Genomic DNA, 57,671 nt, shown 5'->3' on the forward strand with positions numbered 1-57,671 from the left:
ATGCTTCCCGAGGACTCTCGTACCTCAGTACCACACAACACGTGAGAGGGCTTAACTGCTGGGTTCGGAATGGGTCCAGGTGTTTCCCCTCTGCTGTGGCCGCTATTACCAAAGCCAAGGCCCGGACTTGAACCGGGGTGTAGTTGATCTGCAGTCAACCGCGTGGCCGCTCCGCCACCTTGGCAAGCCGTGTTACCGTATGTTATTGTCGTCCGATCTATTTAAGGGTTACACCCACAATAGACCGGACCACAGAGGTAATCAGGTGCGTACTCCAGATTTCGTCTGAGTTCAGCGGATGGTGTCGGACGTTAGTATCCGCGGACTGAACACGTCGTTGCCTTCGTGCTTACATCCCGGACCTATCAAGCGGGTCTTTTACCCGTGTCCTCAACGGAGTCTCTTTTTAGGTCAGGTTTCAAGCTTAGATGCTTTCAGCTTTTATCCCTTATCGCGTAGCTGCTCGGCATTGCCCTGTCGGACAACCGATCGACCAGAGGCGACGACGGAAAGTTCCTCTCGTACTATTTCCATCTTACCCTCAGACTCCTTACACTCCAGATAGATAGTAACCGACCTGTCTCACGACGGTCTAAACCCAGCTCACGATCCCCTTTAATAGGCGAACAACCTCACCCTTGGCCGCTGCTGCACGGCCAGGATGGAAAGAACCGACATCGAGGTAGCAAGCCGCCGGGTCGATATGTGCTCTTGCCGGCGACGACTCTGTTATCCCCGGGGTAGCTTTTCTGTCGTCAATGGCCCTCATCAATAAGGCTCATTGGTTCGTTAGACCCGAGTTTCCTCTCGCGATTACTTGCTATGCGTAATCGCGTCAGGCCAACTTATGCTCTTGACACTCTCCTGTGAGTTTCTGACTCACATGAGTTGACCATAGGGCACCCTTGATATTTTTTCGAGGGTGTGGCGCCCCACCCAAACTGCCTACCTACCGTTGTCCTCTCAGGGAGAGTTAGTATTACAGTAAACCAAGGATGGTGTCTCATTGTTGGCTCCCCACCCCCCGGAAGGGGTGGATCGACGCCTCCCATCTACGCTGCGCAAGGAATACCGTAATACAGCGACAGGCTGCAGTAAAGCTCCACGGGGTCTTCACTTCCCATCTGGAGTCCCTAGTCTCTGCACTAGGATAAAATGTTCAACGGCTTCGTGTTAGGGACAGTAGGGCTCTTGTTAATCCATTCATGCAAGTCGCCAATTAAGCGACAAGGTACTACGCTACCTTAAGAGGGTCATAGTTACCCCCGCCGTTTACGAGTCCTTCGTCCGGTTGAACCCGGTATTCAGATACTCGCACTGGGCAGGAATCAGTGACTATACTAATCGTTTCCGAGTTGCAGTCACCTATGTTGTTATTAGACAGTCAGAGCCCCCTGGTCACTGCGACCTGCCTGATCGCCAGGCAGGCACCCCTTGTCCCGAAGTTACGGGGCCAATTTGCCGAGTTCCCTTAACACGATTAAACCGACACGCCTTAGCCTTTTCAGCTAGGGGCACCTGTGTCAGATCTCGGTACGGACATTCATCCCCCTTTTCACGGGCTCCAGGAATTTACCGGATTACTCCATCACGCCTTCGCTCGCTTCTCACCATGGCGGTACTCCACGAGTTTGAACGCTTGGACAGGGCGACGACCCTGCCCGGTATATCCCGAAGCGTCAGGGCGGTAAACCGCTACGGATGAATGGTACAGGAATATTAACCTGTTTCCCTTTTGATGTGTTCGAGTTACGACACACCTTAGGACCGACTAACCCTCGGCTGACGAACATTGCCGAGGAAACCTAGCCCCTCCGGCGGTTGGGATTCTCACCCAACTTTGCTTCTACTAATGCCAGAATTCTCATTACTACCCGGTCCACAGGAGCTTACGCCCCTGCTTCTGCCCAGGCAGCACGCCTCTCTACGCCGTCACGCTTGCGCGTGGTCCGTGGTATCTGTAGTAGGCTTTAGCCCCGTCCATTTTCAGTGCCCCAAACCTCGACTGGTAAGCTGTTACGCACTTTTTAAAGGATAGCTGCTTCTGAGCTCACCTTCCAGTTGTCTTTGGCCTGGGACGCCTTTCAGTGTTGACACTTAGCCTACATTGAGGGACATTAACCACGGTCTGGGTTGTCTCCCTTACGCATTACAAGCTTACCCCGTAATGCGGACTGCCAGCCATCTTCGACGACGGGGAATTTGGAGTTTGACAGGGGGGTGAGGGATTTCTCCCCCAGCTCCCCCAATCAGTGCTCTACCTCACCGTCTATCTCCAGCCAGGTCATGCTACGGCATGTTTCGAGAGGAACCAGCGGATGCCCAGCTCGATTAATCTTTCACTCCTATACGCAGGTCACGCGAATGATTTGCATATCAAAACCGCCTGCGGTCCTCCACGCGCCTTTCGGCACGCTTCAACCTGCCCACGCATAGATCGCTAGGCTTCGGGTCTTATCCTGCAGACTCCACGCACTTTTAATACGTCGTCCCATGCCCGAAGGCTACGGACCTGTTGGTTTCCCTTCGGCTCCCCTTTTGGGTTAACCTTCGCCTGCAGAATAAACTCTCTGGCCCGTTCTTCAAAACGTACGTTACGACACCGGCAACCACGCCCGTACTACCGCCTCGCGACGGGTTCCTTCACGTGGAAGATCCTTTCGCGCCGTAACTCACGATCACCTATCAGTTTCAGGCACTTTTAACCACCTTTCAAGGGTTACTTTTCAGCCTTCGCTCACGCTACTAATACGCTATCGGTTTCGAGTAGTATTTAGTTTTGGAGGTTGATGACCCCCAGATTCCCGCGAGAATTCCGACCCGCGGTACTCAAGACACTACCAGGACACCTTGGCTTACATGTACGGGACTATCACCCTCTTTGGTACCACATTCCAGAGGACTTCCATTTGGCCTTGGTATCCGGACGGTAGGCTTACTACACCACATCTCCCTTTCGGGATTCAGTTTGAACTCTGTCGTGTTCGATCGCCTCTACTAACGACATCTCGGTTGATTTCTTTTCCTCCCCCTACTAAGATGTTTCAATTCGGGGGGTTCCCGATCCTTACGGATCAACACCGAAGTGTTGGGATGTCCCATTAGGGGATCTCCGGATCGTAGACTCCATGCGTCTTCCCGGAGCTTATCGCAGCTTGGCACGCCCTTCTTCGGCACTCGAACCGAGCCATCCACTGACAGGCATATCACCGTTCCGCTGAACTCATTTAACGTCCAGAATACGCACCTTTACACGGCCTCGTCAGGTCAAAAGACCTTCAGCCCTTCCCCGGTGATTCACATCTCCGGGTGCATGGAAGGCAGGACTGATACCGCCCTGCCCAGTGGACTCAGGGGGATTTGAACCCCCGGCCTCCGCCTCGCAAAGGCGGCGCTCTTCCAACTGAGCTATGAGCCCTAATTTCCCGTTGACATCGGCAATTTTACGTTTTGTCCAGCAACCGCATCCCAAGCGAATTTCATTAGGAGGTGATCCAGCCGCAGATTCCCCTACGGCTACCTTGTTACGACTTAACCCTCCTTGCGGAACCTAGATTCGACTGCGGCAACGACCGCAGCCTCATCCAAACCCCACTAAGATGGTTTGACGGGCGGTGTGTGCAAGGAGCAGGGACACATTCACCGCGCTATTTTGAAACGCGATTACTACAGATTCCAGCTTCATGTGGGCGAGTTACAGCCCACAATCCGAACTAAGGACAGGTTTAGGAGATTGCCTTCACCTTTCGGTGTCGATACCCATTGTCCTGCCCATTGTAGCCCGCGTGTAGCCCGGATAATTCGGGGCATGCTGACCTACCGTTGCCCATTCCTTCCTCCTCTTTAGCAGAGGCGGTCCCAACAGTGTCCCCATCAATCCGGAGATCATGCTGGCAACTGTTGGCGTGGGTCTCGCTCGTTGCCTGACTTAACAGGATGCTTCACAGTACGAACTGACGACGGCCATGCACCTCCTCTCAGCTAGTCATGCAGAGTCTTCAGCCCGGCAATCATTCAGCTGTCTTATCCGGTGAGATTTCCGGCGTTGAGTCCAATTAAACCGCAGGCTCCACCTGTTGTGGTGCTCCCCCGCCAATTCCTTTAAGTTTCAGCCTTGCGACCGTACTTCCCAGGCGGTACGTTTCACGGTTTCCCTTCGGCACCTCGACGACTCGTGGTCGTCGATACACCTAACGCACATCGTTTACGGCTGGGACTACCCGGGTATCTAATCCGGTTTGCTCCCCCAGCTTTCGTCCCTCACTGTCGAAGCCGTTCTGGTGAGGCGCCTTCGCCACAGGTGGTCCCTCGAGGATTACAGGATTTCACTCCTACCCCCGAAGTACCCCTCACCTCTCCCGGTCCCAAGATTGCCAGTATCCCTTAGACGCCTGACAGTTAAGCTGCCAGATTTCCCAAGAGACTTAACAACCCAGCTACGAACGCTTTAAGCCCAATAAAAGTGGCCACCACTCGAGCCGCCGGTATTACCGCGGCGGCTGGCACCGGTCTTGCCCGGCCCTTTCTTCAGGTGTGTTTTAGACACCTGGACAGCCTGCATATACAGGCACTCGAGGTTCCCTTATCACGGTTGCCCGCATTGTAAAGTTTTCGCGCCTGCTGCGCCCCGTAGGGCCTGGATTCGTGTCTCAGAATCCAACTCCGGGCTCTTGCTCCCACAACCCGTACCGATCACTGGCTTGTTGGGCCATTACCCCAACAACTACCTAATCGGCCGCAGATCTATCCTGAGGCGCCGGAACTTTCGATTACAGGGCATTCCAGCGCCTGTAATCTATAGGGTATTATCCCCAGTTTCCCGGGATTATCCCCTTCCTCAGGTTAAGTTATCCACGTGTTACTGAGCAGTACGCCGAGGGCCGAACCCTCTCGACTCGCATGGCTTAATCGAACCCCGATAGCAGTGACCTCTGGCAGGATCAACCAGAATTTGGAAGTATGCACACTACTAAACTTGGGAGGAATTAGCGGTTACTGAACAAATTTCCGCATTGCCAATGCCAACGTCAGAATCAACCCGCACAATGGCGGTCGCGTTGATTCTCCATCAACAGGAAAACAATGTTTATTTCGTAAGTATTTAAACATTTGCTTCCTGCATCAGATTCGAGATTTGAGGGCTCGAATCTTCATGTCCTTTTTAGATACAGGGAACCCGGCCCGAATCAGACCGGAGCACTTCACCTGCGCAGGAATTAACGTTTGTATGTCATTACATATAAACGTTCTCATCGTGCTTCAGGATCAGTTCCGGAAATTCAGAGTGAATTTCCCGGTCCGACCGAAGAACCAGTCCGAGACTTGACTTCTCGGACGCCCTGTCTCTCCAGAGTGAGGAAATAATGTTTGTATCTTTGAGGATATAAACATTGTGTTTCCCCCTCAGGGGCCGAATCGGGAATCCATAGTATTCCCGACCCGAGCCTGCCAGAGAACCGTTTTTAGACGGTTGCTGGCAGGTCTTGTGAGAATACATATTGAACTTCCAGACATATAAACATTGTCACCCGTATCAGACCCAAGCCGAAACTTGGGCCCTCACAACGGTTGAAGAGGACCACAGACCAGACCACCCCGAAGGGGCTGCACGGTCCGAAGCCCTGACAACACAGCCTTACAATGTTGTCGTCAATGCTATATAAGCATTTCCCTGCTTCGTCGGATCCGAGCACCCGGCTCAGATCCCCATAGACATCAGAAGTCCCCGACATTCTGCACCAGAATGCAGAATCAGGCTCGGGATTCACTTCCGACTTGACTATTACATGTTGCTCCCATCGACATATAAAGGTTTACCCCGGACCCGCACCCGGAACCGGCATTCGACTGCGAATTCCTCCTGACTCACCATCAGGCGGGCTCCAGAACGCGCTCCTGATCCCCAAAAATACCTCCGCGCGCAGCCAGCCAGATCAAGAAATGGGTATAATTTCCCGGGATATTTGAGAAAAGAGTCAAAAATCTAAAATTTTCTGCACCCGCCAACACCACCCCGGGTCAGGGGTGGCCTGCCGCGCAGACACTATCCGGTATCCTTATCCGGGACGTGGTCACCGATATGGATCTCGCCGAAGAACTCATCCTGCCAGATCGCAAGTTCTCCCTCGAGCATCAGGAAGAGAAGCGGGATGTAAACCTCCCGACGGGTCCACCCCATTGTCCCGGAGAGGTCGTCGAGCGTCAGGGCCCGCCCGTCTTGCGCGGCTCGCCGGAACTCTTCCATCACGACCGAGACCGCCTTCTGGTACCCCTCATCGTGCGCCACCGCCACCACGTCCCCGGCACTGAGGTCGAGATCCGGTTCCCGGGGCACAACGGCCCGTCTCCTCTGTTTGCGGCGCTGCTCCTTCTCCGCCGTCTTGAGCTGCTTGATGAGCTCGTAGAGCGTGACCGGCGGGCGTTTTCTCAGGCTCTTTCTCCCAAGACGACGTTGGATCTCCCGCTCCAGGCGGTCCATCGGCTCGCCCTCATCCCCGGGTTCACCGTCGAAATCAAGGTAGGTCAGGGGGTCTTCATCCTCATCGGAGATCGGCTCCTCGTCCTCATCGCCGTCCCAGCCATCGAGGTAGTCCGACTTCAGGCGCAGCAGGCACGCAGCATAAAAGAGCGTCCTTCCCGAGACCCGCAGGTCCAGTTCCTTGCGGCGGTCGAGTTCGGCGAGGAACCGGTCCGTAACATCCACGATATCGATGTTCCAGGGGTCGACCTCCCCCCGCTCGGCCATGCCCACCAGGATCTCGACGGGCTCTTCATCCATTGTTCTGCACACCGGTCACGTAGGTGCTCTTGTCCGCGCGGATCGTCACGCCCACGATGCGGTCGGCGCGCTCGATCATCGGCTTCCTGAGCGAGACGATGATCGACTGCGCGTTCCCGGTCAGCTCACTGATCATGGCGGCAATCCTGCCGACATTGTTCCCGTCCAGGAACATGTCCACCTCATCCAGCGCGTAGAACGGTGCGGGCATGTACTGCTGGATGGAGAAGATGAACGCGAGCGTCGTGAGCGACTTCTCGCCCCCGGAGAGCGCCGAGAGGAGGTGGACCTTCTTGTCGCGCGGCTGGACCGCAAACGTCATGCCGCCGGCAAACGGGTCCTCCTCATTCTCGAGGACCAGCCTGCCGCTTCCATCGGTCAGCCGCGCGAAGATCTCCCGGAAGTTTGTGTCGATCGCGGCATATGCCGTCATGAACGCGTCGTACTTCATCGTCTCGTACTTCTCTATCCGGTCGAGGAGTAGCGAGCGCTCCCGCGAGAGGACCTCCTTCTTTTCTGTCCGCTCCTCGACACGCGTGCTGACCCGATCACACTCCTCGATCGCAAGCATGTTCACCGCGCCGATCTTCTTCAACGCCTTCTCGGCCTCGGCAATCCCCGCATCGATGGCAGGGAGATCCAGATCAGTCTTTACGTCGCCGGCCTGCTCCCGGAGCGCCTCGAGTTCCCCGAGGAGCGAGCGCTCCCGTTCCGCGAGGGCATCGATCTGCATCCGGGTCCGTTCCATCGCGCCCGAGAGTTCACGGGCCTGCTGGTCCAGCGCCCGGACCTCACCGAGGATACGGTCCCGCTCAGCATGCAGGCCGGCGAGCTCGTCGGAGAACTCCTTCTGCCGTGCTTCGAGCTCGACGATCAACCGGCGCTGGTCCTCGATCTGCTCTCTCGCCGAGGCGATCTCGGCATCGATCTCCTGGTTCTTCGCCTCAAGGCGGCTCCGCTCGAGGGTGAGTTCCTCTGCACGGTTCGCGAAGTGCTGCCGCTCGCGTTTGGCATCGGTGATATCGGCGTCCTTATTCCGGAGCCGGCGCTCGATATCCTCGACGGACTTCCGATACCTTTCATACTGCTCGGTGAGGGCAGGGATCTCGGTATCATCGAGTTTCTTCTTGAGGCCGTCGACCTCCGCCGAGAGTCGCGCGATCTCCCCGGCGGTCCGTTCAAGATCCCCTTCAAGCCGCGCAAGCTCCTCGCCGCCGGTCTTCGCACCCTCGATCATCTCCTGCAGGGTCGCCTCGAGGGTCTGTTTCTCCCCCGCAAGCACTTCGGTGCGCTTCCGGAACTCCTCGACCAGCATGCGGTAGCGGGCAATCTGTTCGTCGACCGCACTCCGCTCCGCGCGCTTCGCCTCTGCAGCCACGGCAAGACGGCCGATAGACGCCTCGATCTCACCCGCCTCAGCCTCGAGACCTGCAAGCGTCGCGCGGATCCGCAGGACCTCGTCGTCGACCGCCACGCCGAATCCGCGGACCTTCTTCCCCTGAGAGCCGCCGGTCATGGCACCGCTCTTCTCGACGAAGTCACCGTCGAGCGTGACCATCTTGTACCGGCCCATCATCCGCCGCGCCCGCTCAAGGGTGTCCACCACCACCGTCGCGCCGAAGACGACCCGGAACGCGCGGTCGAACGCCGGGTCGAACTCCAGGAGGTCGACCGCATAGCCGACGATCCCCGGGTCCGCTCCGAGCGGCGAGAGGATCGGGGGACGGAGTTTGTTGAGCGGCAGGAAGGTGACCCGCCCGAGACGGTTCTCCTTCAAGTAGCGGATGGCATCGGATGCCACCGCATCGGTATCGACGACCACCCAGCGGAGCCGGCCCATCGCCGCCACATCGAGCGCGGTCGCATACTCCTGCGGTGCCCGCCCGAGTTGTGCAACGGTGCCATGGACACCGTCCATACCGAGGACGACGTCCATCGCTCTCCCGCCGGCATCGCCCTGCGCCTGCTGCTGCGCCTCAAGCCGCATCAGGTTCTGCTCGTTCTCCCGGATCTCCTTCTTCAACCGGTCAAGGGCTGACCGCCGCCCAAAGAGCGTACTCTCGGCCTCGGAGAGTTCGCGCTCGATCCGGTGCTTCTCCCCCTCGCAGTCGGCCATGCAGGAGGCGTAATCCGCGACCTGTGCCTGCTTGTTCTCCAGTTCCTCCACGATCTGGTGGATGCGCGCATCCAGGCGTTCCCGCTCCGACGTCCGCATCCGGCTCTTCTCGATGAGGATATCCTGCTCATGGAGGATCTTCGCCCGGAGTTCTTTCCTGCCCTCGAGGTCCTGCATCCAGGCGAAGAGCTGGTCCTTGAGCCCCTCGACCTCCTTGCTCTCGCTCGATATGCGCGCCTCGATCGCCTCCATCTGCTCGCGCTGCGCCGAGAGTTCCATGGCGAGGTTCGCCCGGTCGATCGAGAGGTTGCGGATCTGCCCGGCACACTCCTCGATCCTGGCCTCGGCACGCCGGTTGTCCATATAGACCCGCTGGACCGCCTCGAGGTTCTCGTCCTTCCCGGTCGCGAGCCGCTCGATGGTCTTCTCGCCGACCTTGATCCCGCCCCGGGCCTCCTCGAGCCGTCCGACGAGTTCAAGGTACTCGGGACCGCTCTTACGGTTGATCTCTTCCTCGACCGCATGCTGGCGTCCGCGCGCCTCTTCAAGACCTGTCCCGATGGACTCAGCCTCGCCGGCGGTGCGTCCGAGCGCTGCCTGCTGGTCGAGCATCAGGTCGTGAAGGGTCCCGATCTCCTGCTCTTTCTGCCGGACAAGCGCCGCGCCCCGGCACTGTTCAAGGTGCTCCAGTTCTTCCTGCCGCCGCCGATACTCCACCGCCTGCTCTCGCTCGTGCTGGAGCGCATCCAGCCTCGCCACCAGTTCGGAGAGGAGGATCTCCTCTCGCTCGATCCGCTCCCGCACCACCTCAAGTTCCGAGAACGCCTGTTCACGCTTATGGTCGAACTCGGCGACACCCGCTATCTCATCGATGATCTTCCGGCGCTCCCCGTCGCTCATCTCCATGATGCGGGTGATATCACCCTGCATCACGACGTTATAGCCCTCCGGTTTTATCCCGATCTTCGCAAGGAACTCGATGACCTCGGCCTGCTTGCAGAGACGGTTGTTTAAGTAGTTGTAACTGTAGTATCCCGCCGGCGTCCGCTTGATACGGCGGCGTATCGTCGTGCCGTCCGAGAGCGTGATCGTTACCTCGGCGGTGTTCTTCCCGGAGTTGACGTTGATCAGGTCGGTCAGCTTCTCGGCCCGCAGCCCCCGTGCACCCGAGAGGGCCAGGACAAAGAGGATACTGTCGATGATGTTGCTCTTCCCGGAACCGTTCGGGCCTGAGACGACGGTAAATCCTTCGAAAAAAGGAATTTTCGTCTTTCTTGCGAAAGACTTGAAGTTGTCGATCTCAAGCTGCGTGATGTACAAGGATCAGGCTCCCTTTCACTACCGCTCAAGGTCGACCGTATCATCCTCTTCAGCCTGGATGACATCGTCAACGGAACGCTTCTTCTGTTCAACGAAGAGTGTCCGTTCGGACGCTTTGCCCCCTTTCCCCCGGCCCTTCACCGGGGCGTTCCCGAACCGGGCGCTGGCGACGATGTACTCCGAGGACCTTCTCGGCTCCGGCTTCAGCGTCCCGTCGTTCTGCATGATGAGGTCCATCTCTCCGTCTTCGGGGACAGGTTCCTCCTGCTGCGTCTTCACCGGGCGCGCGGGTGTGCGTGGTGTCGCGGCACCACCGCGTGCCGCGGGTTCGGCGCTGACGCGAGGCTCCGCCTGGAGCGTGGCCGTGGCCTTCCTCTCTTCAGCCGCGACCGGCCTCTTCCTGCGCTCCTCCGCTTCCCGGGAGAGTTTCATTGCCACGGATTTGAGATCCAGGACCTCTTCCATCAGGCCCTTCACCAGGGCCTCGAGGTCCCGTACCTTCCGTTCCAGGTCCCGCAGGCGCTCTTCTTCTGCCTCTGAACGCTCTCTTTCCGCCTCCGGTGCCGGCGGCTGGTCGCAATCCTTCATCGTCCCCATCTCCTTTTCTCGCTCCGCGAGTTCTCGCTCCAGAAACCGTATCCTTGCATCCTTCTGAGCCATAGTCTCCCTCGAATTAATCCTTGATAATAATTACGTAATAATATTCCTATAGATCTCTTGAAAAGAAGAATTATTACATTTTATCCGGATGCGAAAGAGAGGTGAGCAACAGGTGCCGGAGAGAGAGCCGTCGCAGACAGATCATGCAAAAGAAAGCATATTACCTCACCGGGGCAACCCTTTTTCTGCATGTCTCATCTGGCAAACTTCGATCCAGAAATCGCGGGCCTCATCGAGGAAGAGCGCCTGCGTCAGGTCAACGGGCTGGAACTGATCGCCTCCGAGAACGTCGTCAGCAAGGCGGTTCTCGAGGCGATGGGTTCAATCATGACCAATAAGTACGCCGAGGGCTACCCCGGCAAGCGCTACTACGGAGGGTGCGAGTTCCATGACGCCGTAGAGAACCTGGCGCGCGACCGGATGTGCGAACTCTTCGGTGCGGAGCACGCGAACGTCCAGCCGCACTCGGGGAGCCAGGCAAACCAGGCGGCCTACTTCGCCTACCTCGGCTACAAGGACAAGATCCTGAGCCAGAGCCTCACCCAGGGCGGCCACCTCTCCCATGGCTCGCCGGTCAACATCACCGGGCGCTGGTACTCCATCTTCCACTACGGCGTCGACTCTGAAACGGAGACACTCGATTACGCGGCTATCGAGGAACTGGCGCGGACGGTCAAGCCCCAGATGATCGTCTGCGGCGCAAGCGCCTACCCGCGCGAGATCGACTTCAAGGCGTTCCAGGAGATCGCCGATACGGTCGGCGCGAGGTGCATGGCGGACATCGCCCACATCGCCGGGCTCTGTGCGACCGGATACCACAACTCCCCGGTCGGCGTCGTCGACATCGTGACGACGACGACGCACAAGACCCTCCGCGGTCCCCGCGGCGGCGCCATCATGTGCGGCAAGGAGGACGCTGCCGCCATCGATAAGTCCATCTTCCCCGGGATGCAGGGCGGCCCCCTGATGCACACCATCGCCGCGAAGGCGGTCTGCTTCAAGGAGGCCCTGACCCCCTCATACAGGGACTACTGCAGGCAGGTCGTGAAGAATGCCCGCACGATGGCTGATGTGCTCAGCGAGGAAGGGCTCGACCTCGTCTCCGGCGGCACCGACAACCACCTGATCCTCCTCGACCTGACCGGTATCTCCGCAAACGGCGAGCACCTCACCGGCCTTGCGGCCGAGGTCGCGCTCGGCGAGGCGGGGATCACCGTGAACAAGAACACCATCCCCCGCGAGCAGCTCAGCCCCTTCGTGACGAGCGGTCTGCGGATAGGCACCCCGGCCGTCACCTCACGCGGCATGAAAGAAGAGGAGATGAAGCAGATCGGCCACTGGATCGGCCGGGTCGTCAAGGATATCGCGAGGGACAAGGCCTCGAAGAAGGCGATCACCGAGGTAAGAGAAGAGGTTATTGCCCTTGCGAGCAAGTATCCCCTCTACCCTGAAGTAGCATGATACTCGACGGCAAAGCAGTCTCGGAGAAGAGGCTCGAGATCCTCAAGGAGAAGATAGAGGAGTCCCGACTCTACCCGCGCCTCGCAACGGTCATCGTGGGTGAAGACCCCGCGTCGCAGATGTACGTCCGCATGAAGCACCGGGCGTGCGAGCGCGTCGGTATCGGGTCGGTCGGCATCGAACTCCCGGCGGACGCCTCCACCGAGCGGGTGCTCGAGGCGGTCACGCGGCTCAACAACGACCCCGAGATCAACGGCATTCTGGTCCAGCTGCCGCTTCCTGCCGGGGTGGACACCACCCGGGTGATCGATGCGGTCGCACCGGAAAAAGACGTGGACGGGTTTCACCCCTGCAGCCTCGGAAGGCTTCTTGCCGGAACCCCGGTCTTTGCGCCCTGCACCCCGAAGGGGATCATGACGATCCTCGAAGAATACCGGATTCCGATCGCAGGGAAGCGGGCGGTCGTCGTCGGCCGGAGCATCGATGTGGGCAGGCCCATGGCCGCCCTGCTCCTGAACGCCGACGCAACCGTCACCATCTGCCATTCGAAGACCGAGAACCTGGCAGATGAGATGCGGAGAGCCGATATCCTGGTCAGCGCGGTCGGGAAGGCGAAGTTTGTCGGGCCGGCGATGGTGAAGGAGGGCGCGACGGTCATCGACGTCGGCATCAACACCGACGAGCAGGGAAGACTCTCTGGCGACGTTGATTTTGAGGCGGTGCGCGACCGGGCGGGAGCGATAACCCCGGTCCCCGGCGGCGTCGGTCCCATGACGATCGCGACGCTGATGGAGAACACCTTCCTGGCGGCCAAGTCACGGACATGCTGAGAGACTGCACGGTAAACCGCATCCGTATCGGCGGCGGTGCCCCGGTCCGCCTGATGGGCGTCATCAACTGCAGCCCCGAGTCGTTCTACCGGGGCTCCTACACCCCGACCGGGGAGCTCTATAACCGTGCCCTCACCATGCTTGATTTGGGCGCCGATATGATCGACATCGGAGCGCGGAGCACCGCCCCGGGCACCCTCCCCCTGACCGTTTCCGAGGAGGCGGCACGGATGGACGCGGCACTCGCGGAGTTCGACGGAACCGGGATCACCCTCTCGGTGGATACCTGCCATGCGGAGGTGCTTGCGGTCTGCCTCAGACACGATATTCATGCGGCAAACGATATCTCCGGCCTTGCCGACGAGCGGTATGCGCGGGCGGTCGCCGACTCAGGGCTCCCGGTATTTGCGATGGCGAGCCTCAAGGAGCCCGGCGACGCCGTCGGCCTTGCCGCCACGCTCTCGGCGCTCGAGATGGTGACGGCACGGTGCGCGCGCTACGGGATCGAGGAGTACGTCCTCGACCCCGCAATAGGGAGATGGACCCCGGAGCGGACGAGCGAGGACGATTGGGAACTCTGCCGGAACTTCGAGGCGTTCTCGACCTTCGGTCGCCCGGTGCTCGCCGCGGTCTCCCGGAAGACGTTCATCGGGGATCTGCTGGAAAGGGAGCCCGAAGGGCGGCTCGCCGGCACGCTTGCGGTCACGACGGCGCTGGCGGCAAAGGGAGCAGCCGTTGTGCGGAGCCACGATGTCAGGGAGACCGCCGACCTCCTTCGGATTCATGAGAAGATGAGAAAGATATGACGACACCATCATTTCAGGTCTATGGCCTTGCGACCCCCCTGGTCCGGGCCGGTGACGATATCGCAACCCACATCCTTGCGGCCATAGAACGCTCGGAGTCCCGGGGGATACAGGCAGGGGATGTCGTGGTCGTTGCGGAGTCCGCCGTGGCCACCGCCGAAGGGCGGATCACAAGACTGGCCGATATCGAGCCGTCGAGAGAAGCGTTCCGCCTCGCTGAGGTCTACCGGATGGACCCCCACCTCGTCGAAGTGGTGCTCCGCGAGAGCGACCGGGTCGTCGGGGGCATTCCCGGGTTCCTGCTCTGCATGAAGAACGGGACGCTCCTGCCGAACGCGGGGATCGACGCCTCGAACGCCCCGCCCGGCTCCGTCGTCCTCCTTCCCGCCGACCCGGATGCATCCGCGGCAGGAATACGCGCCGCGATAGCAGAGCGTGCAGGTGTCGACGTCGGCGTCATCGTCATCGACTCGCGGACGCATGCGATGCGCCTCGGGTGCAGCGGGGTTGCCATCGGGTGTTCGGGCATCCCCTCGGTGCTTGACGAACGCGGGAAGACAGACCTCTTCGGGCGCGAGCTCGAGGTCACGAAGAGGGCGGTGGCGGACTGCATCGCGTCGGCCGCAGAACTGGTGATGGGAGAATCGGGGGAGTGCGTCCCCGCAGCCCTCATGCGAGGGATAGCACTTCCGGTCGGCGACTACACCGGGGTCGCCACCATCGACGCTTCAGAGTGCCTCTTTATGGGCGTCGCGCTGCACGCCGACCCGTCCCTTCTCGTCGATAGCAAGAGAGAACCCTGAGTTCTCCAGATACTCCCGGCTCTTTCTCCCTTTTCCGTGGATGAGGATCTCGACCAGGTCTTCCTTCTCGTCGATATCGGTCGACATCCGAAACGAGTCGATCACCTCGACGGAGAAGCCACACTCCTCTGCTATCCGCAGGTGGTCGAGGAAACTTGCCCCGTAGTAATCGGCGTGGAAACACCGCGGTTTTTTGAGGAATATGATGTTCGTCCCGCCGCCCCGGCCGGGCACGATGGACATATCCTTCTCGGTCCGGATCAGCCGCTGGATATCTCCGGCCGTCACCAGGGGCAGGTCGGCCATGATGATGAGCGCGGGGCAGTGGAACTGTCCGAGCGCCCAGTTGATCGCGTCGTTCAGCGACTCCTTCCGAACAGCGATGAGCGCGTTCTCGTGTTTGAAGGGGTGGGTGCAGAGCAGGGTGGCGCTGCACCCGGACTTCAGCACGGAGGCGATCACGTCTTCAAGCATCGCCCGGGCGAACGCCTCCCGTTCCTCCTGGTTGAGGATGCAGGAGAGACGCGTCTTGGGGTTCGTGGGCTTAAAGGGAATGAGCGCGTGGAAGTACATCGTGAAACGGTTGTCGGGGCAGTATCAAAAAGGCATCGTTATGGTTGTGCGCCGGAGAACCCGGCCTGCCATATGGCTGCCGGCGCCGTTCCTTCGCGCGAGGCACCATCCCGTGAAGCCGCGACGGATCCGGGGGTCAGACGGAGGCGTTCCGGCACGACCTCGCTCCCGAAGGTTCATGTGGGGGAGTGCCGACATATACCCATGCACCGGCGCGTGATCACCTTTTCAAGGAACGCATTCCTCCCCCTGACGACGGTCTGCGCGAACCGTTGTGGTTACTGCTGTTTCCGGACCCCGGTCGGCGAGGGGTGCATCATGCCTCCCGGCGAGGCGATCCGGACGCTGGACACGAGCGCAGCCCTGGGCTGCACGGAGGCGCTCTTCACCTTCGGGGAGCGGCCCGGCGCGGTGCCCGGCTTCTCTCCACTGCTCGAGGGTCTCGGCTATGCCGACATCCTGGACTACGTCTACGACCTCTCCCTCGCGGCCATCGAGCGGGGGCTCCTGCCGCACACCAACGCCGGCATCCTCTCCTACGAGGAACTCGACCGGCTCCGCGAGGTGAACGCGAGCATGGGGCTGATGCTCGAGACGACCGCGGACGTTCCCGCGCACCGGAACTCTCCCGGAAAGGATCCGGCGGTCCGGATCGATATGATCGAGAACGCAGGAAGGCTCTCGATACCGTTCACGACCGGCATCCTGATCGGGATCGGCGAGACGATGGAGGACCGTGAGGAGTCGCTCCGGGTCATCCGGGACCTCCATTCGCGGTTCGGCCACATCCAGGAGGTGATCGTCCAGAACTTCTGCCCGAAGCCGGGGACGCCGATGGAAGGGATGCCGGTGCCGGGGACCGACGAGATCTGCGAGACGATCGCCCTCGCCCGCGAGATCCTCCCCCGGGACGTGGCGGTCCAGATCCCCCCGAACCTCATCGACGCGGCCCGCCTGGTCGGGTGCGGCGTGGACGACCTCGGCGGGGTCTCCCCGCTCACCATCGACTACGTCAACCCCGAGCACCCCTGGCCGCAGATCGACGAACTGAGAAGGGTGGCCGGAGACGCCGAACTCCGCGAACGGCTCTGCATCTACCCGCAGTATATCGAGTTGGGGTGGTACTCCCCCCTGCTCGAACCCCTCATCCGTGACCTCGCAGAGAGGCTCGCTACACGGGGGAGCATAACCTCATCATTTATCCCGACAGACATATCTGGAGATTTGCCATGAAACAGGTTGACCTCCTCTACACAGGGAAAGCAAAGTCCGTCTACCGCACCGACGACCCTGACGTCTACATCATGAGGTTCCGTGACGACATCACGGCGTTCGACGGCGGGAAGAAAGATACCCTGGGCGGCAAGGGGCGATATAACGCGGAGGTCTCCGCCTTCTTCTTCCGGTACCTGGAGGAGAACGGGATCCCGACCCACTACCTTGAGAGCATCGAGCCCGCCGCCTTCGCGGTGCGGGGCCTCACGATGATCCCGCTCGAGGTGATCGTCAGGAACGTCGCGGCCGGGTCTCTCGTGCGCAACTACTCGTTCAAGGAGGGGGAGAGACTCGACCCGCCGGTGATCGTCATCGACTACAAGAGCGACGCTCACCACGACCCGATGTTGAACGACGACCTGATCTACGCCCTCGGCCTTGCCACGCCCGAGGAACTCGACCAGATCAAGGCTATGGCGCTCGTGATCAACAAGGTGCTCGGGGAGTACCTTGATGCACGCGGGATCACCCTGGTCGACTTCAAGATCGAGTTCGGCCGTGACGATGAAGAGATCGTCCTCGGCGACGAGATCAGCATGGACTCGATGCGGCTCTGGGACAAGGAGACCGGGGCGTCCCTTGACAAGGACGTCTACCGGTTCAACAAGGGGGACGTCATGGAGACCTACGCCGGCGTCGCAAAACGGATCCTTGCTCCGCCACGCGAAGAGTCTGTGTGAGGGATGGGTCACAACGTTTAACCCGGTGATCCCCGTATTGAAGAGTAGAGGTACCCGGGACCTGGACAACGAAGAGGAGTATCATGACGGACGAAGGGATCGAAGAAGTACGTATCAGGATAAAGAAGTACGCGGATGAGAAAGGCTACATACTCAACGTCGACGAGAGGCAGCTTGCGGCCGTCCTTCGCGGGCTCGCCCGGAACCAGGAACGGTTCGGGGCGGGATACTGCCCCTGCAGGATCCGGAGCGGGGACCCCGAGAAAGATCGGACCATCATATGCCCCTGCATCTACCACGAGAAAGAGATTGAAGAAGATGGGACCTGCCACTGCAGGCTGCTCTTCAAGAACCCATCGGAATAACCTCTTTTTCCATATACCTCCGGTGCACGCTTCATGAGGCGGGAAGACCGCAACGTCTCCGGCGAGTCCGGCAGATCGTGTCGAAGGCGAGAGACCGATACGAGGAGGGTTTTGGGATCATATAATAACGTATATCACGTTTGGTTTCAACCTGTAGGTGCATGGATGATGCGTGGCAGCCCGAAGCGCTCCGGAACAGGAGGCTTGAGCAGCTCCGGGCTACCATGGACGATTATATCACAAGGAATATCACCCAGGTGGAAGGCAACCTCCCGGTCTTCTTCGGGCATGTCGCCACCACCCTCGACCGGACGTTTCCCGATCTTGACGACCGGTCCTACGATGATTTCATCGACGGGACCACCCTGACACTTCTTGGCGCCACGCGCGAGACCCCCACACCGGAGTTCCTGGAGAAGACCCTCCGGCATGCTATGGGGAACAAGCGACGAAGGAAAGGGCGGGCAACGCTTGACGTGGTTGCGGGCCTCAAACTGATCGACGCCGCCAACTACTACCAGGCGATTGAGTACCTGGCCCGTTACAGGAACTATGACGGGCGGGTCAATGCCGCGATTGCCTACAGTTACTACGCCCAGTCCCGGGCAGCAAACCGGAAGCCGGAGTTTCGGCCCGACGATATGGAACTCCGTGCCCGTGAGGAGATGCTGGGGCTCTGTCGGTCCCATCCCCCGCTCGACCGTCTCGGGGTCTTCAACCGGAGAGACGCCCGGCTCAACCAGATCTTCTGGTTCATGCTGGACCTGGCATTCACCTGGTTCCCAAGCGACCCGGAGTTCTACCGCATGGGCATCCTCCGGGCAAAACTGGAGGGGGATACCGGGCGCCGCCAGCGCCTCCTTGCCCTGGCCACAGAGCGGTTCCCGGACGACAGACGGTTCCTGGCCGGGGCGTTCAACGTCCACGTCGAGCAGCGCAACGGGAGCAACGCCGCTGCCATCGTCAAGCAGATGATGCAGCAATACCCCGACGACCATGACCCGATCTACTTCGGGCTGAAACTCGCAATCCTCGGATTACAGCCGGAGTCCTACGCCAGTTTCCGGAAACTTGCTATCCTGAAGCAGTTTCCCCGGCACCTGCTCCTGATGCTCGATGCCGTGCTCGAGGTGATGTGCAACCGCAAGACGGAGAGTTACCTCTGTTTTGACGAAGCAAAGAAGGCTTCCGCCGGACGGGACTATTACCTTACGACGCTTGAATACATTCTCCGGGACTTCGTCGAGGGGGATGAACACCGGGCAAAACGGGCAAAATCGGTCTTCTTCACCAGCGTCGACCAGTATTGCATGCATGCACTGAAGATCGGGGAAGACTGACGGCCACTCCGTGCTGAAAAGAACGGTAGAACGATGGATATATCTATATCCACGGGAAAAATTTCTACAGAACGGGTTTACAGCCCGAATATCCGGGTAAGCCGGGAGGATCAGTTGCAATGACGGGAAACAATGCTACTCAAGGCACCGGGGCAGGAGCATCCGGGACAGACGGCGCCCGGGAGTCACCTCGTCTTCTCCCGGACCTCTACCTCTCGATCCTCCGTGAAGCGCCGGATGGAGTCGTTCTGGTGGATAGCGAGGGCGAATGCCGGTACCTGAATCCGGCATTCACCAGGATCACCGGGTATACCCGGGAAGATGTCCCCGGCCTGCAGGCATGGTTCGAGCGTGCTCATCCGAACCCGGCATACCGGCAAAGCGTGGAGGCGATGGGGCAGAAACTGCTCCGCGGAGAACAGAGTGCCCTGGTTGCCAGCGCGGTCTGCAAGGATGGGAGGGTGCGTGATCTCGAACTCCGGCGAGCGCCGGTTGAGGGCGGGCTTGCCATGCTCGTCGTCCGGGACGTGACCAAACAGGCCCTGATCGAGGAATGCCTCCGGCAGACCGCATCGGAACTGACCGCAGTGATCGAGGCCTTTCCCGACCAGTTCCTCCGGCTGAACGCCGACGGCACGGTCCTCGAGTTCAGGGTCGGCAAACTCGCGGAGGTGCCGATTGTGCCCCTGGCGCTACTCGGGCGGCGGGTGCAGGACCTCTTCCCTGCCGAGATAGGAGGGGCCCTTGGCGAGGCGCTGCAGCAGGCGGTCAGGACGGGTGCGCCTGCCGCGCCGCTGGAGTTCAGCCACGCGATAGCCGGGGCGATCCACCACTACGAAACCCGGGTTGTGCCGCTGCGCGAGATGCAGGCCATCGCCGTCATCAGGGAGATCACGGAGCGCAAGGAAGCGGAGCAGGAGTTGCACCGCCACCGCGAGCACCTGGAAGACCTCGTTCGGGAGCGGACCGCCCAGCTCGAGCATACGAACCAGCGACTCGAGCGCCTCCTCTATGCCATTGAGATGACCGAGCGGAAGGCCGTAGAGGAGTGGCTGGACTCATCGATCGAACAGGGCACCCTGGAAGTGACCGGGCCCGAAGAGGGAAGGATCACCACCGACCATACCGGGACGGTCATCATCGTCGACCGGGTGGCCGAGCGCCTGACCGGCTACGCGGAGGAAGAACTGGCAGGGAAGCCGATATGGTCCCTCTTCTCAAGCGCTGCTATCCGGGAGACCCTCACTTCGGAGGTTCTCGGGGAGGGCAGGCCCGTAGAGCGCAGAGAAGAGACGATGCACACGAGAGACGACGGTTCACGACAGCCGGTCAGCATCGTCGCCGACCCGATCGTCGATGCTGCGGGCGTCGTGATCGGTATGCTCTGCACGTTCCGGAAGGCGTGAGCAGGCTATCAGAGCCGAAGGCCGCAGGACTCCGGGTGCACCGGGCCGGGGTTCTGGAGTGCCACGGTGACGCCGACCTGGTCGGAGTAGAACCCGAGTCCTTCGAGCGCGCTCAACAGCGCCTTCTCCTGGGTGTTGTTGATCTCGCTTAAGTGGGCAAGCACCGCCATATGGATGTGGTCGGCAAGCCTCTGCAGGCAGCGGGCGGCGTCCGGGTTTGAGAGGTGCCCGCGTTTTGACCGTATCCGGCTCTTTAAGTATGCAGGATACGGGCCGTTTTCAAGCATCTCGGGACAGTGGTTACTCTCCAGGAGGACGGCGTCGCAGGAGGCGAGCCGGTCGAAGATGGTCGTGGTGACCGTGCCGGTGTCGGTGCAGAACCCGATACGGAGGTCGCCTTCCGTGATACGGAACCCACAGGGCTCCCGAGCGTCGTGGGAGGCGGCAAAGGGTTCGACCGAGAAGTTGCCCAGAGAGAACGGCTCATTGCACCTGCACCGCCGGACTTCTGCCGCTTTCGCGCCGCATTTTCGGGTGAATGCCTCAAGCGTGCCCCCGGTCGCGTAGACAGGCACCCCGAGTTTCCGTGCGAGGACGTCGACACCCCGGATATGGTCGATATGCTCGTGGGTGACAAGAATTCCCTCGACGAGCGACGGATCGCCCCCGGCTTCCGAGAGGCGGCGAAGGGTCTCCCGGGCGGAGAGCCCCGCGTCGATGAGAAGCGCTCCTCCCTCCCCCCGGAGATAGGTGCAGTTTCCTTTGCTCCCGCTCGCAAGGACTGTCAGTTCCATTGTAGAAATGGTGGGCTGTGCGGCTATTTAAGATCAGGGACGGGAACCGTGCGCAACCTCCCCGGTGCCCGGGGCGCTAGAAACCAGGTGAAGAGCGTATGAGCGGAGCGGACGGCTCCCGGGCGGGGCAGGGAGGCCGGACCGTCGATGGCTTGAAGATGGCCGGGCACGCATCGACCCGGGGCGATTGAGCGTCCCATCAACACCTGCCCGGTCCGGCCGCTCGATACGACGGCGCACCGCTGACGCCGCTCTCGACCCTGCCTGCGACGCGCCGCGAGGAGCTCGGGGAGACAACGCTCCTCTTTGCCGCCTTGTCGCTCAATATTCTCATCGCGCAGACCGACCGGATCCTGGTGCTATCGGGTCATGAGGCACGGAGGCTCGATCATGGGGAGTTCAGAAGGCGGCTGGATAGGCATCTTCGCAGGGTGTTCCCGCACCTTGCGAGAGAAGAGTGAACCGGATCTTGCGTTCCGACATCATCGGGGATGCACCGGGGCAGGAAAAAGGTTCTCCGGGGATGGAAGGGGACGAACTCCCTGTGGGATTTATTATAGGCGCCTCCTCTTCAGGAGGTATGCCGTGCCTGCGGCAAAGGCGGCGAGCTCCCATGGAACAGGGCTTTGCTGTGGGGCCGGCGTCTGTTCCGCGGGTGCCGTGGCGGCAGCGGTCGGTGCCGGGGTCGCTGTCGGCTGAGCGGTGGGTTCGCCTGCAACGATGGCCCCGCCTTCCGCAGCGATCGCAAAGAGGGAGAATCCAGGGCCCTCGGCGGTGAAAGAGTATCTGGTGGCGTCCTCCCTGATCATCTCCGTCGGGAGGGGCTGCCAGGTGCTGTTATAGTAGCGGTACAGCACCACACCCTCCGGGGCAAAACCCCGCTCCGCCAGCCATGCCTTCGGGACGGCGAAGTTCAGGGTCGCACTCGCAAGGGCGGCGTCCGTCGTGCGATACAGGGTCAGTTCAGCGTACTCATAGACCGTGCCAGGCGGGGCGTCGATGCCTGAAGGTAGTCCCGTTGTCTCTGCGGCGATGTGGATCTCCGGGATCGGCTCCCCGGCCGTTACCGTCACCGAGTAGATCGCGGTGCCCTGCACCGCAAACGAGGCGTGGCCACCGGCAGGAATATTGCCTGCCGCAGCGGCCGAGACGTGCGAGCATCCCCCGCCGGAACCGTGGGGCCGGGGTGCAGGAGTCGGCACCGGGTCGAGGGTGAACGATACTGTCGTGGTCTCGTTTGCGACGACCATCACGGTCTGGTTCTCCGGAGTCACGTAGCCGTCGAGGCTGACGGTGACCGTATGGTTGCCGGGCAGGACTTCTGCGAGGGTCGTATTCGTCGTGTTGTCTGTCGCCATACCGTTGAAGATTATCCTGGCTCCCTCCGGGACGGACGAGACTGTCAGCGACCCGCACACCGGGGCGAGGGCGAAGGAGACCGGTACGGTTTGTCCCGCGGCAATCGTCACCGTCCGGTTTTCCGGGGTCACGTAGCCATTGAGGGCGACGGTGAGGTCGTGGCCCCCGGCCGGGAGGTAGAGGGAGGTGTTGGTGGTGCGGGCAAGCCCCACACCGTCGAGATGGATGGACGCCCCCGCCGGTGCCGAGTTGACCACCGCCGTCCCACCGTAGACCAGCGGGAGGTGGTCGGTGCCGAATGGACTGCCGTCATCGTTGCTGATGATGAAGGCTTCGTCGCAGATGCCGTCGAAGTCGGCGTCCGTGCCCCACTCCGATATGTTCTGGGCCGGGTCGGTGAGCCAGAGGTTGCCGCCGAGGTACGGCCCGCCGGCGATGTTTGTCCCCGTGCTGCTGCTGCGGTTGCCGTTTAAGACGGCGCCTGATCCCCCAGCGTAGATATTCGTGGGGTTATCGAAGTGACAGTTGATAATGGCAGCACCGGTGAAATCGAAGAAACACGCTCCGCCGCCCCACCGGTCTGCCGTGTTGTTCGTGGAGGTCGAGCCTTTCACGGCGGCACCGGAGGAGCCGTGGAAGTATGCCCCACCGCCGTTATTGGTTGCCTTGTTGTTCGTAAAGACCGTGTCCATCAGGGTGGCGCTGGCGGACTTGTAGATACATACTCCACCGCCGTTACCTGCCGTGTTGTTCGCAAAGCCCGTGCCTGTCAGGGTGGCACTGTTGGACATATAGAAATGCGCGCCGCCGCCGCCAAAACCGGTGGTTGCCGTGTTGTTCACAAAGGTTGTGTCCGTCAGGGTGGGGCCGGCGGAATTGCCGAAGTATGCCCCGCCGCCATCGGGGGCCGTGTTGCCTGTAAAGGTCGTCTCGGTCAGGATGGGGTTGGTGGAACTGCTGAAACTCACTCCACCGCCGTGAATGTCTGCCGTGTTGCCCGCAAAGGTCGTGTTCGTCAGGATGGGGCTGGTAGAAAATAGGAACCATGCCCCACCGCCATAGAATTGGGCCGTGTTGCCCGTGAAGGTCGTGTCCGTCAGGGTGGCGTTGTTGGATCTGGAGAGATACATCCCGCTGCCGTAGGCAGCCATGTTGTCCGCAAAGATCGAGTCGACGATTGTACTGTTGTCGACGTATTCCAGCGACACCGCCCCGCTGGTCGCCGCGTTCCCGGAAAAGACGCAGTCGGTGACGGTGAAACCCTGGATGCGTGTATCCACGGTTCCGGTGACCCGGACCCCGGCGCCGTTACCCAGACGAAGACTGTTTCCCGAGATGTTGAGGCCCTGCAGGGTAACCCCATCTCCCGTGACGTTGATCGCCGGGGTGGTGTGCGAGGAGTTGGTGATGATCGGGCGTGTGGGAGAGCCTTCCCAGCGTTTGATGGTCACGCCGGACATACCGATAACAATCCCCCCCTCGTAGGGTTCTCCCTCGGCACCCCAGATATGGATAGTATCGCCCTCGCTGATTAAGGGAAGATCGAGAAGGCTTGTATAGTTTTCATCTCCCGCCACATGGGAGACGTTCCAGACAGTCGCCGCCCCCGCGGCCGCGGGGAGCATGAAGCACCCCACGATCAGGCACAATACCGCGAACCTGACCGTGCCTTCGGCCTTGCTCATAGCAACCATAAACTGCAGACCTCCCCGGGATATTGCCGGATTTTATCCACTATTTTTGAGGAGAACTTATATTAACAATCCGTTTTTAATACGGGGCGTTATCGAAGGTGCATTCTGCATTAATCCCGGCACCGCCCGTATCGAAACCGCCCGGCCGGGCATCTCACAGTGCGGAACGGCAGAGAGTAAGAAGAGGGGCGCCCCCTCAATCCCGCCGAACGGCGTGGACCGACTCCGGCGCAAACGAGACCACGACGCGGCTCCCTTCCCGGAGGTCCAGGTCGTCCACCCTCTTCCAGGTGAGGACCGACGAGAGAGGAACCCCGCAGTCGACCGCCACCCTGCTGAACGGGCCGCGCGGGACGACGGCGGTCACGACGCCGGGGAGGGCGTTCTTGCCGTGGGGAGCCTTCGCGGCATCCGCCGGGGCGATCCGCAGGTCCTCCGACCGGATGCAGAGGGAGACCTCCTCCCCCGGGCCGGGAAGCCATCCGGCCCGGACCCGGACGCCGCCGGCATCGACCACGGAGGCGCCGTTCTCCCCGACGACGACACCGTCGATGATGTTCTCGATCCCGACGAACCGGGCGACCTCTCGGGTCGCGGGCAGGGTGAAGACCTCCCGCGGCGTCCCCACCTGCGAAAACCCGCCCTTCATCAGGACGCCGATCCGGTGGGCGAGCCGCTGCCCCTGATACATGTCGTGGGTCGAGAAGACGATCGTCGTGCCGAGGTCGCGGTTGATCCGGACGACCAGTTCCTCGATCGTCGCCACCGAGACCGGGTCGAGGTTTGCGGTCGGTTCGTCCAGCAGGAGGATCTCCGGCTCGATCACCATCGCCCGCGCGAGGGCCACCCGCTGCATCTCGCCGCCCGAGAGCGTCCGGGCCCGCCGCTCCCCGTAGCCGGTAAGGCCGACCATATCGAGGGCTTCCTCGACCTTCTCGCGGATCCTCCCTTCGTCCGCTCCTCTGAACCGGAGCCCAACGGCGATGTTCTCGCTGACCGTCGTGTTGAAGACGGCCGGTTTCTGGAAGACCATCCCCATCATGCGGCGGATAGCGAGGCTCTTTTCACGCTCCGCGTGGATATCGATACCTTTGACCCGGATCGTCCCTCCCGTCGGGGTATCGAGGAGATCGATGAGGCGGAGCAGGGTCGATTTCCCCGACCCGGAGGGGCCGATGACGGCGAAGATCTCGCCCCGCTCGATCCGTCCGGTGACGCCGGCGAGCACGCTCTTCCCATCGAACTCTTTTCTCACGTCGACTAGTTCAATCATGGGCTCTACCTGTGCTGAATCGCAGTGATGACAAGGTTGACGCCGAGAGCGATGACGAGGAGGATGATCCCGAGCGCGATCGACTCGGATATGTTGCCCATCGACGTCTCGAGCGAGATCGCGGTCGTCAGTACTCTGGTCGAACTCGCAAACGACGACGCCATGATGTTGCCGCCGACGAGGATCGCCGCCCCGACCTCGGATATCGCTCGCCCGAACCCGACCGCAACGGCCGCGAGGATCGCAAACCGGGCCTCTTTCATGACGTTCCCGAAGAACTGAAGGCGAGTCGCTCCGAGCGAACGGAGGGCGTCCCTGAGGACCGGGTCGACTCCCGAGAGCGCCGATATGGTGAGTCCGATCATGATCGGCAGGATGAGGACCGTCTGTGCGATGACCATGGCGGTCGGGGTGAAGAGAAGCCGCATGAAGCCGAACGGCCCGACGCGGGATATGAGCAGGAAGATCAGGAGACCGACGACAACGGTGGGGAGGGCATAGAGGGTCTGGATCAGGTTGATGAGACCTTTCCTCCCGGGGAACGCACCGAAGTAGATCGCAGCACCGAGGGGGACGGCAGCGAGCGTCCCGATCACGGTTGCGGTGAGCGAGATGAAGATACTCCGGAGAGCGATGGCCATCACGTCGGCATCAAGCGTGACAATGAGCCTCGCCGCCTCCAGGAATCCCTCGATGATCTCGTACATGCTCGTGCACCTGATTATGGGTTTGCCGGTGGCAAAAAGGGGTTGGGTTTTTGGCCTGTTCAGGCGATCGGGTTCTTCACTTCAGCCTCGGTCACGCCGATCTTCTGCCAGTCGTCCTTTGCGGCGTAGAAGAGCGGCTGACCGTACTTATCGACGCCGAAGGAGGCGATCTCCTTCTGGATGTCGTCGGATATCATGAAGTTGACCCAGTCCTTCGCGACGGTGCTGTTGATGTCGGGGAACTTCTCCTGGTTGATCTGCATCGCCGAGTAGACGTTGAGCAGGATATCGCCCTCATCCACGATCGTCACGAGGTCAAGATCGCCCTTGTAAGCGAGGTAGGTGCCGATGTCGGAGAGGGTGTAGGCCTCCTTCTCGTTTGCCATCTCAAGGGTCGCGCCCATGCCCGTCCCGGCCTCCTGGTACCAGTCGCCCGAGCCCTTCACCTGCGTGGTATAGTTGAACCCGGCAGCCTTCCAGATGGCCTGTTCCTTCGCGTGCGTGCCCGAGGCGTCGCCGCGCGAGACAAAGATCACGCTTGAGTTGCCGGCCATGCCCTTCTCGCGGATGGCGGTGAACGCTGCTTCGGGCGTCACGTTCTTGACCCCTGCCGGGTCGGACTCGGGCCCGACGAGGACGAAGTAGTTGTAGGCGAATACGCGCCGGTTGGTGCCGTAGCCGTCGGCGAGGAAGGTGTCTTCACGGGCACGGTCGTGCACCATCATGACGTCTACGTCGCCGCGCTGCCCGTACTCGAGCGCCTTGCCGGTTCCGGCAGAGACGATCAGCACCTCGGCGTTGTACTTCTCCTCGAAGATCGGGGTGAGGTGCTCGAGGAGTTTGGTGTCGTAAAGGCTCGTCGTGGTCGCTATACGAAGCTGCTGCTTCTCTTCAGGGACCGGGTCGGTCGTCGTCCCGGTGCAGCCGCAGATCAGCACGAGGGCGATCAAGACGGCCGCAACGGCAAAGAGGGTTCGTTTAACCATAACTATCAGTTCAAGTATCGTATTCCAGATAATTAAATATGATAGTTTTATATCTGTTGTTAAGTAGTTAACCTAAATAGGCTACTTTTTGATATAATTAACCATTAAACCTGCCGAAAATGGGAATACCGGGTCCGGTACTCTCCTCTCCCGGCCCGGGGAAGGGGGCGGCCCCCGTCACCCTACGACGATGTCGCGGTAGCCGTCGCCGTCCGCTTCGACGTAGAGGACCGCCGCCCCGCCGACGAGAGCGGGCTTCGGGAACTTTCGGAGAGCAACGGTGCCTTCACCGACCACCGTCCCCTCACGGGTCTCGACCCGGTCGACACCGGAGGCCAGGATCGCGGCGACGGTCTGGTTGCCGGAGAGGCTCCGGGTCGTCCCCTTCACGACGAACCGGCCGTCGTTTCCCGAGGCCGCAAGACCGATGCCGGCAACCGCGCCGATGACGCCGTCCTCGGTCCCGCCGAGCCCTTCGAGGAGGAGGCCGGCCTCGCGGGCAAGTCGTCGCGCCTCTCCCTGTGTCACGATGCTCGTCTTTGCCGAGAGCCCGAAGCAGTGGAGGTCGCTCCTGATATCCCGGTCGGCAGCGACACAGATGCCCGGGTCGCTCCCCTCGATGAAGTCGGCGAGCATCATCTCCTTTGCCGTCGCAAATATCCCGGCCGCTGCCCCGTTCCCGGCATCCCGGATGTGGATGACCGCGGAGCTGTTGTGGGAGGTGTAGGGGACGGCGGGGTGGACAAAGAGCTGGTGCCGGGTCACCCCCGTCACGGTGTACGATCTGGCAAGTTCTGCTGCAATCGTGCGGGCGAGCCGTCCGGTTCCCCGGGACTCGCGGGTGTCGGTGTCGTCGATGCCGAGATAGATGGTCATGGGATCGCTTGCTGTATAGATCCGCCCGCAAGACTGAATAAGGCTTCTTTGCGATTAGTCAACTACCCCCCGCTAGCGCAGGGGGCTTGCTGCGGGGGCCCCTTGCGGGGCACAGGGCAGCAATTTAATGGGTGCGAAGGCTGACGGTTCAAAGGTCGTCCTTATTCGCACGGGCCGGTTGACACGGCCCCTACCGATTATCCGTGGAACCACGGAATCACCGGCTACTTTTCGCAGATGGTTCAGAGCGCCGTTCACATCGGCGTTGATCAGGGTGCCCAGAGCACTCTGGTAGAGTCCACGCTTGACCCTTCGAGTTCTCCCGTAGGGGGGCTTCTGGATCGGGTCGAGCGCGAGAGCATCGACCTGCGAGGTGTATGCCTCAAAATGAGAATCATCGAATCGGATCCCATACCGCTCGCACTTGCTCTTCAGCTTCTGCCGGAACTTATGATAGGGCACCTGCACGAAGTTCTGGTTCCCCCGCCGGCCATGGTTGATCTTGTCCTTGATCCCGTCCCAGCGGGGGAGGATCACGGTGCCGATCCGGTGCTGGAGGGCATGGTTCACGATCCAGGTCACGTACCGGTTCATCGCTTCGGTGATCTGGCCGTCCCGCTTCTTCAGCAGTTGAACTTGGCGCTTCGTGATGCCCCGAATACCCTGCTTATCCTTGATGCTCTGCAACCGTGCGTTCTCTTTGTTGTACCACCGGTTAAGTGATTTGATACGCTTACCGTCGAGGATGACGGCAGCCCCGGTGGCGGTGTCAACCAGCGTCGCAAAGTTGTCGAGCCCAAGATCGATAGCGAGATATTGGGCAGGGTCAAGGTTCTGGGGTTTCGTAGGGGCTTTGTAGCAGAACTCGATCTTGTACGCCTTTCCCCCGTGAACCGGCAGGATCGTGACTTTCCGGATCTGGTGCGGCTTGATGCACGGCGGGATCGGGAACGTGAGTTCCTTCCCCGTCAGGCCGTGCTGCTTCCTGAACTTGATGGACATCCCGAGCGTCACAAACCCATTGCGGATCGTAAGGTGAGCACGAGGGAAGGCTAGCTTGAACCGTCCGTCTTTAGGGAGGTAGTGAGGAGGGCGCGGGCAGTCTTCGAGCTGCCCATTGCGGTACAAGTTCAGTAGTCCAAAGTAACTCTTGTAGGCTTCTTCAACGGACTTGAGGGTCTGCTGAGCGGTGTCGCTGTGCAGCAATCCATAGTTTTCGTTTGCCTTTGACTGCACGTAGTTGCTGCACTCTTTGTAAGGAAAGTCCTTCTTCCGTGTGTAGGGGAGATAGGATCCGACCAGCACATCTACCCGGGAGGTGAGGTCCGGGCGGATCCCAAGAAGGATCTGGCGGTTCTCTTGGTGCGCGGCAGAGTGTTGCCGGACGTTGTACAACCCCACATTGTACATGCTCTTGGCATGGTACGCGAGCGTGTCGAGGATCCAGAAGGTCTTCCGGGGAAGATGGAGGTAATTGCTGACAACTCGCAGTGCCATTATTCTCTATCTTTGTTGCCCATCCGTCATTAAGAATAGCCGCGCAACGCGAAAGTGTACGGGGATTGCTGCGGGCAATTCCTCCCCCCGCTTGCGCAGGGGGTCTCCTTGCCCGTTCGAGATGAAAAAAAGTTGACTCCGGGGGTTCACGCCCGGATCAGGGTGCCGATCCGCTCCCCGTTGACGGCTTTCGTGATATTTCCGGGGACGTGGGCGTTCACCACCTTGATCTCCTTCACGTGGACGGCGTCACGGAGGAGCTCGACCGCCATCGGTTCAAGGACCATGTCCTCCATCTCCATCTCCAGAAGTTCATCGGCCGTGATCTCCGGGATGAACTCGGCCTCAGGGTTCAGGAACGGGTTTTCCGTGTAGAGGCCGTCCACGTTCTTCCCGAGGATGCAGTTCTTCCCGCCGACCACCTCGGCCATCAGGAAGGCGCCGGTGTCGGTCCGGTGCGGCGGGATGCTGCCGAGTTTCGGCGGGTGTTCGTAGAGCCCGTAGGGCGGGGTGCCCTGGACCACCGGGAGCATCCCGAGGGATATGAGCGAGGGGAGGTTTAAGAGGTCGTCGGTGTTGATCCGGACGCCGTTGTAGTTCGAGAAGAGGAGCGAGACCATGATTGCGTTCTGCTCACTGATCTTGCCCGCCAGTTCTGCAAGCACCCCTGTCGGCATGCCGAGGTCGATGCCGACGTCAAGGATGTGCCGCACCCGGGCGCCGCCGCCGGTTGCGACCAGGACCTTGTGGTTCCGGGAGAGTCCGCCGATCTCCTCGATGAGCGGGTAAATCACCTCTCGCCCGTAATCGATGACGCCGTGGCCGCCGATCTTGATCACATTTAAGTCCGGCATGATCCGGATCTGCCGGACACCTTCGGTCTCCTGAAGCAGGCCGCGCCGGACAAGGCTCTCCCCGCGCAGTCTCGATCCCATTTCAAAACGCTCTGCCATGTTATCGTCTCCTCATAGGATATACGAGGATAGGTATTAAGTATCTTCGCGGCATATCTGCTGATATACCAGTTGGTTAGAGGTGAAGAATGAAGATCTATGCACGAGAACGCCAGAAAGTCGGCACCGGCGTGAAACAGCCCAGGTTCCGCGTCGTCGCCGTCGTCGAAGAGCAGGGCGAAAAGAGGCACCTGAAGGTCGAGGGGACTCATTTCAGGAAGGTCGAACTCGAACAGATTGCAAAGGACGTGGGAGCAGAGGTCGTCTACCTCGAAGAGATGCCCGAGGAAGAACGGGGCGAGATGAAGGCGGAAGCGTCGTAATCAAACCGGCTCCCTTTTTTCCACCGGACGCGAGTACTTCTACGATCAGATGTCCACACACGAATACGATGACCTGATCGATGCGGCCATCAGGATCCTCCTCGACGAGGACCGGTGCGTAACGATCGTTTTTTCCCCCGGCGGCATCTCCATACGGTTCCCGACAACCCGGAAACTTGCCGAGCACCTGGGGATCCCGCACTACTACGTCCTCCCCCGGTTCGGGGAGATGGAACGGGACGGGCTGATCCGCCGGGCGGAGCGAGTCGGCATCTCCACCCTGCCGGCGGGGACAGAGCGGCTCCTCGCGATCATGGCGGAGCGCTACCGGGAGCGTGCCGAAGCGGTCCTCGGCGCTGATATCCTCTCGGCACTCGAGGCCGCAACATCGGCAGACAGCAGGACCGGGAACCACCAGAGAAGGGATTAACACCCTCACCCCCCCACCCTTATATGAGATGCTGGCAGGCGATCAGATCCTCATCGGCGGGGTGACCCTTGAGGCGTTCTTAGCGTTCATCCTGGCTCTTTTCGCCTTCCTCTTCCTCGGCAATCTCGCCTACATGCTCATCCGGCGGGTCATGGACGGCCGGGTCTCGCACGGGACGGCCAAATGGGCGGCGACCATCACGCAGTACGCCATCATCATCGCCGGGGTCTATGCGAGCGCCAGCCACCTCCTTGCATTCGACCTGAAAGCCGTTGCCGCATCGCTTGGCATCCTCGGTATCGTCGTGGCGATCTCATCGACCCAGATCCTCCAGAACATCCTTGCGGGCATCCTGATCACGGTCAACCGCCCGGTCAACCTCGACGACTGGATCATCGTCGGGGAGTGGCCCGCGACCGGGCTCTCGAAGGTGCGCGACATCTCCTTCACGACGACGATCCTCCAGGGGCTCGACGGCGGGCTGATCCTCATGCCGAACTCAAACATCATCGCGTCCAAGGTCGTCAACTACTCGCGGAGCGGTCTACGAGAGATCCAGGTCTCGCTCTCCGTCCCGGTCTCTGCCGATCTCGCGCGGGTGCGTGAGATCGCACTCGCAGCAGCGCTCGAAGACCCCCTGATCCTCTCGAGCCACGGTCCGGCCAACCGGATCGGGGCCCAGGACCTCTTCGACCTCCCCTACATCAGGCGTCTCCGCGCCGAGCGCCCCGACCTTGCTCGCTTCGATCCGATCGTCCATCTCGCATCGGTCACTGACGGCTGGATCAAACTGACGATCGGGGTCTGGATCCAGAAGGTCTCACGGAAGGACGAGATCGCGTCCCGTTTCCTGGGGAGGGTTCTTGAGCGCCTGCAGGCCGAGAAGATCCCGGTCAAGGCCGAGGTAGCATGACGGAAGAGATTAATCCTCTCCCCTCTCATTCTTCTCTCTATGCAGGTCACTGATCCGGCCCTCATCAGCGGGGTGACCCTTGACGCATTTCTGGCGTTCATCCTGGCCCTTTTCGGCTTCCTCTTCCTCGGCAACCTCGCCTACATGCTCGTCCGGCGAGTTCTGGACGAGCGGGTCACCCGGGGGAAGGCCAAGTGGACAGCGACCATCCTGCAGTACGGCATCACCTTCGGCGGGGTCTACGCGAGCGCCAGGTACCTCCTTGACTTCGACCCGACAGCCTTCGTGGCATCGCTCGGTATCCTTGGTATCGTCGTGGCCTTCTCGTCGCGCCAGATCATCCAGAACATCATTGCCGGCATCCTGATCACGATCAACCGCCCGATTCAACTCGAGGAGTGGGTGGTCGTCAGCGGGAGGCCGGAGACCGGGATCTCGAAGGTGCTCGACATCTCCTTCACGACGACGATCCTCCAGGGGTTCGACGGCGGGCTGGTCCTCACACCGAACTCGAGCATCATCACCTCCAAGGTCACCAACTACTCCCGGGCCGGGTTCCTGGAGGTCTCGATCCCGCTTGCCGTTCCCGTCACGGCGAACCTTGAGCGGGTGCAGGCGATCGCACTTGCCGCCGCACACGACCACCCCCGCATCCTTCCCCACGTGGATAAGGCCGAGCGGTCGGCCATCCAGAGCCTCTTCGACCTCCCCTATATCGGTCGTCTGTCGTCCGATCTGCCCCGTACCGGCCTCGCAATCTTCGAACCGAAGGTGCAGATCTCCTCCATCAAGGAGGACTGGGTCAGGCTGACGGTGCGGGTCTGGATCCGGGAGGTCACGGCAAGAGAGCGGATCGTCTCCGAGTACCTGGACAACGTCATCGAGCACCTGAAGGCCGAAGATCTCATTGGCGAGAAGAAGTGGGAGGATGAGCCCGGACCTGCCGCATCTCCCGGGGAACCCATGGCCGGTGAGAGGGGTGTGAAGACCGGGCAGGCGGCGTGACGACACTCAGGAGCCCCTTCCACAATATCAAATAACGAGAGGAGACAATAGGGAACAGAACCATGACGGAGAGCACCGGAACGGAGGAGAGGGGCATCCGGTTTACCCTCGAGGAGATCGCCGGGGCCGTCGGTGACTTCGGCACCATCTTTCCCATCCTGCTCGGCGTCGCCATCGTCTGCCCGGACGTGAACATCAGCCACTTCTTCCTCTTCCTCGCCGCCTGGTTCATCATCACCGGGCTCTACTACCGCCTTCCTATCCCCATCGAACCGATGAAGGCGATCGGCGCCATCGTCATCGCCGAAGGGCTCTGTGGTGGAGAGATTGTGGCATCCGGGATCATCGTCGGCGCGCTCTTCCTCGTCCTCGGCCTCGTCGGCGGGATGACCTGGCTCGGCGATCGGATCCCCAAAAGCGTCATCCGGGGCGTCCAGGCAGGCCTCGCGCTCCTCCTCCTGAAGACATCGTTCGGCTACATCGTCTCCGACGTTCTTTTTGCGGCGTTCTCCATCGCGATCATCCTCGCCTTCTTCATCGCGTCGCAGCGCACCCGGGTGCCGGACATCTCCGCCCTCCTGGTCCTCCTCATCGGGCTTGCCGCGGGCATCGCCACGCAGGGGATGCCGCCGTTCCGCCTGATGCCCCTTCCCACCCTCATCCTCCCGGTGCCGGCAGACTTCATCGCCGGCACCTGGGACCTCGCCCTCCCACAGATCCCGCTCACGATCGCGAACGCCATCCTCGCGACATCGCTCCTCACCTACGACCTCTTCCCGAAGAAGGGCGTGGACCCGGACCGCCTCTCCCGGACGATCGGGGCGATGAACCTGATCTCAACGCCGCTCGGTGGGTTCCCCATGTGCCACGGCGCCGGGGGGCTCGCCGCCATGTACCGGTTCGGCGCGAGGACCGGCGGGGCGAACATCATCGCCGGGATCTTCATCCTCATCTTCGCCGTCGCCTTCGCCCCGCCGGAGGTCCTGACTCTCATCCCGTTCGGGGTCTTCGGGGGGCTCCTGGTCTTCGTGGCGCTCGAACTCGGGAAGCATAGCGCGAAGACGGAGTCCTACCTGGTCACGGGGGTCATCGCCGTCCTCACCCTCCTGGTCGGCCTCACCGTCGCGTTCATCGTCGGGATGGTCCTTGCCTACGCTCTCAAGCGGTGGGAAGGCCAGCAGCGGTTCGTGCCCTGACCGGACCCCGGGTTTATCACATCTCGCAAAAGACCTGAGGAGAGACTCATGGACACCGTCACCGCACTCGGCCTCATCGCCGGGACGCTCACGACGCTCTCGTTTGCGCCGCAGGTCATCCGGGCCCGGCGCACCCGGTCGACCGCCGACATCTCGCTTGCAACGCTCGTCGTCTTGCTTGCCGGCGTCCTGCTCTGGCTCGCCTACGGCGTGGTGAGAGCGGACCCGGCCATCATCGCGGCAAACGCGGTCACGGCCGGCCTCATCGGCCTGCTTCTCTCGATGAAGACGAAGAGCGGATGACGTGGATCGCCGTCGCCTTGACGGAGAGGGTCACGGGGGTCCCCGGAAGAAGGGAGAGGTCGCGTGCCGACCTCCGGGTCAGGACCGCGGTCAGGATGACGCCGCAGTCCACCCGCACCTCGGCGACGGGACCGTTCTCCACGACCGAGGCGACCCTCCCGGAGAGCGTATTCTGCACACCGTCACCGGCGTTGACGACAACGTCATCGGCACGGATGCAGAGGGTGACCGCCTCGCCGGCTGCCGCGTCGGTCAGCACCTCGAAGATCCTTCCCCCGACATCCACCATCGCGTGCCCGTCCTGGTTTGCCGTCACGGTCCCGTCCAGGATGTTCTCGACCCCGACGAACGCTGCGACCTCGCGGCTCTTCGGCGCGTTCAGCACGGCCGCCGCGTCTCCTTCGTCCACGAGGCTCCCGTCGATGATCACCGCCATCCGGGTGGCAAGGAGGTGTGCCTCACGGCGGGAGTGACTCACCTGGACGATCGTGAGCCCGTCCTCCCGGTGGAGCCGCCGGAGGTCCTCGATGAACTTCTCCTGCGTGACCGGGTCGAGGGCCGAGAGCGGTTCGTCGAGGAGGAGGATGTCGGGCTTCACCGCGACGGCCCGCGCAAGCGCCACCCGCTGCTGCTCACCGCCGGAGAGGGTGCCCGGGTAACGGTCCGCGAGATGAGCGATCCCGAACCGTTCGAGGAGGGGAGCAACCTCGGCCCGGGCCCCGGCCTTCCGCATCCCCCGGACCCTGAGGCCGTAGGATATGTTGTCCGCGACCGTCATGTTTGGAAAGAGCGAGTAGTCCTGGTAGACGAGGGCGACCCCGCGCCTCTCCGGGGGGAGGGCGGTGATCTCGGCGTCCCTGAGGAGCACGCGGCCCCGGTCAGGCCGATGAAGGCCGGCGATCGCCTCTAGCAGCACCGTCTTCCCCGCACCCGACGGCCCGACGATGAAGTAGTAGTCGCCCTTACCGATGGAGAGGTTGATCTCCTTGAGAGAGAACGAGCCAAGGGTGAGCGAGACGCGGTCAAACTCTATCATCGTACCTCCCTAAGTACCGGGTCATCCGCCGGAGGAGGTAGAATACCCCTAAACTGACCAGGATGACGACGAACGCAATGCTCCGGCTCGTCTGGATCCCGTCCGTCGTGAACGAGTAGTAGATCAGCGTCGATATGATGAACGGGTAGTAGGCGATCATGATAACGCCGGCAAACTCCCCGATAGCCCTCCCCCAGGAGAATATTGCCCCGTTGTACATGTGCCGGAGGCTCAAGGGAAGCGTGACCGTCCGGAAGGTGGTGAACGTGCCGGCGCCGAGGGTGCGGGCGACGTTCTCCAGGTGGACCGGCACCTTCTCAAACCCCTCCCGCATGGTGTTGATGAAGAACGGGGAGGCGACGAAGAGCATCGCGACGACCGTGCCCGGGTAGGCGTCCTCGAACGCGAGCCCGATCTCGGAGAGCGGGGCGCCGAGCCATCCCCGGCGCATGAAGAGGAGGTAGACGAGCAATCCAGCCACGGTGTGCGGCAGGATGAGGGGGATGTCGACGATGCTCTCGACGAACCCCTTGAACCGCGAGGGGCGGGACCGGGCGAGGACGTAGGCGAGCGGTGTGCCGAAGAGGAGGAGGAGGAGGACGGCGTTTGCCCCCGCAGCGAACGTGAGGAGGATGGAGTGGATCACCTCTGAGGAGAGCGCCACCTCGATGAGGTGGGCCGGATCGGCGAGTTCCGTCATCGCGATGTTGGCGAGCGCGAGCACCGTGATGCCGGCGATCGCCGCACCCAGGATGCAGAACCCGACGATGCACCAGTCTATCTGCTGCCTCCTGCGCCGCTTCCACCGGAGAAGGGCTGTTTCATCCTCACCCTCGCCCCGGAGAACGTCTCGAAAAGTGACTTCGGTCTCCATGTCTCTGTGATTATACCGTTCCATGCTTGCGGGCGATTAGCCACAGGAGGATTAACGGCAAACGGATGTAAGAGTATCGCTTTTGGCATGAATTAAGAAGAGTTCGTTAACCCCTGGCTTCTGGCGGCATCACCGGGCAGGAGCCGGACCTCCAGGGGATCGACCGGGACAAGCGCTGCACGGTGCCCGCTTTCACTCCTTCCCCGGGATCAGGTGGACCGCCTTCGCCTGGATGGAGACCCAGACCTCCATCCCCTCGCGGAGCCCGAGGGTCTCCGCCCTCCTCGCGGTCACCAGCGCGACGAGGTCGCACCCGCAGTGGACAGTCACGTTCACGAACGGCGCCGTGGGCTCGATACGGGTGACCGTGGCGGGGAAGCGGTTTTCCGCCTCCTCGTGCCCCGGTTCCCGCCGATGCAGGGAGATGTCCTCGCCCCGGATGATCATCTCAACTTCGTCGGCGGGCGGCGGCGTCGCCGAGAGGATCTCCCTTCCCTTTGCCTCCACGACGGTGAATCCGTTGCTCCGCGAGACGGTCCGGCCTGGAATGATGTTCTGGACCCCCACGAACCGGGCGATCCCCTGATTCTTCGGCTCGCGAAACACCTCGCTCGATGGCCCGGTCTGGGCAATCGTGCCGTCGATCATCACCGCGATCCGGTGAGCCAGGCGCTGCCCCTGCGAGAGATCGTGGGTGCTGATGAGGACGGTTGTCCCGGCCTCACGGTTCAGGCCCGTCACGATCCGCTCGATGGTAGCGGTTGAGGTCGGGTCCAGGTTCGCGGTCGGCTCGTCCAGGAAGAGGATCTCGGGGTCCGTCACGAGCACCCTTGAGAGCGCCACCCGCTGCTGCTCGCCGCCGGAGAGGTCGGTCGCCCGGCTTCTGATGTAGCGGGAGAGCCCGACGGCTTCGAGGGCATCCTTCACCTTCCGGTCGATATCTTCGCCGGAAGCCCGCCGGTAGCGGAGCCCCATCGCGACGTTGTCGTAGACGGACGCGTTGAAGACGATCGGCCGCTGGAAGAGCATCCCCATCCGGCGGCGGAGATCGAGCCAGCGGCCGCGTTCCGCGACCGTGTCGATCCCGAAGACCGAGAGTTCTCCCCCGTTCGCGGGCTCGATCAGGTCGAGGAGCCGGAGAAGCGTGCTCTTCCCCGAACCGCTCGGCCCGATGAGACCGAGGATCTCGCCCTCCCCGACCGAGAGGTCGACGTCGTGGAGGACTTCCAGGCTGCCGTAGGACTTGCTGATATCGTGTGCCTTGATGATCGCCATCATATCACCGCCGTTGCACCAGGGAGAGGACGACGTTTACCCCGAGCGCCACCGCAAGGAGGATAATCCCGAGTGCGATCGAGAGGGAGTAGTTTGCCATCGACGTGTTGAGCGCGATCGCCGTGGTGAGGACACGGGTGGCGCCCCGGATGTTCCCGCCGACGATCATCACCGTCCCCACCTCGGCGATAGCCCGCCCGAAGCCCAGGAGGACGCCGGCCATGACCGCGAACCGGGCCTCCGCGATGATGGTTGTGATCGTCTGGAGCCTGCTCGCGCCGAGGGCGGTGATCGTGTAGCGTTTGTCCCGGTCGATCCCGGAGAGCGCCGAGACTGTCAGCCCCATGAGGAGCGGTATGATGAGGATCGTCTGGGTGACGATCATGCCGCCGGGGGTGTAGAGGAGGCGGAGGAACCCGAAGGGGCCGATGTTGGAGAGGAGAAGGAACATGATCAGGCCGACGATGACTGTGGGGAGCGCATAGAGTGTCTGTAGCGTCGAGACGACCGCGTGCTTCCCCCGGAACTCGTAGAAGTAGATGAGCGCGCCGAGCGGCAGGGCGATCAGCGCGGCAAAGAAGGTGGCGGTGAGGGAGACGTAGAGCGACCGGATGGTGATCTCTACAACCTGGGGGTTAAGGGTGACGATGAGCTTGATAGCCTCGATGAATCCCTCGATGATCGGGTTCCCGTTCACCACGCGGCTTCACCCTCCGGATTGCCTATCCCCCTGCCGATCCCCTCGTTCAATTCCCGTCCCTCTTCGATGCATCCCTATCCTGTCACGTTTCCGGTGCAGGTGCAGTTGAACGGCGGTTCGGTGCACTCGGGCGGGTAGAGCGGCGTAAAGAGCGGTTTACCGAACTCCGCGGCGCCGAACTCCCCGATCATCGCCTTCGTCTCGTTCGTGGTGAGCCAGTTGATGAAGTCCGCTGCCCCCTGTGCGTTCACGCCGGGGTGCTGGGTGGGGTTGACGGCAATCGCACTGTAGCGGTTGAGGAGTTCCGCACCCTCGGCGATGACCGGCACCAGGGTGAGCCGGTCCGCGAACGAGAGGAAGGTCCCCTCATCGGAGAGCGTATAGGCCTGCTGCTCGTTTGCAAGGATCAGGGTGTCGCCCATGCCCTTGCCGGCCTCGACGTACCAGGCCCCGGAGTCCAGGATCTCGGTGGTGTAGTTATAGCCGGCCTGCTCCCAGAGGACCTTCTCCTGGTTGTGGGTCCCGGAGTTGTCGCCGCGGGAGACGAAGGCGACACCGGGGGTGTTGTTCGTGCCGGCGAGATAGATCGTCCGGAAGGCCTCGACCGGGGTCATGTTCGCGATCCCCGCCGGATCGGACTCGGGGCCGACGATGATGAAGTAGTTGTAGGCGATGCACCGCGGGTCGATGCCGAAGCCGTCGTCGACGAACTGCTGCTCGAGCGCCGGGGCGTGGACGAGGACCAGGTCGACGTCGCCGCGTCTGCCGGAGTCGATCGACTGCCCGGTGCCCTGGGCGATGAACTGGAGATCCATCCCGGTCTCGTTCTCGTAGACCCGTTCGAGCTCCGCGAGCAGCCCGGTGTTCTCAAGGCTCGTCGTGGTGGCTATCCGGAGGATGTTCGCCCCGGCAGCGGGAGCGGTCGTCGCCCCGGCCGCCGGGGTCCCGTTTCCGCCCGGCGCAGAACTCGTGCATCCCGCACCGAGAGCGAGGATGAGCAGGATCGCGATGATGCCTGCCGTCAGAAGAGTTGCATTCGTTCTCATAGCAACGCGTCAGGATGTTCGACCGATGCTAAATAGTTAACGGTGGCCAGATGTCAACTGTATGCCTATCGTCCTCAGGGGAGCAATCCCCGTGCCGAACTGCCGCATACACCGATACGGAGGCGGTGTCTCCGCCACCTGCCTCTGTCTTCAGGCAGGAAGCGGGGATCTCACACCCCGGACCACTGTAGCACGATACAAACGGTCCCGATTCACGCCGTCGCGTTTCCGGTCGTCGCGTTCGCCCCTCCCGAACAGGTGGTGCAGTTGAACGGCGGTTCGGTGCATTCGGGCGGGTAGAGCGGGGTGAAGAGCGGCTGACCGAACTCCTCGACACCGAAGTTCCCGATGAATGCCTTGGTCTCGTTTGAGGTGATCCAGTCGATGAACCTGTTGGCCTCATCGATGTTGACGCCCGGCGCCTTGTCAGGGTTGACCGCGATTGCGCTGTAGCGGTTCAGGAGCTGGTCGCCCGTCGTCACCAGTTCGACAAGGCTCAACTGGCTCTTGAAGGCGAGGTAGGTCCCGATATCGGAGAGTGTGTAGGCGTTCTTCTGGTTGGCGACGGTCAGGGTCTCGCCCATGCCGCTCCCGGTCTCGAGATACCAGTTCCCCGAATCCTGGATGTCCTGCGTGTAGTTGTAGCCGGCTGCCGCCCAGATCTGCTGCTCGCGGGTGTGCGTGCCGGAGTTGTCGCCGCGGGAGGCGAACGCCACGCCGGGGGTGTTGTTCGTGCCGGCGAGATAGATCGTCTTGAACGCATCCTCAGGACTCATGTTCGCGATCCCCGCCGGATCGGACGCGGGCCCGACGATGATGAAGCTGTTGTAGGCGAAGCACCGCGGGTTGATGCCGTAGCCTTCGTCGATGAACTGCTGCTCCTGTGCCGGCGAGTGGACGAGCACCAGGTCGACGTCGCCGCGGCGGGCGGTGTCAAGCGACTGCCCGGTGCCCTGGGCGGTGATCTGGACGTCCACGTTGGAGGTGTTCTCGTACATCATTTCAAGTTCGTCAAGAAGTCCCGTATCGTACAGGCTCGTCGTCGTTGCTATCCGGAGTACACCCGGATCTGCTGCCTCCTGTGCAGTAACGGAGACGGCACATGCAAAAAGTAGCACTACCATGATGCCCACCAGGGGCACCCACGATCTCGATCTCATACGGGGGCGCAATCAGTCAGGATTTATATTTAACTGTTTTTATAATAATTACAAAATTAAAAATATCAACCTCTTTTACACACCTGCTATCCGGCGAAGAGGCATTCCCATCGGAGGCGTGAGAATGCTCTCCACCGTAGAAGGATGGCGAAACCTTAACGCTTCTATCCGCCGACTCTGTTCCTCATGTGGCAGGCGCTGGATATCGAGACCTGGATCGCGGGACGGCGGTCGGACCTCGACCGGGTGAAGGAACCGGTCTCCGGGATCATCGGGAGGGTGCGGGCGGAGGGCGACGCGGCCCTGCTCGACCTGACAAAGAAGTTTGATAAGATCGACCTCGAGGAGATCGCCGTCACCGACGAGGAGCGGGAGGCGGCCTACGAAGAGGTGGACGCACGGCTGGTCGAGAGCCTTATCGAGGCGGAGGCCCGGATCAGCCGGTTTCATGAGCTGCAGCGCGGGCGCGACCTCTGGCTGCAGGAGGTGGAGCCCGGGATCACTCTCGGCGTCAAGACGACCCCCTTATCCCGCATCGGTGCCTACGTCCCCGGCGGACGGGCGGCATACCCTTCGACGGCGCTGATGTGCACGGTCCCGGCGAAGGTCGCGGGGGTCGCTGAGATCTGCTGCTGCACCCCGCCGCCAATCAACCCCATCACCCTCGTGGCGCTCGACATCGCCGGGGTTGACGAGGTCTACCGGGTCGGCGGCGCCCAGGCGATCGCGGCGATGGCGCTCGGGACCGAGACGGTCCCGCGGGTCGAGAAGATCGTCGGCCCGGGGAACGTCTACGTCACAGTGGCGAAGATGCTTCTGCGCGACGAGGCCGAGATCGACTTCCCCGCGGGCCCGAGTGAGATCGCGATCCTCGCGGACAACACGGCGAACCCGACGTTCGTCGCGGCCGACATCCTGGCCCAGGCCGAGCACGACCCGAACGCCGCCTGTGTCCTTGTGACGACCGACGCGAGCATCGCCGACCGTGTCGGGGCCGAGGTGAAACGGATGGCCGGGGAGGCGAAGCGCCGGGAGATCGTGGAGAAAGCGCTTGACCACTCCGGCTACATCATCGTCCGCGACCTCGACGAGGGGGTGGCGATGGTCGACGGCATCGCCCCCGAGCACCTCTCGGTCCAGGTGGCCGACCCGCTCTCCGTCCTCAACCGGATCCGGAGCGCCGGGTCGATCTTCGTCGGCCCCTACGCGGCGGTGGCCTGCGGCGACTACGCATCGGGGACGAACCACGTCCTCCCGACGGCAGGCTATGCCAGCCTCTACTCCGGGCTCGACGTGAACCACTTCTGCCGGCGCTCGACGGTCCAGGTGATCACCCGGGAGGGGCTCGAGGCCATCGGCGACGTGGTGGAGACGATCGCCGACGCGGAGGGGCTCCACGCCCACGCGGAGTCGGTGCGGGTGCGGAGAAGGGGATAAATAGCATTTTTCGCTACGACCGGGGAGGTTCCCGCCAGGGATCCCCTGAAAAAATTTATCGGGAAGTCGGCGCCGAAGGTTCCGGCGCGGCCTTCCCGCTGACCATCCGGATCGCCTCGATCGCGTCCTCCGCGACGCTCTTCTCCTCCGTATCCCCGCTCCGGGCGAGTTCCTGCAACGCATCGATCGCCCGCGGGTTGCCGATGTACTTGAGTGCTCCCGCCGCGTAGAGCCTGACGTTCCGGTCGGCGTCCTTCGTCGCCGCGACGAGGGGCTCGACCGCGGCATCGCCCATCCGGAAGAGGGCGCCCCCTGCCGCCCCCCGGACATCGGTGTTCCCGTCACGGAGTGCTCCGATGAGCGGGTCCACGGCACCCGGATCACCGGTATCCCCGAGGACGCCGGCCGCGACGATACGGACCTCCGGGTCGGGGTCGGTGAGCAGCCCCGTGAGCGGCTCGACCGCCCTGCTCCCGAACTTCGCTATGGCTCCCGATGCCTGGCACCGGAGGTCGTCGTTTGCATCCTTGAGTGCCCGGGCAAGCGGCTCGACCGCGGCAGGATCCCCGATCTCGCCGAGGATGGCCGACGCATAGACCCGCCGGAGGTCACTCCTGGTCTCGAGTTCCCAGGTCTGGCCTCCGGGGCCGGTTACGGTCGTCGTACCCCCGGCGGCTGGCGAATCCTCGTACTTCCTCGACGCCTCCGGGTCCTTGATGAGCTCGACCAGCGGCCCGACCGCCGCATCCCCGAGCAGGGTGAGCGAGTCCGCCGCGGCTTCCCGCACCGCCGTCAGCGGGTCGCCGAGCGCCCGGATGAGCGGGGCGACCGCCTGTCCTCCGCCGAGATCCCCCAGGGCCAGGGCGGCCCGCTGGCGGGTCAGGCCGTCATCGCTTCCCAGCGCCTCGACCAGGCCGTCAAGATCTTTCTCCGCCCGCAGGTTATCGATGTTGAACCGACTCTCTTCTGCCAATCTTTTCGCCTCCGGATCCGGCGTATACTGCCACCCCGATATAATAACCTTCTCCGGGGCTTGAAAAATGGGGGTGTCTCCGGCATCAGCGGGATGCCGGCGGGACAGATGTCACCACACCCCGCCTCGCGCGGAACCGTGCCATCCCGTCCTCGGCCGACCTCCGGACGGCGGGATCGGCATCGGAGAGCGCCCGGTCGAGGGGGCCCTCCGCCCGCGGATCGGCGATCTCGCCGAGGATGACGGCGGCGTAGGCCCGGCGCATCCCCCGATCAGGGAGAACGCCCTCCGTGGTGACACCGGCCCTCCTTGCGCCGGGGAAGAGATTCCTGTGCTCCAGGGCATCCTCCGGGCCCCCGAGGAGGTCGTGCTGCGCAAGCTCCCGGTGCCGGAGGCTCTTTCTCGTCCCGACATCCTCCGGGCCGCCAAGGAGGTCATGCTGGGTGATCTCCTGCTCCGTGTCGCGAGACACCCCTGCTCCCGCCCGTCTGATATCCTCCGGACCGCCGAACGCATCGTGCTGGGCGAGTCCCTCCTCCTTATCGCGGGCTATCCCGCCCCCTGCCTCCCTGGCATCCTCTGGACCCCCGAACAGATCGTGCTGGGTGATCCCGTCCTGGTGCCGGAGCCTCCTCTTTTCAGGCGGGATGCCTTCGGGCCCGCCAAGCAGGTCGACCTGGGTGAGGCCCTGGTCGGCCGACTCTCGCGGTATCCCGTAGACCGTCGCAACATCCGGCCGCTCCAGGAGATCAACCAGCGGATCGACCGCCGGGGTCCCGACCATCACGAGCGCGTTCGCCGCACTCTCCCTGACGCCCTGCACCGGGTCGGCGAGCGCCCGGATAAGGGGGTCCACCGCCCTCCATTCTCCGAGCGCGCCGAGAGCGAGGGCGGCGTTCCGGCGGTCGTCCGGGTCGCCGGTCTGGAGCGCTTCGGTCAGGCCGTCGATATCCTGCCTCGATCGCATATGCTCAACATCATACCGCTTCTCTCCCATCGGAAGATCCCTTCTCTGCATCTCAATCACCTCTGGATGGGACGGTAGTAACCAATCATTAATATAATAATATTGTGCATAAAAATCGGCCGATGCCGGGAGATTGCCCCGGGTCCTCCTGCAAGTGGTTCTCTGAAGGCGGCCGGAACGGGGTACAGGTATTTATTCGTCAAAAGCGAGGTGAGTAGCATGCCGGAGGAGAGACGAAAGGCGGAACTGAAGATCACCGGGATGCACTGCGCTTCCTGCGCCCTCAACGTCGAACGCGCCCTCCAGGACCGCGGAGACGTCTACGAGGCCCGGGTCAACCTCGCAACCGAGACGGTCACCGTCGAGTATGACCCGACGAAGGCCACCCTCGCAGACCTGGAAGAAACGGTTGTCGACGCCGGCTACGAGGTCGTCCGAAACGAGGTCACCGTCAGGGTCGGCGGGATGGTCTGCGCCTCCTGCGCCCAGGTGATCGAAGCCTCGCTCACCGACCTCGACGGCGTCTACGAAGCCCGGGTCAACCTCGCAACCGAGAACGTGCGCATCGTCTACAACCCGGCCCTTGTCACGATATCCGACATCCGGGCCGCCGTCGAGGATGCCGGTTACCAGTACCTGGGGCTCGAGGAAGAGATCTCCGAGGACATCGAGGAGGAGATGCGCGAGAAAGACCTCCGGGACAAGTTCCGGCGGATTATCATAGGATTTGCGGTCAGTATCCCGCTCTTCTTCTACATGCTCCTCGGTATGCCGGGGGCGGACGCTCTCCCGGTCTCGATCAACCTCGTCATGCTCATCATCACCCTGCCGGTCTTCGTCTACGTCAGCGCCCCCATCTTCAAGGCGGCTGCCGCGGCGCTCCGGAACCGGGCGCTGACGATGGACGTCATGTACGCGATGGGCATCGGTGTCGCCTACGCCGCGAGCGTGCTCGGGACGTTTGAGGTCGTCCTCACCCCGGAGTTCAACTTCTACGAGACCGCGGTGATGCTTGCGGCGTTCCTGACGCTCGGCCGCTACCTCGAGGCCCGGGCAAAGGGGAGGACGTCTGAGGCGATCAGGAGCCTGATCGGCCTGCGGCCCAGGACCGCAACGGTGATCCGGGACGGCCGGGAGATCGAGGTCCCGGTCGAGGACGTCGTCGTCGGGGAGATCCTCCTGGTCCGACCGGGGGAGAAGGTGCCGGTCGACGGGGTGGTCGTCGGCGGCGAGAGCTCGGTGGACGAGTCGATGATCACCGGCGAGCCCATACCGGCCGACAAGCAGGAGGGCGACGAGGTCGTCGGCGGCACTCTGAACGTGAACGGGGTCCTCCGGGTCCGGGCCGAGAAGATCGGGAAGGATACGGTCCTCTCGCAGATCATCCGGCTCGTCCGGGACGCCCAGGGCTCACGGCCCCCGGTGGAGCGGATCGCTGATGTCGCGGTCTCCTACTTCATCCCGACCATCCTGGTGATCGCGGTCGTCGCTTTCCTCATCTGGTACGTGGCCCTGGACGCCACGCTCCTCTTCTCGCTCACGGTCCTGATCTCGATCCTGGTCGTCGCCTGCCCCTGTGCGCTCGGCCTTGCCACCCCGACCGCCGTGACCGTCGGGATCGGGAGGGGCGCCGAACTCGGGGTGCTGATCCGGAACGGCGAGGCGCTCGAGGTCTCCGAGAAACTGACCGCGATCGTCTTCGACAAGACCGGGACGCTCACCCGGGGGAAACCGGACGTCACCGATATCGTAGCGTTCGGGATGCCTGAGGACCGGCTCCTCTCGGTCGCGGCGGCGGTCGAGCGGAACTCAGAACACCCGCTCGCGGAGGCGGTCGTCCGGCGGGCACAGAGCGCGTCCGTCGCGGTCCCTGAGTCGGAGCGGTTCACCACCTTCGGCGGGAGGGGGGTGAGCGCCGTGGTGGAGGGGGAGGAGGTCCTGATCGGGAACCAGCCCTTCCTTCTCGAGCACGGTATCACCATACCGCCGAATGCGGAGATGCGGGTGACCGCCTTCCAGGACGTGGGGAAGACCGCGGTCCTGGTCGCCGTGGCGGGGAGACTCGCCGGCATCATCGCCATCGCCGATACCCTGAAACCGACGACGAGGCTCGCCATCGCGGACCTCAAACGGATGGGGCTTACGGTTGCGATGATCACCGGCGACAACGAGCGGACGGCGAGGGCCATCGCGCGTGAGGTCGGGATCGAGGACGTCCACGCCGGGGTGCTGCCGCAGGAGAAGGCCGAGGAGGTCCGGGCGCTCCAGGAGCGGGGCGAGGTTGTGGCGTTCGTGGGCGACGGGATCAACGACGCCCCGGCGCTCGCGCAGGCGGACGTCGGGATCGCGATCGGGAGCGGGACCGACGTCGCCATCGAGAGCGGGGATATCGTCCTCGTCCGGGACGACCTCATCGACGCCGTCGGGGCGGTACAGCTCTCCCGGAAGGTGATGACCCGGATCAAGCAGAACCTCTTCTGGGCGTTCGCCTACAACGCGGCCCTCGTCCCTCTCGCCGCAGGCGTGCTCTACCCCTCCACCGGGATACTCTTCCGGCCGGAACTTGCGGGACTCGCGATGGCGCTCTCGTCGGTGACGGTCGTCTCGCTCTCGCTGCTGCTCAAGACATATATACCCCCGGCGAAGAGAGGGATGCTATCGGAGGTTTGATGCAGATGGCAGTTGATCCGGTATGCAAGATGGACGTCGATGAGGCGACCGCGAAGTTAAAGTCCGAGTACAAGGGGAAGACCTACTACTTCTGCGCCCCGGGGTGCAAGAAGCTCTTCGACCGGGACCCCGAGGCCTACCTGAAGGGGGCGTAACCTCTTTTGACGGGCGCTCCGGTTGCCGGACCGGAAGCCCCATATACTCAAAGGATAATAGGATATTTGTAAATCGCGTTGATTAGCGGATGCTTTTTGATATAGCAGCCCGCGGTTTATAGGTATGCCTCGCTGTCCTTCAACCAGTTTCTGTCCGCCCGTGTAAAAGATACGAGATGGTCAGAACCGGTAGACCATCTGCCGCGTCCGTGCCCCCTGCCGCTCCTCTCCCGGGCTGAGGCCGGCAACGTCGTCGCAGACGCTCCGCAGCGTGGCGCTCGCGTTGTCGGCGAAGTGGACCGCCCAGGCCTCCGGGGTCCGGGGCTGGACCTCGCCGTGCTGCGGGCCGTGGTGCGACATCACGATGTGGAGGATGTGGCTGAACCGGGAGGCGTCGACACCTCCTGCGTGCCGGAGAAGGGTCGCGGCCCCGATCGCCGTATGCCCGACGAGCGTGTAATCCGGGAGCGCGACGAACGAGAAGCCCTGGCGGCAGAAACAGGACGCCTTCCCGATGTCGTGGAGGAGTGCCCCGGCAAGGAGCACGTCGGTGTCCATCTCCGCCCGGCAGACGGTCCCGGCGAGGTTCGCCGCAATCTCCGCGGTCTCGAGGGTGTGCTCCGCGAGGCCGCCGGTATAGGCGTGGTGCCGGCGTTTGGCCGCGGGCGCTTCAAAGAATCCCGGGGCGTCGTTCATGACCCGCGAGACGAGGGAGGCTATGCCGGGATCCTCGATCCCGGCGGCCATACGCCCGAGCCCTCGCCTGACGCCGTCGCTGTCGGCAGGTGCGTAGACAAACCAGGAGGGCTCGATGAGGTCGCCCCGGATCGGGTCTGCCAGGTGGGCGATCCCGTCGTTCACGTTCACCTCGCAGGTGCCGTTGAACTCCTTCGCGTATCCCTGGATCCGGTAGACCTCGCCGACCCGGATGTTGTGGCAGAACGCCTCGACCTGCTTCACGTCGTGGTTGGACGTTCCCCAGACCTTGCAGGGCCCCCGGCCGGTCTTATCGGAGATGGTGAGGAGGATGTACTTGCCGTCCCGCTTCTCCCGCAACTCCGCAGCATCCACCACAAACGGTGCGTCGACCTGCACTCCCCCGCTGATCCCCTCCATAAAGACAGTCTTCTCGAACACCGGATCACCGTAAGAATTCCATCCACGTTGAGAGGCTTAAAACCCGGCGGTTTGTTTCGGGAGAAGCAGGGGGAGGCGAACTACCCGAACCGGAGCCGGATCATCCCGGAGAGCATCGCCTTTGCGTCCGTCGTCGCCACCTTCGACTCCTCCCGGTTCTCCCAGGTGATCGGGACCTCCTCCACCCGGCAGCCGCACCGCTGCAGCCGCCAGAGGAGTTCGACGTCGAACTCGAACCCGGTCGACCGGATGGACGGGAGGACCGCGTCGAGCGCCTCCCGCCGGAAGGCCTTCGCGCCGCACTGGGTGTCCCGGTAATCGAGCCCGAAGAGCAGCCGGACCAGGAGGTTGAAGAGACGGCTCTCGACCCTCCGCCGGAACCCCTGCCGCACGGGGAGGACCGAGCCGGGAACCCAGCGCGAGCCGATGGCGCCGTCCACGATAGCGAGGCGGTCAAAGAGGCGCTCCATCTCGGCAACGGACGTCGAACCGTCGGCATCCATGTAGCCGATGTAGCGCGTCTCGGCGGCCTTCATGCCCTCGACGACCCCCCCTCCTTTGCCGAGGCGGTGCGGGAAGGTCAGGCACCGGATGGTATGCGACGGGTGATCGGCCGCGAACGCATCGATGATAGCGGGGGTGGCGTCGGTCCCGTCGCAGACAAAGATCAGGGGGCCGGCAAAGCCGGAGATGTCCTCGAGGAGCGACCGGATCCGCCGCTCCTCGTTGTAGGCAGGGATCACCAGGGTGCAGTCCGTCCGGCTCACCCCGCCGTCGGTCTCGTTCAGCATTCGAACTTCGATATGATGGTGTCGGCGAACTGTGCGGCCGCATGAGGGCCGTTCGCGGTCACGATCTGCATATCCGCGACGACCGGGATTGGAAGGAGGTTTGCGCCGGCCTTCTTCATCTCAGCGATGGCCGCCGGGCTCTGGTAGACCGTGGTCTGCCGGCCCGCAAGGATGCCCGCCCGGGCCAGCACGACCGGCGCGAGGCAGATGGCGGCGACGACCTTGCCCTGCTCGAAGAACGACCTGACGAGGGCCTGGAGCCGCCCGTTCCCCCAGAGGTAGTCCTGGGATCCGGCGCCGCCCACAATCACGATCCCGGCGTAGGCATCGGGGTCCACGTCGTCAAACGTCATCACCGCCTCTGCGGTGGCCCCGAGCATCCCGGTGCACGTGCCGACGATCGTCGAGGCGATATCGACGTCGATGCCGGCCTCCTCAAAGGCCCTCTTCGGGGTCCCCAGTTCTTCATCCCTGAACTGTTCCGGTGCAATGGCAAGCAAGAGTCTCATGCGGGTTTCCTACCAGATGTTGGTTCATAAGCGTATTGATGGTTTTGTGGAGTCGGGTGATATGCCGGCAGGGCCGGGCCTTCACGGGTATGGGGGACTCCCCCGCCAGGACGAACGAGAGAACCGGCAGCCGCGGCAGCATATCCGCCCGGTCATGTGCGGAGGAGAGGAGGGGGCGTCCCACTTCTGGTGCACCAGACGCTCTCGAGCCGCCACCATGCGGGCACATTGAAACAATATTATTATAATAATGGCACGATAAAGGTGCAGACCCCGTGGTGCTGCAGGATCCAGGGAATTCACAGGAGACCCGGTTTTCACCGGATAAACCCGGATTTTATGGCGATACACCGTAAGGTGGAGGGGTAACGGCTGCCTCCAGCACAGACCGCAGCACATTCCTGGGTGGAGAGGTAGACTATGCAACGTGGCACATATTTCGGGATTATTCTGCTTGTGGCGCTCGCAATCATTGCAGTCGTGGCGACAGGGGCAGAAGATAGCACAGTTCTCTGGAACAAGACGTACGGGGGGCCGGACGCCGATGATGCAGCATACGCAATGGTTCCGATCCCCGGAGGGGCCGGGTTCTTCCTCGCCGGGGAGACGGCATCGTTCGGTGAGGGGAAGGCGGACGCCTGGGTGGTCAGGCTCGCGCCGGACGGCACCGAGGAGTGGAACAAGACGTATGGCGGAAAGGAATCTGACGTCGCACGTTCCCTCATCCTGACCGACGACGGCAACCTCCTCTTCGCCGGGAACCTCACCCTCGTCACGAACGGGACGCGAGCTGACACCGATGCCTGGATTGTGAAGACCGATCCTGCGGGCGGCGAGATCTGGAACAGAACCTACGGCGGCCCGGATGTCAATGCCTCGGCGAACGCGGTGACCGGGACCGATGACGGCGGGTACGTCTTCGCCGGGACCACCGCGTCCTGGGGTGAGAACGAGTCCGCCGCCTGGGTGGTCAGGCTGAACGGGACGGGCGAAGAGGTATGGAGCCGGACGTTCGGCGAGACCGGGAACAACCGGGCGAACGCTGTCACCCGGCTGCCCGGTGGGGGCTTCGTCGTTGCCGGCAGCACCGAGTCTGCGGGAGCGGGCACGGCCGACATCTGGGTGGTCAGGCTGGATGAGTCGGGCGATGAGGTCTGGAACAGGACGTTCGGCAGCCCCGACGACGATACCGGCCGGGAGGTGATCACCACCTCGGACGGCAACCTGCTCGTCGCCGGGACGTTCACGGAGCGGCCTGACAATACAACGGTCGATACCGATGTGCTCCTCCTCAAACTCACCCCCGACGGGGAGGTCGTCTGGAACTGGATCTACGGCGACTTCGGCGTGAACGAGTCGGCCAACGCGGTCATCGAGACCGCAGACGGCGGCTATCTCGTCGCCGGGGAGACGGGATTTTCCGGCGTGAATGACACCGACGCCTGGCTGGTCGCGACCGACGCCGAAGGTGCGGTGGCCTGGAGCAAGACCTTTGGGGGTGAGAATCCCGGCGCTGCGGCCGCATCGGTCATCGAGATCGCACCCGGGAATTACCTCTTCGCAGGGACCTTCAATGCTACTCAGAGGGAAGGACCGGTGAATCTGGACGCCTGGACGGTGAGACTGGGACCGGAGCCCACGCCGACACCGACGCTGACGCCGACCGCAACTCCGACGCCCGGGCCCACGGTAACCCCCATCAAGCCCCCGAAGGCACCGGTCGTGCCTCAGAAGGCGCCGGTGACGAAGCCGGGAGATGATAGAGACGACCGGGATGACGATGACGACGGGCACGTGATTCCGACGCCGACGAGGGCCGGGACCCCGATGCCGACCGGAACCATGACTCCGAGGCCTACGCACAACGGGGACGACGATAATGGGGACGACTTCGGCGATGACGATGGAGACGATGTCGGCGATGATAACGGAGATGATAACGGGGACGATCATGGGGACGACTTCGGAGACGATGTCGACGATGACAACGGCGACGACAACCAGAACACGAGCGCACTCTCGGGAAGGGTCTGGTATGACCTGAACGCGGACGGTGTCCCTGACACCGGCGAACCCGGCATCCCCGGCATCGGTGTGCGGCTGATCGGGATGAAGAGCATGGCCGACCATGCCGTCACCGGTCCGGACGGGTCCTACCAGTTCGAGACCATCCCCTCCGGGGGCTACAGCGGTGTTGAGTTCCTGATGCCGGACGGCTACTCCTGCACCGTCTCAGGGAACGGCAGCGATGCGAACCCGCAGGATGAGAGCGTGGCGTTCGCCGAAGGCGGGGCCGGGCAGCAGACCCTGAACGCGGGCTTCATCGGCAATTACCGCCCGGTGGCGCCGGCAGAGGCCTACGGGTGGATACTCGGGACAACCTGGAACGACGGTGACGGGGATGGGCTCAAGAACGAGGGACACGGCCTGACGGGCGTCGAGGTCCGCCTCCTGAATGCGAGCGGGGACCAGGTTGCATCGGCCCGCACCGGCCATCATGACGACTACTTCTCCACGTACCTCTTCGGCCCCCTCCCGCCCGGGGAGTACTCACTGGCGTTCATCCTGCCGGACGACTACGTCTTCACGAGCACCGGCGGGGACAGCCATGCCGACCCGGTGACCGGCGCGACAACCCGGTTCCAAGTTGGCGGCGGCGAGACGGCTGTCAGGGATGCAGGGCTGATTTCCGCATCTCCTACCCAGATCCCGATCGGGGCCACACCTCCGTCCCCCGCGACCGGGGAAGAGGAGGGTGCCGACGATGATGGGATGGGCGGCACTGGAGACGGAGCGGATGATGAGCGGGAGAATGATGACGACGAGGCGGGGGATGATGATCGGGAAAGACCTGCCGTGACCGCTGCGCCGCAGAACCCCGGGGATGCGACTTCGATGTCAACGGACGATACCGATGACGGAGCCGGCGGGGAGCAGGATGATGCTCGTACGATGACTGCCGGTGACGTGAACGAGGACGATGACGACGACGAAGATAAGACCAAGGACGATAAGGATGACAAGAAGGACAAGGATAAAGAGGACAAGAAGGACAAGGACGACGACGACCGGGATGAGTGACGGGTCCAGGGCAGGCCGCTGATCGGCAACGGGGGTGCGCGGCTCCTCTATGGCCCCCTCCCGCCGGGGTTCTTGCCCCGGCCTTTATAGGGTGAAAGGCACGATATTATCCACTATTTTATGTCGAATCGCCCGGGCACAGACCCAATCCTCGCAAAACCTGCCCTGTGAAATATAAAAATATTAATATAATATAAGCATGATCCCGAGTCTGAACCCCGGGAAGGCAACGGGCCAGAAAAATCCCGGCCCCCGGCCTGCCGGAACATGATGCAGTCGGGGCGTTGCCCTCTCCACCAGGGGTTATCTGCCCGGGAGAGCCCGACCAGGCGCCCGGGAAGCGAGGTGAATCATATGAGATATATCAGCGTTCTAGGAATCATCATAGCAGCGTTCGTCCTTTCTTCGTTCGCAACCGCGGCAATCCCAACGGAGCCGGTATTGAGTGCAGGAGAAGAGAAGACCGCCGGCACGATCGGAGGAACGGTCTTTCTTGATACCGATGGAGACGGCGTGCAGGGGGCCGGCGAGTGGGGTATGAGCGGCGTCGTCGTCCACCTCAAGGGCGCCGCGGGAGAGAGGATCGCAACGGCGGAGACCTTCTCTCACGCCTGTGAAGGGCTTTACCTCTTCAGCGGCGTCCTCCCGGGGAACTACACCGTCGAGGTCGTCCTCCCGGACGGCTACGCCTTCACCACCCCCGGCAACGGTTCTTCCGGCGCGACGGCGAGCACCATCGACCCGGCGAACGGGACAACCACCCCCATCAACCTGACCGGAGAGGTGATCAGGGAGACGGACCTCGTCGTCAGGGACGCGGGGCTTGTTGTCGCCGGGCCCTGACGGCGGCTCTCCCGCCCACTTTTACTGGTGCTTCGCGACGTGCTGCCGGAGCATCGTGCCGGGCTTGTAGCGGTCGGCGATCTCAAGCGCCGTCGCCCGCAGGGCCGCGTGTTCGGCGATGCAGGCCTCCGGCGGGGGCGCCTTCCTGAGGATCTGCGAGGTGTTCTCGGTGATCTGGATGAGCTCGGTGGCTATCACGGCGTTGAGCCAGAGGAGGTCACGGAGCATCTCTCTCATCTCTTCGTCCTGGTTCATGCGAGAGAGGTTGGCGCTCCTCCCACATCAAACCCCGGCCGTCCGGCCGTGACGAACAAGAAGGTTGATTCTTCTGGCCGGGAAATACTCTGGGAGAATGGGTATGCAATTTCTGGAGTTCGCCCGCATCTGCGAGCAACTGGAGGGGATCTCAGGAAGGCTCGAGATGATCGAGCAGGTCGCCGCCGTCCTGCCCGGGCTCGACGACGAGGAACTCCCGGTCTTCGTCCGGTTCATCATGGGGAGGGTCTTCCCCGACTGGAGCACGAACAAACTCGGTGTGGGCCCGAACCTCCTCTACGATGCCGTGGCCTACGTCGTCGGCACGAAGCGAGAGACGGTCCGCGAAGCCATCAACGCCACCGGCGACGCGGGCCTGGCCGTCGAGGGACTCCTCGCAAGGAAGGAGCAGACGTCGTTCTTCCTCCAGGAACTCGACCTCGTCGATGTCTACCGGGAGTTCGAGCGGATAGCGGCCGCCGGGGGGCAGCGGTCGCAGCGGGAGAAACTCCGGATTGCGCAACGGCTCTTCGGCAACGCCCGCCCGCTGGAAGGGCGGTATCTCGCGCGGCTGATGCTCGAAGAACTCCGGATCGGCATGGGCGAGGGGAGTGTCCGCGACGCTGTTGCGAAGGCGTTCGAGGTCGACGTCCGCCTGGTCGAGCATGCCCACCAGGCGATGAACGATCTCGGCGAGGTAGCCCTCCTCGCCCGGAAGGACCCGGACGCGCTCTCCCGCGTGACCATCAGGCCCTTCCGGCCCGTGAAGATGATGCTCGCCCAGGCGGGGACGATCGCCACGCAGCTTGAAGATCACGGCGAGGTGGCGGTCGAGTACAAGTACGACGGGAGCAGGTTCCAGTTCCATAAGGTAGGGGGCGACTGCCGGATCTACTCGCGAAGACTGGAGGAGGTCACCGGGAGCCTCCCCGACATCGTGAAGCACCTTGCAGAAGCGACCGACCACGACGTCATCCTGGACGGGGAGGCGGTCGCCGTCCGGGACGGGAGACCCATGCCGTTCCAGTACGTCATCCGGCGGTTCCGGCGGAAGCACGAGGTGGACTCGATGATGGAGCAGATCGAGCTCGTCCCGCGGGTCTTCGACATCCTCTACCTGGACGGCGAGACCCTGATGGACCGGACCCTCGCCGAGCGGCGGAAGATCCTTGAGGAGGTTCTCAGTGACCATGTGGCGCCGCAGTTCCTGGCTGGCGACGTCGCCCGGGCGGAGGCGATCTACACCGAGGCGCTCGACCTCGGCCACGAGGGCATGATGGTGAAGGTCCTCGACTCACCCTACACCCCGGGCGTCCGGGGCCGCCTCTGGGTGAAGGTGAAGCCCGGGGTCGAGACCCTCGACCTCGCGGTCGTCGGGGCCGAATGGGGCGAAGGGAGGAGGGCCGGTATGTTCGGGTCGTTCCTCCTCGCGGTCCAGGACCAGGGCCGGCTCCTCACCGTAGGAAAGGTGGCGACCGGGATCACGGACGAAGTGCTCGCGGACCTCTACGCCCTCTTCAAGGACAGGGTGATCGCCCGTTCGGGAAAAGAGGTGACGCTCGAACCGGCGGTGGTCTTCGAGGTGGGCTACTCCGAGATCCAGACGAGCCCGAACTACGAGAGCGGCTACGCGCTCCGGTTCCCGCGGTTCGTCCGGGTGCGCGAGGACAAGAGCGTCGACGAGGCCGAGACGCTCGACTCCCTCATCGAGCGCTACCGTCTGCAGAAGAATGGGCAAAATTCGCTTTAAAAGTCAAAAAGTGTCCTCTGCGTCGTGAGTTCCGGGATGAGCCGGCTGTGGGGGCGCCAGTGCGTAAACCCGATGAGACGGGAGGCCAGGTCAACCCCCTCGTTGAGGTCCGCGCAGACGGTCTTTGGACCCTTCATGGCGTTTCGCGTCGCCTCCCGGACCACCCAGGTGCCGAGCGGCGCCCAGTACTCGCTCGTGACGTTTCGGAGCACGAGCACCCGCGCCGACCGCCGCACGCTCTCCAGGTACTCCGTGACCGCGAGACGTGCCGAGTAGTAGGCCCCTGCTATCGGCGAGTAGCCGGACTTCGTCGCGCCTTCGCCGTCCGCGGTGATCGACTCGTTTCCGCCGCCCCAGAGCGACTGCTTCCCCCAGACCTCGATCATCTCGTACTTCCAGTCCCCCGGGACTAGGAGGCAGACGATATGGTTCCCATACAGCGAGGCAGAGAAGACCTCTATCCCGGAGAGCGGGGGGTAGCGGGCGATCTTCTTCTTGAACTGTTTTGAGACCGTGTCATCGACCGCCGTGATCGCCCACCGGGTGGGGACGACATGCCGCTTCTTCTCGCTCCCGAGGAGCCCGGCGGTCAGGAGCTGGGTGATCCGGTAGACATCGGTGCCCGAGGTGGTAAGGACCTCGCAGGCATCGGTGGCGGAGAGGTCAGTATCGGAGGTCGCCCGGTCGACCGCCCTGTCCACCCGGGCGTTCTCGAGGACGTTCATCTTCCGGATGGCGCCAGTGAGCCCGACGGGGGCGATCGTCCCGTCGAACCGGAGGTCGAAGGAGACCGGCTTCACAAACCGGACCTCGACATCGAGCGGGCTGCTTGAGAGCGCGATCTCCTGGATGCTCCCGGAGAGGTCCTTTGCCTCGCCGGCGCCGCGGATCGTCCGGGCCCGGAGCCCCACGATATCATCGATCCCGAGGCCCCGGGCGACCCAGTCCGGCGGGTGGTCGGCATCGTCGATCATCAACGGACCTCCCGCGACCTTCGGGTAGCCGTAACTCCCGACGAAGACCGACGGGGCGGACCCCTGGTAGTGGTCGCTTGGTTTGACCGGGAGCCTCGCATAGAACCTGCTCATGATCGGGCAGCGTTCGAGCCCGCAGAGCCCCCTCCCCTTACACTCAGCGCACTGCATCCTCTTCTCCCCGGCGGTCGACGACGACCCGCACCCTCCCCGCAAGGGTGCGGAGCGTCTCTTCCACCCACTCATCCCAGGTCTCCGCCTGGAGGTCCCGCGTCGCTGCAACCTCCCGCCCGAGGTCGTCGTCCCGCCCGTCGATCACCTCGACCACCACCGACCCGGGGGCATACCCGGGCTCCACGATGGCGTCGGCGTCCCCGTCGATCACCCCGAAGACGGGGATGCCCGCGTGGGAGCATATGTGGCCGCAGACGGCGGTGGTGTCGTCGCCGACGGCGAGGACGCCGCAGACCCCCTCCGCGATCTCACGGTAGAGGGTGTGGCCGCAGTGGTCGATGACCGCGACCCTGCCCCCGCGGGAGGCGCGCCCGCCCTGCCGGGGCGGGACCCGCCGCACCGGCCCGCTCTTGCACCATGCCGCATCGAGGTCAGGGAGGCCCGCACGGTGGAGTTTCTCGAGCCCGTGGGGTTTGGGGTCGAGGCCGGAGACGGGACGGAGGATTCCGCCCTCGGTCGCGAGGACGACCGTCTCCGCCGTCGCGGTCCCGATGACGATCCCGTTCACGAAGACCGCCTCGCCGGGGAGGCAGCCGCGGACCTCCCGGGTGCCCGGCGCCCGGGCGCGAGCGCTCTCACGGCGGACGAGGGCATACCCGGTCAGGGATGCGATCTCCCGCGCAAGGCCCTCGTCGCCGCCGTCCCAGCGGTAGACGGTGCGGCTTGAGCATTCCACGTGGACGAGCCCTTCGAGCCTCCCGGCAACGAGTTCACCGAATATCCTCCCCGATTCCGGGGTCTTTCCCCGGTTGACCAAAAAGGCCCGCCCAGAGAGGGCGGCGAGGACCACGCTCGGCCGCTCGTCGGTGCAGGTCACCGGGAGGCTGGACTCCTCGGCGGCTGTCCGGGCCATCACCCCGGCGACGAGCACCCGCCGGGGCGAGAGGAGAGCGATCAGCCGCCCGGTATCGCCGGCATCGAAAGCCTCGGGGCCGTGCACCACCATGGTGGCCGTCGTGGAGATCATGCCGTAATTTTAGGCTTCGTGGACTATCAGGTTACCGTCCGGACGAGCTGCTCTGGGTGGGGAGGTAGGGTATCAGGGAGGAGGCGAGTTTTGCGACGTCCATCGACTGCACGAT

General features: G+C 62.7%; 48 protein-coding genes, 2 tRNA genes and 3 rRNA genes (1 of these 53 running past the window's edge). 21 read left to right on the forward strand and 32 right to left on the reverse strand.

Annotated elements, in window-relative coordinates:
* The 8 genes from rrf to V6K60_RS01155 all read right to left on the reverse strand — a co-directional run.
* Positions 1-107: ribosomal RNA gene (gene rrf / locus V6K60_RS01120) — 5S ribosomal RNA — on the reverse strand; the annotation flags it as partial.
* Between the two features lie 5 nt (positions 108-112).
* Positions 113-184, reverse strand: a tRNA-Cys gene (locus tag V6K60_RS01125).
* A 108-nt stretch (positions 185-292) separates the two neighbouring features.
* Positions 293-3,216: ribosomal RNA gene (locus tag V6K60_RS01130) — 23S ribosomal RNA — on the reverse strand.
* A gap of 129 nt (positions 3,217-3,345) precedes the next feature.
* Positions 3,346-3,418: transfer RNA gene (locus V6K60_RS01135), tRNA-Ala, on the reverse strand.
* A 66-nt stretch (positions 3,419-3,484) separates the two neighbouring features.
* A 16S ribosomal RNA gene (locus V6K60_RS01140) occupies positions 3,485-4,951 on the reverse strand.
* Between the two features lie 1,092 nt (positions 4,952-6,043).
* Positions 6,044-6,778 (reverse strand): segregation/condensation protein A, encoded by a 735-nt coding sequence (locus tag V6K60_RS01145; protein ID WP_332448672.1) that lies wholly within the window; start codon positions 6,776-6,778, stop codon positions 6,044-6,046.
* Positions 6,771-10,214, reverse strand: coding sequence for a chromosome segregation protein SMC (gene smc / locus V6K60_RS01150; RefSeq protein WP_332448673.1), 3,444 nt, complete (start codon positions 10,212-10,214; stop codon positions 6,771-6,773). Before smc ends, V6K60_RS01145 begins: the two co-directional genes overlap by 8 nt.
* A gap of 18 nt (positions 10,215-10,232) precedes the next feature.
* Positions 10,233-10,874, reverse strand: a complete 642-nt coding sequence (locus tag V6K60_RS01155) for a hypothetical protein (protein ID WP_332448674.1) — start codon at positions 10,872-10,874, stop codon at positions 10,233-10,235.
* 189 nt (positions 10,875-11,063) lie between these two features.
* On the opposite strand from V6K60_RS01155, the gene glyA reads away from it, so the two are divergent.
* The 4 genes from glyA to cofE are packed head-to-tail and all read left to right on the forward strand — an operon-like array spanning position 11,064 to position 14,774.
* Positions 11,064-12,335, forward strand: a complete 1,272-nt coding sequence (gene glyA, locus V6K60_RS01160; protein ID WP_332448675.1) for a serine hydroxymethyltransferase — start codon at positions 11,064-11,066, stop codon at positions 12,333-12,335.
* Positions 12,332-13,165, forward strand: coding sequence for a bifunctional methylenetetrahydrofolate dehydrogenase/methenyltetrahydrofolate cyclohydrolase FolD (gene folD, locus V6K60_RS01165; RefSeq protein ID WP_332448676.1), 834 nt, complete (start codon positions 12,332-12,334; stop codon positions 13,163-13,165). The genes glyA and folD overlap by 4 nt, the downstream gene beginning before the upstream one ends.
* Positions 13,162-13,971 carry a dihydropteroate synthase gene (gene folP / locus V6K60_RS01170; RefSeq protein ID WP_442919541.1) on the forward strand — a complete coding sequence of 270 codons (810 nt, stop codon included), beginning with the start codon at positions 13,162-13,164 and terminating at the stop codon, positions 13,969-13,971. Before folD ends, folP begins: the two co-directional genes overlap by 4 nt.
* Positions 13,968-14,774 (forward strand): coenzyme F420-0:L-glutamate ligase, encoded by an 807-nt coding sequence (cofE, locus tag V6K60_RS01175; RefSeq protein WP_332448678.1) that lies wholly within the window; start codon positions 13,968-13,970, stop codon positions 14,772-14,774. The genes folP and cofE overlap by 4 nt, the downstream gene beginning before the upstream one ends.
* On the opposite strand, the gene cofC is transcribed toward cofE, so the two are convergent.
* Complete coding sequence (gene cofC / locus V6K60_RS01180; protein ID WP_332448679.1) at positions 14,700-15,347, reverse strand: 2-phospho-L-lactate guanylyltransferase; 648 nt, start codon at positions 15,345-15,347, stop codon at positions 14,700-14,702. The genes cofE and cofC overlap by 75 nt on opposite strands.
* A gap of 204 nt (positions 15,348-15,551) precedes the next feature.
* Here cofC and cofG point away from each other — a divergent pair, with 204 nt between their 5' ends.
* The 5 genes from cofG (at position 15,552) to V6K60_RS01205 (ending at position 20,413) form a co-directional block, all read left to right on the forward strand.
* Positions 15,552-16,580 carry a 7,8-didemethyl-8-hydroxy-5-deazariboflavin synthase CofG gene (gene cofG / locus V6K60_RS01185; protein WP_332448680.1) on the forward strand — a complete coding sequence of 343 codons (1,029 nt, stop codon included), beginning with the start codon at positions 15,552-15,554 and terminating at the stop codon, positions 16,578-16,580.
* Positions 16,577-17,302, forward strand: coding sequence for a phosphoribosylaminoimidazolesuccinocarboxamide synthase (gene purC, locus V6K60_RS01190; RefSeq protein ID WP_332448681.1), 726 nt, complete (start codon positions 16,577-16,579; stop codon positions 17,300-17,302). The genes cofG and purC overlap by 4 nt, the downstream gene beginning before the upstream one ends.
* A gap of 83 nt (positions 17,303-17,385) precedes the next feature.
* Positions 17,386-17,667, forward strand: coding sequence for a ferredoxin-thioredoxin reductase catalytic domain-containing protein (locus V6K60_RS01195; protein WP_332448682.1), 282 nt, complete (start codon positions 17,386-17,388; stop codon positions 17,665-17,667).
* A 161-nt stretch (positions 17,668-17,828) separates the two neighbouring features.
* Positions 17,829-19,007: a hypothetical protein gene (locus V6K60_RS01200; RefSeq protein WP_332448683.1), complete on the forward strand. Its 1,179-nt coding sequence runs from the start codon at positions 17,829-17,831 to the stop codon at positions 19,005-19,007.
* 119 nt (positions 19,008-19,126) lie between these two features.
* On the forward strand, positions 19,127-20,413 hold the full coding sequence (locus tag V6K60_RS01205; protein WP_332448684.1) for a PAS domain S-box protein: 1,287 nt from the start codon (positions 19,127-19,129) through the stop codon (positions 20,411-20,413).
* Between the two features lie 8 nt (positions 20,414-20,421).
* Here V6K60_RS01205 and V6K60_RS01210 read toward each other — a convergent pair whose 3' ends face one another.
* The 8 genes from V6K60_RS01210 to V6K60_RS01245 all read right to left on the reverse strand — a co-directional run bounded on the left by V6K60_RS01210 (position 20,422) and on the right by V6K60_RS01245 (position 30,552).
* Positions 20,422-21,207: an MBL fold metallo-hydrolase gene (locus tag V6K60_RS01210; RefSeq protein WP_332448685.1), complete on the reverse strand. Its 786-nt coding sequence runs from the start codon at positions 21,205-21,207 to the stop codon at positions 20,422-20,424.
* Between the two features lie 554 nt (positions 21,208-21,761).
* Complete coding sequence (locus V6K60_RS01215; RefSeq protein ID WP_332448686.1) at positions 21,762-24,260, reverse strand: PEGA domain-containing protein; 2,499 nt, start codon at positions 24,258-24,260, stop codon at positions 21,762-21,764.
* Between the two features lie 196 nt (positions 24,261-24,456).
* The gene (locus V6K60_RS01220; RefSeq protein ID WP_332448687.1) at positions 24,457-25,533 is read right to left on the reverse strand and encodes an ABC transporter ATP-binding protein; all 1,077 of its coding nucleotides are present in this window, start codon (positions 25,531-25,533) and stop codon (positions 24,457-24,459) included.
* Between the two features lie 5 nt (positions 25,534-25,538).
* On the reverse strand, positions 25,539-26,240 hold the full coding sequence (locus tag V6K60_RS01225) for an ABC transporter permease (protein ID WP_332448688.1): 702 nt from the start codon (positions 26,238-26,240) through the stop codon (positions 25,539-25,541).
* A 59-nt stretch (positions 26,241-26,299) separates the two neighbouring features.
* On the reverse strand, positions 26,300-27,226 hold the full coding sequence (locus tag V6K60_RS01230; RefSeq protein ID WP_332448689.1) for a substrate-binding domain-containing protein: 927 nt from the start codon (positions 27,224-27,226) through the stop codon (positions 26,300-26,302).
* A gap of 177 nt (positions 27,227-27,403) precedes the next feature.
* Positions 27,404-28,102 carry an ABC transporter substrate-binding protein gene (locus V6K60_RS01235; protein WP_332448690.1) on the reverse strand — a complete coding sequence of 233 codons (699 nt, stop codon included), beginning with the start codon at positions 28,100-28,102 and terminating at the stop codon, positions 27,404-27,406.
* Between the two features lie 72 nt (positions 28,103-28,174).
* Entirely contained in the window at positions 28,175-29,599 is a 1,425-nt protein-coding gene (locus V6K60_RS01240; protein ID WP_332448691.1) for an RNA-guided endonuclease InsQ/TnpB family protein, read from the reverse strand.
* A 146-nt stretch (positions 29,600-29,745) separates the two neighbouring features.
* Complete coding sequence (locus V6K60_RS01245; protein ID WP_332448692.1) at positions 29,746-30,552, reverse strand: amino acid kinase family protein; 807 nt, start codon at positions 30,550-30,552, stop codon at positions 29,746-29,748.
* Between the two features lie 89 nt (positions 30,553-30,641).
* On the opposite strand from V6K60_RS01245, the gene V6K60_RS01250 reads away from it, so the two are divergent.
* The 6 genes from V6K60_RS01250 (at position 30,642) to V6K60_RS01275 (ending at position 34,722) form a co-directional block, all read left to right on the forward strand.
* Entirely contained in the window at positions 30,642-30,875 is a 234-nt protein-coding gene (locus V6K60_RS01250) for a hypothetical protein (protein ID WP_332448693.1), read from the forward strand.
* A gap of 49 nt (positions 30,876-30,924) precedes the next feature.
* Positions 30,925-31,305 (forward strand): hypothetical protein, encoded by a 381-nt coding sequence (locus V6K60_RS01255; protein WP_332448694.1) that lies wholly within the window; start codon positions 30,925-30,927, stop codon positions 31,303-31,305.
* Positions 31,306-31,333: 28 nt separating this feature from the next.
* Positions 31,334-32,218: a mechanosensitive ion channel family protein gene (locus V6K60_RS01260; RefSeq protein WP_332448695.1), complete on the forward strand. Its 885-nt coding sequence runs from the start codon at positions 31,334-31,336 to the stop codon at positions 32,216-32,218.
* Positions 32,219-32,257: 39 nt separating this feature from the next.
* On the forward strand, positions 32,258-33,223 hold the full coding sequence (locus tag V6K60_RS01265) for a mechanosensitive ion channel family protein (protein ID WP_332448696.1): 966 nt from the start codon (positions 32,258-32,260) through the stop codon (positions 33,221-33,223).
* 62 nt (positions 33,224-33,285) lie between these two features.
* The gene (locus tag V6K60_RS01270; RefSeq protein ID WP_332448697.1) at positions 33,286-34,419 is read left to right on the forward strand and encodes a putative sulfate/molybdate transporter; all 1,134 of its coding nucleotides are present in this window, start codon (positions 33,286-33,288) and stop codon (positions 34,417-34,419) included.
* A 48-nt stretch (positions 34,420-34,467) separates the two neighbouring features.
* Positions 34,468-34,722: a SemiSWEET family sugar transporter gene (locus V6K60_RS01275; RefSeq protein WP_332448698.1), complete on the forward strand. Its 255-nt coding sequence runs from the start codon at positions 34,468-34,470 to the stop codon at positions 34,720-34,722.
* On the opposite strand, the gene V6K60_RS01280 is transcribed toward V6K60_RS01275, so the two are convergent.
* The 6 genes from V6K60_RS01280 to V6K60_RS01305 form a co-directional block, all read right to left on the reverse strand.
* Complete coding sequence (locus V6K60_RS01280) at positions 34,682-35,758, reverse strand: ABC transporter ATP-binding protein (RefSeq protein WP_332448699.1); 1,077 nt, start codon at positions 35,756-35,758, stop codon at positions 34,682-34,684. The two genes, V6K60_RS01275 and V6K60_RS01280, sit on opposite strands and share 41 nt — an antisense overlap.
* Entirely contained in the window at positions 35,745-36,632 is an 888-nt protein-coding gene (locus V6K60_RS01285) for an ABC transporter permease (protein ID WP_332448700.1), read from the reverse strand. The genes V6K60_RS01280 and V6K60_RS01285 overlap by 14 nt, the downstream gene beginning before the upstream one ends.
* Positions 36,633-36,824: 192 nt before the next feature.
* Positions 36,825-37,910 carry an ABC transporter ATP-binding protein gene (locus tag V6K60_RS01290; RefSeq protein ID WP_332448701.1) on the reverse strand — a complete coding sequence of 362 codons (1,086 nt, stop codon included), beginning with the start codon at positions 37,908-37,910 and terminating at the stop codon, positions 36,825-36,827.
* A gap of 1 nt (position 37,911) precedes the next feature.
* Entirely contained in the window at positions 37,912-38,607 is a 696-nt protein-coding gene (locus V6K60_RS01295) for an ABC transporter permease (protein WP_332448702.1), read from the reverse strand.
* A gap of 74 nt (positions 38,608-38,681) precedes the next feature.
* Positions 38,682-39,653, reverse strand: a complete 972-nt coding sequence (locus tag V6K60_RS01300; RefSeq protein WP_332448703.1) for a substrate-binding domain-containing protein — start codon at positions 39,651-39,653, stop codon at positions 38,682-38,684.
* A gap of 212 nt (positions 39,654-39,865) precedes the next feature.
* On the reverse strand, positions 39,866-40,813 hold the full coding sequence (locus tag V6K60_RS01305) for a substrate-binding domain-containing protein (RefSeq protein ID WP_332448704.1): 948 nt from the start codon (positions 40,811-40,813) through the stop codon (positions 39,866-39,868).
* Between the two features lie 186 nt (positions 40,814-40,999).
* Between V6K60_RS01305 and hisD the strand changes: the two genes are divergently transcribed.
* Positions 41,000-42,250, forward strand: a complete 1,251-nt coding sequence (gene hisD / locus V6K60_RS01310; protein ID WP_332448705.1) for a histidinol dehydrogenase — start codon at positions 41,000-41,002, stop codon at positions 42,248-42,250.
* A gap of 55 nt (positions 42,251-42,305) precedes the next feature.
* Here hisD and V6K60_RS01315 read toward each other — a convergent pair whose 3' ends face one another.
* Complete coding sequence (locus tag V6K60_RS01315) at positions 42,306-43,223, reverse strand: HEAT repeat domain-containing protein (RefSeq protein WP_332448706.1); 918 nt, start codon at positions 43,221-43,223, stop codon at positions 42,306-42,308.
* Between the two features lie 85 nt (positions 43,224-43,308).
* Complete coding sequence (locus V6K60_RS01320) at positions 43,309-44,241, reverse strand: HEAT repeat domain-containing protein (protein ID WP_332448707.1); 933 nt, start codon at positions 44,239-44,241, stop codon at positions 43,309-43,311.
* A 168-nt stretch (positions 44,242-44,409) separates the two neighbouring features.
* On the opposite strand from V6K60_RS01320, the gene V6K60_RS01325 reads away from it, so the two are divergent.
* Both V6K60_RS01325 and V6K60_RS01330 read left to right on the forward strand, forming a co-directional pair.
* The gene (locus V6K60_RS01325; RefSeq protein ID WP_332448708.1) at positions 44,410-46,860 is read left to right on the forward strand and encodes a heavy metal translocating P-type ATPase; all 2,451 of its coding nucleotides are present in this window, start codon (positions 44,410-44,412) and stop codon (positions 46,858-46,860) included.
* A 5-nt stretch (positions 46,861-46,865) separates the two neighbouring features.
* The gene (locus tag V6K60_RS01330) at positions 46,866-47,015 is read left to right on the forward strand and encodes a YHS domain-containing protein (RefSeq protein ID WP_332448709.1); all 150 of its coding nucleotides are present in this window, start codon (positions 46,866-46,868) and stop codon (positions 47,013-47,015) included.
* A gap of 180 nt (positions 47,016-47,195) precedes the next feature.
* On the opposite strand, the gene V6K60_RS01335 is transcribed toward V6K60_RS01330, so the two are convergent.
* The 3 genes from V6K60_RS01335 to V6K60_RS01345 form a co-directional block, all read right to left on the reverse strand.
* Positions 47,196-48,152, reverse strand: coding sequence for an HD domain-containing protein (locus tag V6K60_RS01335; protein WP_332448710.1), 957 nt, complete (start codon positions 48,150-48,152; stop codon positions 47,196-47,198).
* Between the two features lie 80 nt (positions 48,153-48,232).
* Complete coding sequence (locus V6K60_RS01340; protein WP_332448711.1) at positions 48,233-48,943, reverse strand: dolichyl-phosphate beta-glucosyltransferase; 711 nt, start codon at positions 48,941-48,943, stop codon at positions 48,233-48,235.
* Complete coding sequence (locus V6K60_RS01345) at positions 48,937-49,452, reverse strand: DJ-1/PfpI/YhbO family deglycase/protease (protein ID WP_332448712.1); 516 nt, start codon at positions 49,450-49,452, stop codon at positions 48,937-48,939. The genes V6K60_RS01340 and V6K60_RS01345 overlap by 7 nt, the downstream gene beginning before the upstream one ends.
* A 420-nt stretch (positions 49,453-49,872) precedes the next feature.
* Here V6K60_RS01345 and V6K60_RS01350 point away from each other — a divergent pair, with 420 nt between their 5' ends.
* A complete protein-coding gene (locus V6K60_RS01350) occupies positions 49,873-52,533 on the forward strand; it encodes an SdrD B-like domain-containing protein (protein WP_332448713.1) in 2,661 nt (886 codons plus the stop codon).
* Between the two features lie 354 nt (positions 52,534-52,887).
* On the forward strand, positions 52,888-53,376 hold the full coding sequence (locus tag V6K60_RS01355) for an SdrD B-like domain-containing protein (RefSeq protein WP_332448714.1): 489 nt from the start codon (positions 52,888-52,890) through the stop codon (positions 53,374-53,376).
* A gap of 21 nt (positions 53,377-53,397) precedes the next feature.
* On the opposite strand, the gene V6K60_RS01360 is transcribed toward V6K60_RS01355, so the two are convergent.
* On the reverse strand, positions 53,398-53,631 hold the full coding sequence (locus tag V6K60_RS01360) for a hypothetical protein (protein WP_332448715.1): 234 nt from the start codon (positions 53,629-53,631) through the stop codon (positions 53,398-53,400).
* A gap of 103 nt (positions 53,632-53,734) precedes the next feature.
* On the opposite strand from V6K60_RS01360, the gene V6K60_RS01365 reads away from it, so the two are divergent.
* Entirely contained in the window at positions 53,735-55,381 is a 1,647-nt protein-coding gene (locus V6K60_RS01365) for an ATP-dependent DNA ligase (protein ID WP_332448738.1), read from the forward strand.
* Here the strand turns inward: V6K60_RS01365 and V6K60_RS01370 are convergent.
* The 3 genes in view from V6K60_RS01370 to V6K60_RS01380 are tightly spaced (at most 31 nt apart) and all read right to left on the reverse strand, a layout consistent with a single transcriptional unit that may run on beyond the window.
* Positions 55,378-56,526 (reverse strand): hypothetical protein, encoded by a 1,149-nt coding sequence (locus V6K60_RS01370; RefSeq protein ID WP_332448716.1) that lies wholly within the window; start codon positions 56,524-56,526, stop codon positions 55,378-55,380. The genes V6K60_RS01365 and V6K60_RS01370 overlap by 4 nt on opposite strands.
* On the reverse strand, positions 56,513-57,556 hold the full coding sequence (locus V6K60_RS01375) for a DUF2117 domain-containing protein (protein WP_332448717.1): 1,044 nt from the start codon (positions 57,554-57,556) through the stop codon (positions 56,513-56,515). Before V6K60_RS01375 ends, V6K60_RS01370 begins: the two co-directional genes overlap by 14 nt.
* Before the next feature lie 31 nt (positions 57,557-57,587).
* Positions 57,588-57,671, reverse strand: partial view of a TIGR00266 family protein gene (locus V6K60_RS01380; protein ID WP_332448718.1) — the final stretch only. 609 nt of this gene lie beyond the right edge of the window; only the last 84 of its 693 coding nucleotides appear in the window; its start codon lies off the right edge, out of view; the stop codon is at positions 57,588-57,590.

Origin of the sequence: Methanoculleus sp., from assembly GCF_036677455.1 — an archaeon.
In the GTDB taxonomy this organism is placed as follows: Archaea; Halobacteriota; Methanomicrobia; order Methanomicrobiales; family Methanoculleaceae; genus Methanoculleus.

Excerpts from the sequence above, each read along its gene's own strand:
- V6K60_RS01375 (WP_332448717.1), bottom strand. The coding sequence starts at position 57,556 with ATGATCTCCACGACGGCCACCATGGTGGTGCACGGCCCCGAGGCTTTC.
- cofC (WP_332448679.1), bottom strand. The coding sequence starts at position 15,347 with ATGTACTTCCACGCGCTCATTCCCTTTAAGCCCACGAACCCCAAGACG.
- V6K60_RS01145 (WP_332448672.1), bottom strand. The coding sequence starts at position 6,778 with ATGGATGAAGAGCCCGTCGAGATCCTGGTGGGCATGGCCGAGCGGGGG.
- V6K60_RS01355 (WP_332448714.1), top strand. The coding sequence starts at position 52,888 with ATGAGATATATCAGCGTTCTAGGAATCATCATAGCAGCGTTCGTCCTT.
- V6K60_RS01340 (WP_332448711.1), bottom strand. The coding sequence starts at position 48,943 with ATGCTGAACGAGACCGACGGCGGGGTGAGCCGGACGGACTGCACCCTG.
- cofE (WP_332448678.1), top strand. The coding sequence starts at position 13,968 with ATGACGACACCATCATTTCAGGTCTATGGCCTTGCGACCCCCCTGGTC.
- V6K60_RS01285 (WP_332448700.1), bottom strand. The coding sequence starts at position 36,632 with ATGGAGACCGAAGTCACTTTTCGAGACGTTCTCCGGGGCGAGGGTGAG.
- V6K60_RS01350 (WP_332448713.1), top strand. The coding sequence starts at position 49,873 with ATGCAACGTGGCACATATTTCGGGATTATTCTGCTTGTGGCGCTCGCA.
- V6K60_RS01195 (WP_332448682.1), top strand. The coding sequence starts at position 17,386 with ATGACGGACGAAGGGATCGAAGAAGTACGTATCAGGATAAAGAAGTAC.
- V6K60_RS01265 (WP_332448696.1), top strand. The coding sequence starts at position 32,258 with ATGCAGGTCACTGATCCGGCCCTCATCAGCGGGGTGACCCTTGACGCA.
- V6K60_RS01330 (WP_332448709.1), top strand. The coding sequence starts at position 46,866 with ATGGCAGTTGATCCGGTATGCAAGATGGACGTCGATGAGGCGACCGCG.
- V6K60_RS01245 (WP_332448692.1), bottom strand. The coding sequence starts at position 30,552 with ATGGCAGAGCGTTTTGAAATGGGATCGAGACTGCGCGGGGAGAGCCTT.
- cofG (WP_332448680.1), top strand. The coding sequence starts at position 15,552 with ATGCACCGGCGCGTGATCACCTTTTCAAGGAACGCATTCCTCCCCCTG.
- V6K60_RS01215 (WP_332448686.1), bottom strand. The coding sequence starts at position 24,260 with ATGGTTGCTATGAGCAAGGCCGAAGGCACGGTCAGGTTCGCGGTATTG.
- folD (WP_332448676.1), top strand. The coding sequence starts at position 12,332 with ATGATACTCGACGGCAAAGCAGTCTCGGAGAAGAGGCTCGAGATCCTC.
- V6K60_RS01300 (WP_332448703.1), bottom strand. The coding sequence starts at position 39,653 with ATGAGAACGAATGCAACTCTTCTGACGGCAGGCATCATCGCGATCCTG.
- V6K60_RS01210 (WP_332448685.1), bottom strand. The coding sequence starts at position 21,207 with ATGGAACTGACAGTCCTTGCGAGCGGGAGCAAAGGAAACTGCACCTAT.
- hisD (WP_332448705.1), top strand. The coding sequence starts at position 41,000 with ATGTGGCAGGCGCTGGATATCGAGACCTGGATCGCGGGACGGCGGTCG.
- V6K60_RS01325 (WP_332448708.1), top strand. The coding sequence starts at position 44,410 with ATGCCGGAGGAGAGACGAAAGGCGGAACTGAAGATCACCGGGATGCAC.
- V6K60_RS01205 (WP_332448684.1), top strand. The coding sequence starts at position 19,127 with ATGACGGGAAACAATGCTACTCAAGGCACCGGGGCAGGAGCATCCGGG.
- V6K60_RS01345 (WP_332448712.1), bottom strand. The coding sequence starts at position 49,452 with ATGAGACTCTTGCTTGCCATTGCACCGGAACAGTTCAGGGATGAAGAA.
- V6K60_RS01305 (WP_332448704.1), bottom strand. The coding sequence starts at position 40,813 with ATGAGATCGAGATCGTGGGTGCCCCTGGTGGGCATCATGGTAGTGCTA.
- V6K60_RS01280 (WP_332448699.1), bottom strand. The coding sequence starts at position 35,758 with ATGATAGAGTTTGACCGCGTCTCGCTCACCCTTGGCTCGTTCTCTCTC.
- V6K60_RS01250 (WP_332448693.1), top strand. The coding sequence starts at position 30,642 with ATGAAGATCTATGCACGAGAACGCCAGAAAGTCGGCACCGGCGTGAAA.
- V6K60_RS01220 (WP_332448687.1), bottom strand. The coding sequence starts at position 25,533 with ATGATTGAACTAGTCGACGTGAGAAAAGAGTTCGATGGGAAGAGCGTG.
- V6K60_RS01275 (WP_332448698.1), top strand. The coding sequence starts at position 34,468 with ATGGACACCGTCACCGCACTCGGCCTCATCGCCGGGACGCTCACGACG.
- V6K60_RS01320 (WP_332448707.1), bottom strand. The coding sequence starts at position 44,241 with ATGCAGAGAAGGGATCTTCCGATGGGAGAGAAGCGGTATGATGTTGAG.
- V6K60_RS01235 (WP_332448690.1), bottom strand. The coding sequence starts at position 28,102 with ATGACCATCTATCTCGGCATCGACGACACCGACACCCGCGAGTCCCGG.
- V6K60_RS01360 (WP_332448715.1), bottom strand. The coding sequence starts at position 53,631 with ATGAACCAGGACGAAGAGATGAGAGAGATGCTCCGTGACCTCCTCTGG.
- purC (WP_332448681.1), top strand. The coding sequence starts at position 16,577 with ATGAAACAGGTTGACCTCCTCTACACAGGGAAAGCAAAGTCCGTCTAC.
- V6K60_RS01200 (WP_332448683.1), top strand. The coding sequence starts at position 17,829 with ATGGATGATGCGTGGCAGCCCGAAGCGCTCCGGAACAGGAGGCTTGAG.
- V6K60_RS01225 (WP_332448688.1), bottom strand. The coding sequence starts at position 26,240 with ATGTACGAGATCATCGAGGGATTCCTGGAGGCGGCGAGGCTCATTGTC.
- glyA (WP_332448675.1), top strand. The coding sequence starts at position 11,064 with ATGTCTCATCTGGCAAACTTCGATCCAGAAATCGCGGGCCTCATCGAG.
- V6K60_RS01365 (WP_332448738.1), top strand. The coding sequence starts at position 53,735 with ATGCAATTTCTGGAGTTCGCCCGCATCTGCGAGCAACTGGAGGGGATC.
- V6K60_RS01240 (WP_332448691.1), bottom strand. The coding sequence starts at position 29,599 with ATGGCACTGCGAGTTGTCAGCAATTACCTCCATCTTCCCCGGAAGACC.
- V6K60_RS01270 (WP_332448697.1), top strand. The coding sequence starts at position 33,286 with ATGACGGAGAGCACCGGAACGGAGGAGAGGGGCATCCGGTTTACCCTC.
- V6K60_RS01255 (WP_332448694.1), top strand. The coding sequence starts at position 30,925 with ATGTCCACACACGAATACGATGACCTGATCGATGCGGCCATCAGGATC.
- V6K60_RS01290 (WP_332448701.1), bottom strand. The coding sequence starts at position 37,910 with ATGATGGCGATCATCAAGGCACACGATATCAGCAAGTCCTACGGCAGC.
- V6K60_RS01260 (WP_332448695.1), top strand. The coding sequence starts at position 31,334 with ATGCTGGCAGGCGATCAGATCCTCATCGGCGGGGTGACCCTTGAGGCG.
- V6K60_RS01155 (WP_332448674.1), bottom strand. The coding sequence starts at position 10,874 with ATGGCTCAGAAGGATGCAAGGATACGGTTTCTGGAGCGAGAACTCGCG.
- V6K60_RS01230 (WP_332448689.1), bottom strand. The coding sequence starts at position 27,226 with ATGGTTAAACGAACCCTCTTTGCCGTTGCGGCCGTCTTGATCGCCCTC.
- V6K60_RS01370 (WP_332448716.1), bottom strand. The coding sequence starts at position 56,526 with ATGCAGTGCGCTGAGTGTAAGGGGAGGGGGCTCTGCGGGCTCGAACGC.